Consider the following 56,232-nt stretch of genomic DNA (forward strand, 5'->3'; position numbering starts at 1 on the left):
TACAAGGAGCGAGCGCAGCTCGCGATTGCGTCGCGCGGGCGGCGCTCGATCTCACAGGCGCTGAAGATGCTCCGGCTACCCTTGCCAGGAACCATAGAATCTCCCACAGGGGCGTGGTGCATCAGACAAAGCAGAGCGAAAGCGACTCAGCAATATAAGCAGGCTTCTCTTCACCCTCGATTTCCAGCGTGGCAATCGCCTTGAGCAGCCACTGCCCGGGTCTTTTTTCGGTCACCTCGGCCAGGTCCACTTTCAGCCGCACCTGGCTGTTCACCTTGACCGGCTGAATGAAACGCACGCTGTCCAGCCCGTAGTTCACCACCATCTTCATGCCTTGCGGCAGCACCAGGATGTCTTCGATCAGCTTGGGGATCAGTGAAAGGGTCAGAAAGCCATGGGCAATCGTGCTGCCAAACGGGGTTTGCGCGGCCTTTTCCGGGTCGACGTGGATGAACTGGAAATCGCCGGTGGCTTCGGCGAACAGGTTGATGCGCTGCTGGTCGATCTTCAGCCAGGCCGAGCGGCCCAGTTCCTTACCAACGTATTGCGAAAGCTCTGTAACCGGTACATAGGGCATCGCGGACTCTCCAGGTTGTCAGTTGGTACGAAAGTGCAAGATCAGCACGCTCGGCCATTGCAGTCAAGTTGTCCGCTTTTCGGCGAATATCGATCTATAGCACGGCGTGCTTATAATGGCGCCATGCCCAAGGGAGATGCTTATGCTGTTGCGTGGTCTGACCTGGCTGGTGCTGTTCCAGCTGTTGGGAACGGCGATCAACCACCTGTTGCTGCCGGTTTTGCCGGGCCCGATCATTGGCCTGTTGCTGCTGCTGGGCTTCCTCATGGCCCGCGGCGAGGTTGGCAAGCCACTGAATGAAGCGGCCAGCAGCCTGCTGCGCTACCTGCCGCTGTTGCTGGTGCCGCCGGCGGTGGGGGTGATGGTCTATGCCCGGGATATCGCTGCCGACTTCTGGGCGATTGTCGGCGCCCTGCTGATTTCCTGCCTGCTGACCCTGGTTTTCGTCGGGGTGCTGATGCAGAGGCTGATCCAGCGCCAGAGCAAGCGCGAGGAGCAGCCATGATGCTTGACTGGCAAGGCGCCCTGGATGCGGTCGTGCACCACCCTTTGTTTGGCATCGGTCTCACCCTGGCGGCCTACCAACTGGTGCTCGCCGCCTACGACAAGACGCGCTGGATCTTCCTGCAGCCGGTGTTGGTGTCGATGCTGCTGGTGATCGGCGTGCTGCTGGCGTGCGGCATCGACTACAGCGAATACCGCAACAGCACGCAAATCATGAATACCCTTCTGGGCCCGGCCACCGTGGCCCTGGCGGTGCCTTTGTACCTCAACCTGCGGCGCATCCGGCAGTTGTTCTGGCCCATCTTTACTACGCTGGTAGTCGGGGGGCTGTTTGCCACCCTGTGTTGCCTGCTGTTGGGCTGGTGGTTCGGTGCCGAGCACATGATCCTGATGACCATGGCGCCCAAGTCGGTCACCTCGCCGATTGCCATGCTGGTGGCCGAACAGATTGGCGGGGTCGCTGCCCTGGCAGCGGTGTTCGTGCTGATTACCGGGGTAATCGGCGCCATCTTCGGCCCGGCGCTGCTCAGCCGTGTTGGCGTGCACAGCCCGGAAGCCCGCGGCATGTCGCTGGGGGTGACGGCGCACGCGGTGGGCACTTCGGTGGCCCTGCAGGAAAGTGACGAATGCGGCGCCTTTGCCGCGCTTGCAATGAGCCTGATGGGCGTAGCCACGGCGGTGTTCCTGCCGTTGGCGGTGAGCCTGGTGGCCTGAGGACTGGTGATGACGCTACCGCTGTTTCCGCTCAATACCGTGCTGTTTCCTGGCTGCTTTCTCGACTTGCAGATTTTCGAGGCGCGCTACCTCGACATGATCGGGCGCTGCATGAAGCAGGGCGAAGGGTTTGGCGTGGTGTGCATCCTGGAGGGCGAGCAGGTGGGCAAGGCGCCGCCCACGGTCGCCTCGATCGGCTGCGAGGCGCTGATCCGCGATTTCGTACAGCAGGACAACGGCTTGCTGGGCATTCGCGTCGAAGGCGTGCGGCGCTTCAACCTGGACAGCACCGAGGTGCAAAAGGACCAGTTGCTGGTAGGGCAGGTGCAGTGGCTGGCCGAGCAGGCCGACAGCCCGTTGCTGGAAGCGGACGATGACCTGGTGGCGCTGCTGGTGGCCTTGGGTGAGCACCCGATGGTCGAGGCGCTGGACATGCCGCGCCCGCTGGACGGGCGCCAGGCGCTGGCCAACCAGCTGGCTTACCTGCTGCCGTTCATGGAAGAAGACAAGCTGGACCTGCTGAGCCTCGACTCGCCGCAGCAGCGGCTGGGCGAGATCCAGAAATTGCTGGAGCGGATTCAGGGCGAGCTGTTTGCCTGAGGTGAGAGTTGCCTGCGCCGGCCTGTTGGTAGCGGAGCCTGTATAGTAGCGGCTTGCCCCACCAACAGGCCGGCAACATCAATAGTGATACCTGGCCAACGCCTGCGGCAGTGCGTGCATGGCAAAAAAGGCCAGCAGCGCCACGCAAGCCGGCAACACCAGCCACCATACCCGCTGCGGCAAGGCCGGCAGCGGCTGGCGGTACTGCACCAGGGTCAGGCTGAAGGCGCACACGCAGCAGGCCAGCAGGGCCCCGGCGAGGATATCGGTGGGCCAGTGAGCACCCAGGTAGACCCGCGACAGGGCAATCGCCAGCGCCGGAATGCAGCCCAGCATCACCCAGGTCAGGCGCATCCGCGGCGGCTGACCGCGCCCGGCCAGCACCGCCATCACCAGGAAGAAGGCAAACGATGCCGAGCTGTGCCCGCTGGGCATGCTGTAGCTGGTCAGCGGGTCGCTCAGTACCTCGGGCCGGGCACGGGCAAACAGCCATTTGAGGGTGCCATTGGCGATTGCCGTGCCCATCAGCGCGCCGCCGGCGAACACGGCGTGACGCCATTGCCGGGCCAGCAGCAACAGGCCGGTCAGCAAGCCGCCCAGGAACAGCTGGGTTCTGAAGTCGCCCAGGCGGGTGACCAAGACCACGGTGCCATCGATGGCCTGGCTGCGGTGCTCCTGCACCAGGGTCATCACGCCTTGGTCGAATTCATGCAAGTATGGCCAGCCCAGAAAAATGCCGGCCAGGGCGATCAGGCTCAAGCCGGCAACCAGCCGGGTGCCGTGGCGTTGATCGCGAATGCTGCTGTTCAGGCTCAGGCCGATCAACACGGCCAGGCCGCCGGCGAGGATGCCGGCGTCCAGCCAGAAGCCCTCTGGCAAGGGTAGGCGCATGGCAGCCCCCGTGGCCCAGCCAGGCAGCAGGTAGGCCACTGACCAACCCGCGCCGGCCACCAGGCTGACGGCGATGAAGCGTGGCAGCGGCATGTCGAACATGCCGGCGACCATCGGCAGCATGGGGCGCAGCGGGCCGATGAAGCGGCCGACCAGCAGGCTGGCGATGCCGTAGCGCTGGAAGTAGGTTTCGGCGCTGCCGATCCATTCCGGGTGATGGCGCAGCAATGGCAGCCGGCGGATGTTCTGGTGGAAGTACTTGCCCACCGTGTACGACAGGGCGTCGCCCAGCAGCCCGCCGAGAAAACCCAGCAGCAAGGTCTCGCCCAGGCTGAAGGTGCCGCTACCGGCCAGTACCGCCACGGCGAACAGCAGCACCGTACCCGGCACGATGATGCCGGCGATGGCCAGGCATTCGACGCAGGCCACCAGGAAAATCGCCACGCCAAGCCACTGGGGGTTGGCGCTGAGCCAGCCGGTCAGGCTGTCGAGCCATTGGCCCATGGTCAGCTTCCTTGTTCGAGAATGAAGAAATCGCGACCTTCGACTTGGCCGCGGCGCAAGGGGTTCCGCGTGCAGAAACGCGCGTACTCGGCATCGACGAAGCGGTACGGCAGGTGCTCGTCGCGCCCGTGCGGGATGCCCAGGCGGGTGGCCTGGATCACCTTCGGCACGGGGCTGCCACAATCCTCCACATACAGGCGCTCGGCGTCGAAGCGCCGGGCGTCCCACTGTGGCACTTTCAAGCCCAGGGCGCGGCACAGCAGCGTTTGCCCGGCGCACAGGCGTTCCGGCGGGCGCAGCTTGCCACTGGCATCGGGGTTGTTCAGTTGCATCTGGGCCAGGCTGTTGGGGCCCGAGCGGGCGTCCTGCCAAGGATAGGCGGACTTGATGAGCACTGCGTTGCCAGGGCCGTGGGCGCTGAAGTTCAGCGAGTCGCCGCCGCGTGCGTAGTACATGTAGATATGCCCGCCATCGAGGAACAGCGCCTTGCGCTTCTCGGTGTAGCCGAGTGAGGCATGGCTGCCTTTGTCGGTGAGGTAGTAGGCCTCGGTTTCGATGATGCGCGCCGCCAGCCACAGGTCGCCCTGGCGATGGCGGATGACCTTGCCAAGCAGGGCTTTGGCCAGGGTTTGGGCGTCGCGGTCGAAAAAGCTGTCGGGCAGGGCTGGCATGCGGGCTGTTCGCGATCTGGGGACGCCGGATAATAGCAATGAATGGCTTAATCGAGGCTGAATCGAGTGTGGTGTTGGCGGGGCCGGCCCTTTCGCGGGCATGCCCGCTCCCACAGGTACTGCATGGCCCAAGGCCTTGTGAAATCCCTGTGGGGGCGGGCGCGCCCGCGAAAGGGCCCCAGCAGGAGAGTGAAATTTCGATAAGAGCGGTTACATCTTTCCTGCATATTGCCCAGGCCATTTTCGACCATCCGCCACCCACCGCTGGGCGTATACCTGCGCGGCAGTTATAATCAGCCGATTTCCCCTTCCCAAGACACCGAACCCATGACCGAGTCCGTTCTTGACTATATGACCCGCCTGGGTCGCGCTGCCCGCGAGGCGTCCCGGGTCATCGGCCGTGCCAGCACTGCGCAGAAGAACCGCGCCCTGTTGGCCGCCGCCGATGCGCTGGATGCTGCCCGCGCCGAGCTTACCGCTGCCAACGAACTGGACCTGGCCGCCGGCCGTGCCAATGGCCTAGAGCCTGCGCTGCTGGACCGCCTGGCGCTGACCCCGGCGCGTATCGACGGCATGATCACCGGCCTGCGCCAGGTGGCCAGCCTGCCGGACCCGGTGGGCGCCATCCGGGACATGAGCTACCGCCCATCGGGCATCCAGGTCGGCAAGATGCGTACGCCGCTGGGGGTGATCGGGATCATCTACGAGTCGCGCCCCAACGTGACCATCGATGCCGCCAGCCTGTGCCTGAAGTCGGGTAACGCCACCATCCTGCGTGGGGGCTCCGAAGCCATTCATTCCAACCGCGCCATCGCCACCTGCATCCAGCGTGGCCTGGCTGCCGCCGACTTGCCGGCCGCGGTTGTCCAGGTGGTCGAAACCACCGACCGCGAGGCCGTGGGCGCGCTGATCAGCATGCCTGCGTTCGTCGATGTCATCGTCCCACGGGGTGGCCGTGGCCTCATCGAGCGCATCAGCCGCGATGCCCGCGTGCCGGTGATCAAGCACCTGGACGGTATCTGCCACATCTATGTCAGCCAACATGCCGACCTGGACAAGGCCTGGAATGTGGCATTCAACGCCAAGACATACCGCTACGGCATTTGCGGGGCCATGGAAACGCTGCTGGTCGACCAGCAGGTGGCCGAGCGCTTCCTGCCGGAAATGGCCCGCCGCTTCCGGGACAAAGGCGTGGAACTGCGGGGTTGCGAGCGCACCCAGGCACTCATCGACGCCAAACCGGCGACCGAAGACGACTGGCACACCGAGTACCTGGACGCGATCCTGGCAATTCGCGTGGTCGACGGCCTGGACCAGGCTATCGAGCACATCAATCACTATGGCTCGCACCACACCGACTCGATCATCAGCGAACACCAGGGCGAAGCCCGCCAGTTCATGGCGGAGGTCGATTCGGCATCGGTCATGCTCAACACCCCAACCTGTTTCGCCGATGGTTTCGAGTACGGGCTGGGCGCGGAAATCGGCATTTCCACCGACAAGCTGCATGCCCGCGGCCCCGTCGGCCTGGAGGGGCTGACCTGCGAAAAATACGTCGTCATCGGTGACGGCCAGTTGCGCGGTCAGGGGTCCTGCTGAGTTGAGCAAGGCCCAGGCAGTCCGGCGCATCGGCATTCTCGGCGGAACGTTCGATCCGGTGCACATCGGCCACCTGCGCAGCGCGCTGGAAGTGGCCGAGTTCATGGGGCTGGACGAACTGCGCCTGCTGCCCAATGCCCGGCCGCCGCACCGCGATACCCCGCAGGTGGCCGCGCAAGACCGCCTGGCCATGGTGCGCGAAGCAGTACAGGGGGTGGCCTGCCTGAGCGTCGACGCCCGTGAGCTCGAGCGTGACAAGCCGTCGTACACCATCGACACGCTGGAGTCGGTCCGTGCCGAACTGGCCGGTAGCGACCAGTTGTTCCTGGTGCTGGGCTGGGATGCCTTCTGTGGCTTGCCCAACTGGCACCGCTGGGAAGAATTGCTGCAACACTGTCACATTCTGGTGCTGCAACGCCCGGATGCCGACGTAGAACCCCCTGACGAGCTGCGCAACCTGCTGGCTGCGCGCTCGGAGAGCGATCCCACCGCCATGTCCGGCCCGGCGGGAAATATTTCGTTCGTCTGGCAGACACCGCTTGCGGTGTCGGCTACACAGATCCGACAGCTGCTGGCCAGCGGCAAATCGGTGAGGTTCCTGGTGCCGGACGCCGTACTGGCCTATATCGAGGCGCACGAACTGTATCGTGCGCCCAACTGACGGCGCCCCTGGCGCCTCATCCAACGAGTTGAACGAGTTTTATATGACCAAGCAGAAAATTTACGGCGAAGAACTGGTCGCAGTGACCAAGGCCGCGCTGGAAGACGTGAAGGCCCAGGACATCCAGGTCATCGACGTGCGCGAGAAGCACAGCCTGACCGATTACATGATCATTGCCACCGGTACCTCCAACCGCCAGATCAACGCCATGGCCGAAAAGGTCCGTGAAGCCGTCAAGGCCAAGGGCGCACAGCCTCTGGGCGAAGAAGGCAAGGGCGACAGCGATTGGGTGCTGCTGGACCTGAACGACGTCATCGTGCACATGATGACCGCCGCTGCGCGCCAGTTCTACGACCTGGAGCGCCTGTGGCAAGGCGCCGAGCAAAGCCGTGCTGCGGATGGCAAGCACCACAGCCCGGACCATGCCCACGAGTATTCCGACAAGCTCAAAGACCGCGAATAAGGGCAGCGCCGTGCGTTTGCGCCTGATTGCGGTCGGCTCGCGCATGCCGAAGTGGGTCGAGGAAGGCTGGCATGAATATGCCAAGCGCCTGCCCACCGAGCTGTCGCTGGAGCTGGTGGAAATTCCGCTGAACACCCGTGGCAAGAATGCCGACGTCGCCCGCCTGATCCGTCAGGAGGGCGAGGCCATGCTGAGCAAGGTGCAGCCCGGGGAACGCATCGTTACCCTGGAGGTCCATGGCAAGCCCTGGAGTACCGAGCAACTGGCGGGCGAGCTGGATCGCTGGCGGCTGGACGCGCGCACGGTCAATTTGATGGTGGGCGGCCCGGAGGGCCTGGCGCCTGAGGTTTGCGCGCGCGCCGAGCAACGCTGGTCGCTGTCGCCGCTGACCCTGCCACACCCGTTGGTAAGGATACTCATCGGCGAGCAGATCTACCGCGCCTGGACCGTGTTGTCCGGGCACCCTTACCACAAATGAGCCTGTAAGCCGTCCGATGTCGCAGCCGATCCGTCTCAAGGACCACGAGAAAGACGCCCGCCTGGTGCGTAACCGCGTCGTGGTCGGCGCAATCGCGGTGGTGCTGCTGGTGTGCGTGCTGATCGCGCGGCTGTACTACCTGCAGATCATCCAGTACGACTACCACTCCACGCTGTCGGAGAACAACCGGGTGCATGTGCAGCCGATCCCGCCGACCCGCGGGTTGATCTTCGACCGTAACGGCGTGATCGTGGCCGACAACCGGCCCAGTTTCAGCCTGTCGATGACCCGCGAACGCGCGGGTAACTGGCAGGAAGTACTGGACACCATCGTCGAAGTGCTGGAATTGACCGAAGACGACCGCGCCCTGTTCGAGAAGCGCATGCGCCAGGGCCGCCGGCCGTTCGAGCCGGTGCCGATCCTGTTCGAGCTCAACGAAGAACAGATTGCCCGGGTGGCGGTCAACCAGTTCCGCCTGCCGGGTGTGGAGGTGGTCGCGCAGCTGGTGCGGCATTACCCGCAGGGGGCGCACTTCGCCCATTCGGTGGGTTACGTGGGGCGGATCAACGAGAAAGAGCTGAAAACCCTCGACCCGGTGAACTACAGCGGTACCCACCATATCGGCAAGACCGGCATCGAGCGCTTCTATGAGGATGCACTGCACGGCCAGGTCGGTTACGAGGAAGTCGAGACCAACGCCCGCGGCCGCGTGCTGCGGGTGCTCAAGCGCACCGACCCCAAGCCGGGCAAGGACATCGTGCTGAGCCTGGACATCAAGCTGCAGGAAGCCGCCGAGGCCGCCCTGGGTGGCCGCCGGGGCGCCGTGGTGGCGCTGGACCCGCGCACTGGCGAGGTTCTGGCCATGGTCAGCCAGCCAAGCTTCGATCCCAACCTGTTCGTCACCGGCATCAGCTTCAAGGCGTATGCCGAGTTGCGTGATTCGATCGACCGGCCGCTGTTCAACCGCGTGTTGCGCGGCTTGTACCCGCCGGGCTCCACCATCAAGCCGGCGGTGGCGATTGCCGGCCTGGACAGCGGTGTGGTCAACGCCAGTAGCCGGGTATTCGACCCTGGCTACTACCAACTGCCCAACTACGACCACAAATACCGTAACTGGAACCGCTCGGGTGATGGCTGGGTCGACCTGGACACCGCGATCATGCGCTCCAACGACACCTACTTCTACGACCTTGCCCACAAGATGGGCATCGACCGGCTGTCCAGTTACATGAACAAGTTCGGCATCGGCCAGCGGGTATCCCTGGACATGTTCGAGGAATCTGCCGGGCTGATGCCATCGCGGGAATGGAAGCGCGCCACCCGCCGCCAGGCCTGGTTCCCGGGTGAAACCCTGATTCTTGGCATTGGCCAGGGCTACATGCAGGCGACGCCGTTGCAACTGGCCCAGGCCACTGCGCTGATCGCCAACAAGGGCGTATGGAACCGCCCGCACCTGGCCAAGACCATCGAAGGCCAGCCGCCGGTGGACGAAAACCCCATGGCGAACATCGTGCTGCGGGACAAGTCGGACTGGGCCAAGGTCACCCATGGCATGGAGCAGGTGATGCACAACGCCCGCGGTACCGCACGCAAGGCCGCCCTCGGTGCCCAATACCGCATCGCCGGCAAGAGCGGTACCGCCCAGGTGGTGGCGATCAAGCAGGGTGAAAAGTACGACCGTAACAAACTCCAGGAGCGCCACCGTGACCACGCCCTGTTCGTTGCCTTCGCTCCGGCCGAAGCCCCGCAGATCGTGGTGTCGGTGATGGTCGAGAACGGCGAGTCCGGTTCGGGTGTTGCGGCACCGGTGGTCCGCCAGATCATGGACGCCTGGCTGCTCGACGAAAATGGCCGTCTCAAGCCCGAGTTCGCGCCTGCTACCGCTACCCAGGAATCAGCCCTGTGATGAACAATTTCGATCGCATGCTCTCTAGTGAGGATGTGATGCGTCGGCGCGCCAGCTTCCTGCAGCGCATTCATGTCGACGGCCCTTTGCTGATCATTCTACTGACCCTCGCCGCCGGCAGCCTGTTCGTGCTGTATTCGGCCAGCGGCAAGAACTGGGACCTGCTGCTCAAGCAGGCGACCTCGTTCGGCATCGGTCTGGTGTCGATGTTCGTCATCGCCCAGCTGGAGCCGCGCTTCATGGCCCGCTGGGTGCCGCTGGCCTACCTCACCGGGGTGCTGCTGCTGGTGGTGGTGGACGTGATGGGCCATAACGCCATGGGCGCCACGCGCTGGATCAACATCCCGGGGGTGATCCGCTTCCAGCCCTCGGAATTCATGAAGATCATCATGCCGGCGACCATTGCCTGGTACCTGTCCAAGCGCACCTTGCCGCCGCACCTGAAGCACGTGGCCATCAGCCTGGTGCTGATCGGCGTGCCATTCATTCTGATCGTGCGCCAGCCCGACCTGGGCACCGCACTGCTGATCCTGGCATCGGGCGCCTTCGTGCTGTTCATGGGTGGCCTGCGCTGGCGCTGGATCCTCAGCGTACTGGCAGCGGCGGTGCCGGTGGCGGTGGCGATGTGGTTCTTTGTCATGCACGACTACCAGAAGCAGCGGGTACTGACCTTCCTCGACCCGGAAAGCGACCCGCTGGGCACCGGCTGGAACATCATCCAGTCCAAGGCGGCAATCGGTTCGGGCGGGGTGTTCGGCAAAGGCTGGCTGCTCGGCACCCAGTCGCACCTGGACTTCCTTCCGGAAAGCCATACCGACTTCATCATCGCCGTGCTCGGCGAGGAGTTCGGCCTGGTCGGTATCTGCCTGCTGCTGATCGTCTACCTGCTGCTGATCGGCCGTGGCCTGATGATTACCGCCCAGGCCCAGACCCTGTTCGGCAAGCTGCTGGCGGGTAGCCTGACCATGACCTTCTTTGTCTACGTATTCGTCAATATCGGCATGGTCAGCGGCCTGCTGCCCGTAGTGGGCGTGCCGCTGCCCTTTATCAGCTATGGCGGAACATCCTTGGTAACGCTGCTGTCAGCGTTTGGCGTTCTCATGTCGATCCATACGCACCGAAAATGGATCGCACAGGTTTGAAAAAGGTGAACAATTTGATGCAAGCAGTGCGTAACTGGGCTGCCCGTTGTGCGCCGTGGGTCGGCGCGGTGGGCCTGTTCGGCGCTGTACAGCTGGCCCATGCCGGCGACTATGAGGGTTCGCCACAGGTGGCCGAGCTGGTGGGCGAAATGAGCCGAGACTACGGTTTTGCCCCGGAGCAGCTGATGGGGGTGTTCCGTGAGGTGCAGCGCAAGCAGTCGATTCTGGATGCCATCTCGCGCCCTGCCGAGCGGGTAAAGCCGTGGAAAGACTACCGGCCGATGTTCATCACCGATGCGCGCATTGCCCGTGGGGTGGATTTCTGGCGCCAGCACGAGGCGGTGCTGGCGCGCGCCGAGCAGGAATACGGGGTACCCGCGCAATACATCGTCGCGATCATTGGGGTCGAAACCTTCTTCGGCCGCAACACCGGCAACTACCGGGTGATCGATGCCCTGTCGACGCTGGGCTTCGACTACCCGCCGCGCGCCGAGTTCTTCCGCAAGGAGCTGCGCGAGTTCCTGCTGCTGGCGCGCGACGAGCAGCTGGACCCGTTGACCCTCAAAGGCTCCTACGCCGGTGCCATGGGCCTTCCACAGTTCATGCCGAGCAGTTTTCGCAACTACGCGGTGGACTTCGACGGTGACGGCCACATCAACATCTGGAACAACCCGGACGATGCCATTGGCAGCGTGGCCAACTACTTCAAGCGCCACGGCTGGGTAGCCGGCGAAGGCGTGGTCAGCCGCGCCTGGGTAGAAGGTGCGCGCGCCGACGAAGGCCTGACCACCGGTATCGAGCCGGTCAAGACCGCGGGGGAGTTGCGCGCGCTTGGCTGGTCGGTTCATGATTCGCTGCGCGATGATCTGCCGGTTACGGCCTTCCGGCTCGAAGGCGACAATGGCCCCGAGTACTGGATGGGGCTGAAGAACTTCTACGCGATCACTCGCTACAACCGCAGCGTGATGTATGCCATGGCGGTGCATCAGCTCGCGGAACAGCTGGTTCAAGTACGGGGCGTCAAGTAATGCGCGCAATCATCTCTGCACACTCTTTCAAGCTGCTCACCTGCCTCGCCGTTGGCCTGGTGCTGGCCAGTTGCTCTTCCAACCGCCCGGCCCCGCAAAAAAGCAGCGGCAACGTGGTACGCAGCCAGCCGGGCCTGGATATCAACCGGGCACACAAGGATGGCGCGCCGTGGTGGGACGTGGATGTGAACAAGATCCCCGACGCCACGCCGACCGTGCACACCGGTAACTACAAGGCCAACCCCTACACGGTGCTGGGCAAGACCTACTACCCCATGCAGGACTCGCGCAACTACCGCGCCGAGGGTACCGCGTCCTGGTACGGCACCAAGTTTCACGGGCAGAACACCGCCAATGGTGAGCTGTACGACCTGTACGGCATGAGTGCCGCGCACAAGACCTTGCCGCTGCCGGCCTATGTGCGCGTGACCAACCTGGCCAACGGCCGTAGCGTGATTCTGCGGGTCAATGACCGTGGCCCGTTCTATTCCGACCGCATCATCGACCTGTCCTATGCCGCAGCGAAAAAGCTCGGCTATGCCGAAATCGGCACCGCACACGTGCGTGTCGAGGGCATCGACCCGCAACAATGGTGGGCCCAGCGTGGCCAGACGCCACCGATGGTGCTGAAGGAGCCCCAGGTGGCCCAGACCCAGGCGGTGCCGGCCACGACCGGGCGGGTCGAGCAATGGACGCCGCCGCCGCAGCAGCACGCGGCGCCGGTAGTGCCGGTACAGGTAGGGGGCAACAACGTCCCGGGTGGCAATGGCGGCAGCTTCCTGCAGGTGGGTGCCTTCGCCAACCCGGATGCCGCCGAATTGCTGCGCTCCAAGCTCAGCACCATGGTCAGCGCGCCGGTGTTCATCAGCTCGATCGTGCGTAACCAGCAGACCCTGCACCGCGTGCGGCTGGGGCCGATCGGCAGCCAGGGCGAGATCCAGCAAGCCCAGGACAGCATCCGCCTGGCGAACTTGGGGCAGGCCAAGCTGGTCACAGACTGAGCTCAGCTACAAGCAACCGGCTGCAAGCTGCAAGCTGCAAGAAGACCCTGCGCCCACCCGCTTTGTCTTTCGGCTTGCAGCTTGAAACTCTTGCTGTCGGTTTTGTCATGAACTGCCGGGCTCGGCCATGTACAATGTCGGCTTTTGCCCGCAGCGACATAAAGCCGCACTGTAGCGGGCCAGGCCTCTGGCCATAAAACTAGACTGACTGGCGCTGGGCGCATGATGTTGCCCAGGGAACATCAGACCATTAGCGATTTTCGAGAGACGGATGAACATCACCAACCTTGCCAAACGACTTTGCCTGCCTGTACTGCTGCTGATCACGCCTGCCGCCTTCGCGGCCGAGCAGATGACACCGGCACCACCGCAACTGGCAGCCAAGTCCTACGTACTCATGGACGCGTCCAGCGGCAACGTGCTGGTCGAAAACAACGGTGACGAGCGCCTGCCGCCAGCCAGCCTGACCAAGCTGATGACCGCCTACATCGCCACCCTGGACATCCGCCGTGGCCAGATCGGCGAGAACGACCCGGTTACCGTCAGTGAAAACGCCTGGCGTACCGGCGGTTCGCGCATGTTCATCAAGGTTGGCAGCCAGGTCACCGTCAGCGACTTGCTGCACGGCATCATCATCCAGTCCGGCAACGATGCCTCGGTCGCCCTGTCCGAGCACATCGCCGGCAGCGAAGATGCCTTCGCCGACATGATGAACAAGACCGCGGCCGACCTGGGCATGACCAACAGCCACTTCTTGAACCCGACTGGCCTGCCGAACCCAGACCACTACTCGTCGGCCCATGACATGGCGGTACTGGCCCGGGCGATCATCAACGTCGACCCGGCGCACTACGCCATCTATTCGCAGAAAGAGTTCTTCTGGAACAACATCAAGCAGCCTAACCGCAACCTGCTGCTGTGGCGCGACAAGACCGTCGACGGCCTGAAAACCGGCCACACCGAAGAAGCAGGCTACTGCATGGTGGCTTCGGCGGTACGCGATGGCCAGCGCCTGATCGCGGTGGTGTTCGGCACCAACAGCGAACAAGCGCGTGCTGCCGAAACCCAGAAGCTGCTGACCTACGGCTTCCGCTTCTTCGAAACCCAGACCTTCTACCAGAAGGGCACCGAGCTGACCCAGGCGCCGGTGTGGAAGGGCGCCACTGGCCAAGTCAAGGCCGGCCTGGCCGACGACCTGACCATGACCATGCCTAAAGGCCAGCTCAAGCGCCTGGTCGCCACGATGACCATGAACCCGCAGCTCACCGCGCCAATCGCCAAAGGTGACGTGATCGGCAAAGTGGAAGTCAAACTGGACGAGAAAGTGGTTCACAGCGCCGACCTGATCGCCCTCGATGGCGTCGAGGAAGGTGGTTTCTTCCGCCGTATGTGGGATAGCATCCGTCTATTCTTCTACGGGTTGTTCAACTGATACGTGACCTGCACACCCCCGCGCATCACGCGGGGGTGTTGTTGCCACGGCTTACGAGGCCGTTTCCGCCATGAGCGAACCAGACGTCAAGTCGCACAAGATCGAATTCCCTTGCGCCGATTACCCGATCAAAGTCATCGGTGACACCGTTGTCGGCTTCAAGGACACGGTTATCGAGATTCTCAGCAAGCACGCCAAAGTCGACCTTTCCACCCTGGCCGAACGCCAGAGCAAGGAAGGCAAGTACACCACCGTGCAACTGCACATCGTTGCCGAAAGCGAGAACCAGCTGCACGATATCAACAGCGCCCTGCGCGCTACCGGTATCGTGAAAATGGTGCTCTGATGCCCGCCTGCCTCGGTTTTCGCGAGCTTGGCCTGCAGCCCTACCAACCGGTGCTGGAGGCCATGCGGCGCTTCACCGAGCAGCGCAGCCCGGCCAGCCAGGATGAAATCTGGCTGGTCGAGCACCCTGCGGTCTTTACCCAGGGCCAGGCCGGCAAGGCCGAGCACCTGCTGGTGCCGGGCGACATCCCGGTGGTGCAGACCGACCGCGGCGGCCAGGTGACCTACCATGGCCCCGGGCAGTTGGTGGCCTACCTGTTGCTGGATGTACGCCGGCTGGGTTTTGGTGTACGTGAGCTGGTCAGCCGTATCGAGCAGACCCTCATCGACCTGCTGGCCAGCTATGGCGTGCAGGCTTCAGCCAAGCCCGATGCGCCGGGCGTCTATGTCGATGGAGCGAAAATCGCCTCCCTCGGCCTGCGAATTCGCAACGGCCGTTCGTTTCACGGCCTTGCCCTGAACGTGGACATGGACCTTGCGCCATTCCGCCGAATCAACCCCTGCGGTTATGCGGGGCTGGCGATGACCCAGCTACGTGACCTGGCAGGCCCGATCGAACTCGACGAGGTCAGGACAAGGCTGCGCGGACAGCTGGTCAAGCACCTCGACTACGCTGAGCAGACGACCCTCACGGGCGGAATCGACTGAATATGACAACTGTGCAAGAAGCCGTGCCCAACCTGACACCTACCCAGGATGCCACCCCGCGCCCAGCGCCGAAGAAGGTGGAAGCCGGGGTCAAGCTGCGTGGCGCCGAGAAGGTGGCGCGCATCCCGGTGAAAATCATCCCGACCGACGAGTTGCCGAAAAAGCCCGACTGGATTCGCGTGCGTATCCCAGTCTCGCCGGAGGTCGACCGCATCAAGCAACTGCTGCGCAAGCACAAGCTGCACAGCGTGTGCGAGGAAGCTTCCTGCCCGAACCTGGGTGAGTGCTTCTCGGGCGGCACCGCCACCTTCATGATCATGGGTGACATCTGCACCCGTCGTTGCCCGTTCTGCGACGTAGGCCACGGCCGGCCGAAGCCGCTGGACCTGGACGAGCCGAAAAACCTGGCGGTCGCCATCGCTGACCTGCGCCTGAAGTACGTGGTGATCACTTCGGTAGACCGCGACGACCTGCGTGACGGTGGTGCCCAGCACTTTGCCGACTGCATCCGCGAAATCCGCGCGCTGTCGCCAGGCGTGCAACTGGAAACCCTGGTGCCGGACTACCGCGGGCGTATGGACGTGGCACTGGAAATCACTGCGCAAGAGCCGCCGGATGTGTTCAACCACAACCTCGAAACCGTGCCGCGCCTGTACAAGGCCGCGCGCCCGGGCTCTGACTACGACTGGTCGCTGGACCTGTTGCAGAAGTTCAAGCAGTTGGTGCCGCATGTACCCACCAAGTCGGGCCTGATGCTGGGCCTGGGTGAAACCGACGAAGAAGTGATCGAAGTGATGCACCGCATGCGCGAGCATGACATCGACATGCTTACCCTCGGTCAGTACCTGCAACCGTCGCGCAGCCACTTGCCGGTGCAGCGTTTCGTGCACCCCGACACCTTTGCCTGGTTCGCCGAGGAAGGCTACAAGATGGGCTTCAAGAACGTGGCTTCCGGCCCGCTGGTGCGCTCTTCGTACCATGCCGACCAGCAGGCGCACGAAGCCAAGATCAAGCTCTGAGCCTGGCTGAAACACAAATGCCGATGCTTGCCGAAAGGGCAGCATCGGCATTTTTTTTGCCGGCGACAAGCCATAAGCTACAAGCGACAAGATGCCTGGAGCTGCATGATGAATTGTGTCGATACCCTTCCCGTACATTTGCCCAAGGCGATCTTGCAGGACACCTGCTTCGCTATCATCGCGCCGGCGGGCTCGGCGCGGCTGGATACGCACAAGGTCAACCAGTGGTTCGCTGATCGTGGCTACCGTTGCCGCATTTACCCAGGTGCCCTGCAGGCTCAGGGTTACCTGGCAGGCCCGGACCAGCAGCGGCTGCAGGACCTGCACGATGCCTTTGCCGACCCGGGCATCGGCGCCATCCTGTGCATGCGCGGCGGTTACGGCAGCATGCGCCTGCTCGACCAGCTGGATTTCCAGCTGATACGGCGCAACCCCAAGCCGCTGATTGGCTACAGCGATATCACGGCGCTGCATACGGCCCTTTATCGGCATGCCGGGCTGATCACGTTCCATGGGGGGATGCTCAATGCCGACTTGCTCGGCGGCAAGCTGGCGCCGACCGAGTCGTCTTTGCTGGCCCAGCTGGGTGGGCATGTGCGCGCAGGGGAGCAGATTGCCCACCCAGCGGGCTATGCCATGAGCACGGTGATGCCGGGGGTTGCCAGCGGGCGTTTGCTGGGTGGCAACCTGTCGATGCTGGGCGCGACGCTTGGCACCGTGGCCGAGCTGGATACAGAGGGCTGCATCCTGTTTATCGAAGACGTCAATGAGCCGCTGTACCGGGTAGACCGGCTACTGACGCAGTTGCGCCTGGCGGGCAAGCTGGCGGGCGTGAAAGGCGTGCTGGTAGGGGATTTTGCCGGGATTACCACGGCGGCGTTGGCGCCACTGCTGGAGGAAACTTTCGGGCCCTTGGGTGTGCCGGTGCTGGCGGGGTGGCGCAGTGGGCACTGTGACCCGAATGTGTGCTTGCCGCTGGGGGCTCGGGTACGGCTGGACAGTGTTCAGCAGAGCTTGGTGTTGGAGCAGGATGTGTTCAAGGCTTGAGATAGCCGGGGCTGCTTTGCAGCCCTTTCGCGACACAAGGCCGCTCCTACAGGGATCGCGTTACACCAACGTACCGCAACCCCCAGCTATCTCACTGGCTACGCAGGCTCTCAAGCAGCTTATGGGTCGGGTAACCATCCGCCGGCCACCCCAGCCCTTGCTGGGCATTGCGTATGGCCTTGCGGGTGTTGGCGCCGATAATGCCATCGGCATTGCCCGCATCATACCCACGGCCGTTAAGCAGGTTCTGCAACTCCACGCGTTCGCTGCGGCTCAGCGGCAAGTCTTCCTTCGGCCAGCTGCCGGCAATGAAGCCCCAGCCGCTGAAGCGGTCGGCCAGCAGGCTCACCGCCAGTGCATAGGACGATGAGTTGTTGTACTTGAGGATGGCGCGGAAGTTATCCAGTACCAGGAACGCCGGGCCACGCGCGCCTGCTGGCAACAGCAACGCGGCAGACAGCTGGTTGCTGCCCGCTGGCAATTGGGTGCCGGTTGGCAGCTTCACACCCATTGCCAGCCACTCGCTCACCGGCCTGCGCAACGCGCCATCGGCCTGCCAGAAATCGAAGCCTGGCGGTACCTGCACCTCGAAGCCCCACGGTTGGCCACGCTTCCAGCCCGAGCTTTGCAGGTAGTGCGCGGTCGAGGCCAGGGCATCGGGGGTGCTGTTCCAGATGTCGCGGCGGCCGTCGCCGTCAAAGTCCACGGCATGGGTGTTGTAGGTGGTCGGGATGAACTGGGTCTGGCCCATGGCGCCAGCCCACGAGCCACGCATGGCCTCAGGCTGGATGTCGCCATGCTGGATGATCTGCAGGGCGGCGATCAGCTGGTCCTGGGCGAACTGCGGGCGACGGCCTTCATAGGCCAGGGTCGCCAGCGAGCGGATTACCGACTTGTTGCCCTGGAACTGGCCGAAATTGCTCTCCATGCCCCACACCGCCACCAGCACCTGGCGGTCAACGCCATAGCGTTGCTCGATGCGGGTCAGCAGTTCGGCGTTCTGATCCAGCAACCGCTTGCCATTGCGCACGCGCAAAGGGGACAGCGCGCCTTCGAGGTATTCCCACACCGGGCGGCTGAACTCAGGCTGGCTGCGGTCGGCCTTGATCACGTCCATGTCGGGGGTAACCCCGAGGAAGGCGCGGTCGAAGATGCTGGGCGAAATACCCGCTTGCAGGGCTTGTTCGCGGAAACCCGCTTGCCACTGGGCGAAGGTTTGCAAAGGCTGGATTTCAGTGCTGGCGTCTGGCGTTGCACCGGGCACGGTTACCACGGGCGCAGGTTGCGCAGGGGCCAGCGGCAGCGCGTCGGCGGCGGTAGGTTTTTCCGCGCAGGCAACCAGCAGGATGAAGCTGGAGGCCGCGATCAGCTGGCGGGTTTCCCAACGGGGAGAAAGACGGAAGAGCATGCACAGATCCAGAATTGCAGGTCAGGTGCTGACCATATCATGCCTGCGCCCGCGATGCTTTCATGCCGCCAAAAAGTAGGAAGCCTCCCAATCTCTCGATTGGAAGGCTTCGCGGCGGTAGCTGCCTTTGCCTTTTTCCGGTTGTTCCTGGCGGCAGCGGAACAGCGGTTGGGCAATGATCGACTTGGCCTTGTTGGGGCCGTGCTTTTTCGGCTTTTTGCTCATGGCGGGGTTCCCGTGGTGGGTGGGTTTCGGGGCGCACTTTAGGGCCCAGGGGCGATGTGGGCCAATTGATTGTGTATATGGTTCACAGGAGCACCCACAGGTTCAGCACAACCTTCAAGGCCTGTGGACTCCATGTGGGAGCTGGCTTGCCAGCGATAGGGCCTGTGACCGTTATAGAGGGGGTAGCGCCAGGCGCTGACCCGCCATCAACAATGACAACCGCGCCAGGCCCGTCCACGGCGAGCCCTCGGCCTGGCCCTTGATTTGCGCATCGATACGCTGGGCATCCTGGAGCAGTTGCGCCCAGCGCTGCGCCGAGAGGCGCTGCAGGGCCTTGCTGACCAACGGCCGGCGCTTATCCCAGACCGGTGGGCGCGCCTGGCTGAACGCCTTGTCCAGCGGCACGCCCTGGCTGAATTGCTGGGCCAGCCCGGCGAGCTGGCGCAGCTCACGCGCCAGCGCCCAGAGAACCACCGGGGGCTCGACCCCCTCACCGCGCAAGCCTTCGAGCATGCGCAGGGCATGTGCAGCTTCACCGTTGAGAATGGCGTCTACCAGCCCGAAAACGTCGAACCGGGCGCTGTCAGCGACAGCCGACTGCACGGTTTCGACGGTGATCTGGTTGCCTTCGGCCAACAGCTTGAGCTTTTCGATTTCCTGCGCGGCAGCCAGCAGGTTGCCTTCTACGCGCGCGGCAATCAGGTCGACAGCGTCACGCTGCGCCGACAGGCCGGCCTGCTGCAGGCGCTGGTTGATCCATTGCGGCAGCTGGTGCGCATCCACCGGCCAGATCTGGATGAACTGGCAGTGGGCACCTTCGATCAAGGCCTTGCCCCACTTGGTCTTCTGCGCGCTGCCGTCGAGCTTGGGCAGGCTGACCAGCAGCAGGGTGTCTTCGGCGGGGTTGGCGCAGTATTCCATCAGCGCTGCAGCGCCCTTGTCACCCGGCTTGCCCGAGGGCAGGCGAAGTTCCAGCAGGCGCCGCTGGGCGAACAGGGACAGGCTGGCACCGGCTTGGAGCAGGGTGCCCCAGTCGAAGTTGGCGTCGGCACTGAAGACCTGGCGCTCGTCGAAACCTTGCTGGCGCGCAGCTTGGCGGATGGCGTCGGCGGCTTCCTGGCACAGCAGCGGGTCGTCACCGCTGACCACGTAGACCGGGGCCAAGGCGCCTTGCAGGTGCTTGTTGAGTTGGGCGGGGGCGAGCTTCATGGGCAGTAGGCGGGGTACCCGAAGGCACCCCGCACGGGCTTAGTTGCCCGGTACTTCCAGGGGCGACTGCTGCGGCGTTTCCGCCTGCTGGCGGCGTGCGGCCTCAAGGGCGGCCGCTTCAGCCTGGGCACGCTGATCGGCTTTTTGCTGCAGCTCGTCCAGCTGGGCCGGGGTCAGTTGCTGCAGGCGCACGACCATGGCGTTGACCAGGTCACGGCGCATTTCCAGGCGGGAACGGGCAGCTTCCTGCTCGGAACCGGTGATGTTCGAGGCATCGCGCACATACACCTTGCGCACTTCCAGCTTGTCACTCAGCAGTTCAAGGTTGTTCAAGCCCTGGATGCTGTAGTTGAGCTGGGTGGTCAGCTCGTACTCGGCAGTGCGGTTACCGCTGTTGTAGCTGGCCGAGCGCTCGCGCTGCTGTTCGTTGGTCAATACCAGGCGGTACGGCGCACCGGTGTGCACATTGACGCCGCTGTTCTTGAGCACCTGGCGCAGTTCGGTCACGGTAGGCCCGTACGCGTCACGCGCACTGACGTCCATTTCCTTGATGCTCAGCTCGTTGGTGCCAGTACCGCGCAGCTGGAAACCGCAGGCGCTGAGCATGACCGTCAGGCCAATTACCAGCAAATTGCGTTTGATCATGTTGTTGCTCCCTTGTGGGCCTGTTCCGCCCGCCCGCAGTGGCTGCGGGCGGGCGTTGCCATCAGTTGGCGACGATGTTGACCAGCTTGCCCGGTACCACGATGACCTTGCGAATGGCCAGGCCGTCGATGAAGCGCAGGACGTTCTCGTTGCTGCGCGCGGCGGCTTCGATTTCTTCGCGGCTGGCGGCGGCCGGCATTTCGACCTGCCCACGCAGTTTGCCATTGACCTGCACCACCAGGGTGACGGTGTCCTGCACCAGTGCGGCTTCGTCGACCGCTGGCCAGCCAGCGTCGATCACGGCCTGATCATGGCCCAACTGCTTCCACAGCTCGTGGGAGATGTGCGGGGTGATCGGCGCCAGCAGCAGGGTCACGGCTTCCAGGCCTTCGTGCAGCAAGGCACGGTCTTGCGCCGTGGCTTGCGGGGCTTTTTCCAGCACGTTCATCACGGTCATCACCTGGGCGATGGCGGTGTTGAATTTGTGGAACTGGCCGACGTCGGTGCTGGCCTGCTTGATGGCGGCGTGAATGGCGCGGCGAATGACCTTCTGTGCGTCGTCCAGGGCGGCGACATCCAGCTTGCCCGGCAGGCCTTGGGCGACGTGTGCCTGGGCCAGGCGCCAGACGCGGCGCAGGAAGCGGCTGGCGCCTTCGACGCCGGAGTCGGACCATTCCAGGCTCGCGTCAGGTGGCGAGGCGAACATCATGAACAGGCGGCAGGTATCGGCGCCGTACTGGTCGATCATCGACTGGGGATCGACGCCGTTGTTCTTCGACTTGGACATCTTCTCGGTGCCGCCGATTTCCACCGGCAGGCCGTCGGTCTTCAGGCGTGCGCCAATGATCTTGGCCTTGGCATCGCGTTCGATTTCGACATCGGCCGGGTTGAACCAGTCCTTGCCGCCGTTGCTGGCAACGCGGTAGTAGGTTTCGGCCACGACCATACCCTGGGTCAGCAGGTTCTTGAACGGCTCGTTCGAGGTGACCAGGCCTTCGTCACGCATCAGCTTGTGGAAGAAGCGCGCATACAGCAGGTGCAGGATGGCGTGTTCGATACCGCCGATGTACTGGTCGACCGGCAGCCAGTGGTTGGCTGCTTTCGGGTCGACCATGCCACCTTCGTAGTTCGGCGAGGCGTAGCGGGCGAAATACCAGGAAGACTCGACGAAGGTGTCCATGGTGTCGGTTTCGCGCTTGGCCGCAGCGCCGCATTTCGGGCAGCTGCACTCGTAGAATTCTGGCATGCGCGCCAGTGGCGAGCCGGCACCATCGGGCACCACGTTCTCCGGCAGGGTCACCGGCAACTGGTCTTCTGGCACGGGCACGTCGCCGCAGGACGGGCAGTGGATGATCGGGATCGGGCAGCCCCAGTAGCGCTGGCGGCTGATACCCCAGTCGCGCAGGCGGAACTGGGTGCGCGATTTGCCCAGGTCCTTGCGGATCAGGGCTGCTTCGATGGCGTCGAAGGCGCCGGCAAAGTCCAGGCCGTCGAACTCGGCGGAGTTGATCAGTTGGCCGTGCTCGCCATAGGCGTCCTGCCACTCGTTGCCGACTTCATCGCCCGCACTGGTGCGTACTACGGCCTTGACCGGCAGGTTGTACTTGCGGGCGAACTCGAAGTCGCGCTCGTCGTGAGCCGGCACCGCCATTACCGCGCCATCGCCGTAGTGCATGAGCACGTAGTTGGCGACCCAGACCGGCAGCTTCTCGCCCGTCAGCGGGTGCTCCACCAGCAGGGAAGTGGCCATGCCCTTCTTCTCCTGGGTGGCCATGTCAGCTTCGGCAACGCTGCCGGCCTTGCATTCTTCGATGAACGCCTGCAGCGCCGGGTTGCCCTGGGCAGCCTGGGTGGCCAGCGGGTGCTCGGCGGCGACGGCGACGTAGGTGGCACCCATCAGCGTGTCGGGGCGGGTGGTGAAGACCTTGAGCGTGCCGGCGTGGCCGATGCTGGCCTGGTCGTAGGGGAACTGGACTTCCATGCCGCGTGACTTGCCGATCCAGTTGCGCTGCATGGTCTTGACCTGCTCAGGCCAGCCCGGCAGTTCGTCGAGGCTTTCCAGCAGCTCGTCGGCGTAGTCGGTGATGCGGAAGTAGTACATCGGGATTTCGCGCTTTTCGATCAGCGCGCCGGAACGCCAGCCGCGGCCGTCGATGACCTGCTCGTTGGCCAGTACGGTCTGGTCTGCCGGGTCCCAGTTCACGGTCCCGTTCTTGCGGTAGATGATGCCTTTCTCGAACAGGCGGGTGAACAGCCACTGCTCCCAACGGTAGTAGTCAGGCTTGCAGGTGGTCACTTCACGTGCCCAGTCGATGGCCAGGCCCAGGCTCTTGAGCTGGGTCTTCATGTACTCGATGTTTTCGTACGTCCACTTGGCCGGGGCGACGTTGTTCTTCATCGCCGCGTTTTCCGCGGGCATGCCGAAAGCGTCCCAGCCCATCGGCTGCAGCACGTTCTTGCCCAGCATGCGCTGGTAGCGGGCAATCACGTCACCGATGGTGTAGTTGCGCACGTGGCCCATGTGTAGCTTGCCGCTCGGGTACGGGAACATCGACAGGCAGTAGTAGGTGTCCTTGCCTGGCTGTTCGGTAACAGCGAACGATTGTTGCTCGTCCCAGAAGTTCTGGGCGGCGGCTTCGATATCACGGGGCGTGTATTGTTCGTGCATGGCTACTTTTTGCTGAGAGGGAAGAGACCTTGTTCCAGGCAGCGGAACCTCGCTGCGTCCGGCACTCCGGTGTCATTTAGAGTGAACGCCGTAGCATACAGCAGCGCTGCGTATCGTGGGAAACCTTCGTTGCGAATGGCCGCTGGTCGCTGCGCCCGGCTGCTTTTTGCAACGACGCTAAGCTCTGGTGTGGGGGGAGATATTCTTATCTTCAATGAGGTGAACGGATGGGAGAGACGCAGCTACCCGCAATCAGACCGGAGCTTTACGAGCGCCTGATCGACCGGCTTGGCCTGGCACTCGAAAGCGCCAGGACCTCTGTGCGATTGCGCGACGAGATGCCAGCCGAGCTGGAGTTGCGTGGCCTCAGCCACGCAGAGTTCGAAGTGATCAAGGCCTACCTGGAAGCCCTTCCGGGGCGCCGTAATGCTGCTGTCGGCAGTTACCCACAAGCGGAGCCGGCATCAGCCAAGATTATCTGGCTCAAGGACCAGAAGCGCGCTGCCACCGCGGCCAGTTCCAGAACGCTGCGCCAGCGCTAGTCGTTCAGGGCGCCCGGCGCAGGCCATCGCGCCACGGTCATTCATCATTCATACAGCTTTCGATCGGCACCGGCCCTACCTTGTTGACCGGTGCCGATCCTTTTAGGCTGCACGCCTGCCAAGGAGGTGTGGCCGATGCCCATACGATTTTTCATCAAGCAATGGCTGATGCCGCCGGGCATCTTGTTCCTGTTGCTGCTTGCCGCATGGTGGTGGCGTGCGCGCCGGCCACGGCTGGCGGCGCTGTGTTTTGGGGTGGGGCTGGGTGGCTTGTGGCTGATGAGCTTGCCCTGGTGGTGCAGGAAACGGCCCGCGTGCTGGAGACCGAGCCGCCACTGGCAGTGGGCGACTGGGCGGGCCTGGCAGGGCGGGCAGACGCCATCGTGGTGCTGGGCGCGGGCCGTGAACGTGGTGACCCGGCCTGGGGCGGCAGTGACCAGCCCACGGCCACGGCGCTGGAGCGCATGCGGTTTGCTGCGCGGCTGGCCAAGGCCTCCGGTTTGCCGGTGCTGACCAGTGGCGGGCTGCACTATGGCACGCCGCCGAGTGAGGCGCGGTTGATGGCCGATCACCTGCGTGAGGATTTTGCGGTCGAGGTGAGGTGGCGCGAAGAGGCCAGCCGCACGACCTGGGAGAACGCCCAGCTGTCGGCCAAGGTGCTGCAGCCGCTGGGGATTCGCCGTGTGGTGGTGGTCACCCAGGCCTGGCACATGCAGCGCTCGCGCTGGAGCTTTGAACAGGCGGGGTTCGAGGTGGTGCCGGCGCCGGTGGGGTTCCTTGGGCGCGAGCATGCGCGGCCGTTCGGCGGGTTGCTGCCGGAAGGCCGGGCGATGTGGCAGAGCGGGCAGTTACTTAATGAGGTGGTGGGGCTGGTGGGGTACCGGGTGTTCTATTGAATTCAGGTTTGCGCGGTTTCTTGTAGGAGCGGCCTTGTGTCGCGACGGGCTGCGCAGCAGCCCCGGATCTCAGCTCTATCTCAAGATTGCCGGGGCTGCTTTGCAGCCCATCGCGACGCAAGGCCGCTCCTACAGGGACCGTGTAATGCCGGTTAGACAGTTTTGGCTATGCGCCCGGCCAGCAATGCCCAGCCCAGCAGCAGCACGCAGACAATCGCCAGCGGCCACGAACGCCATTGCAGGTAAGGCGTGAGCTGCTGCATCGGCACCACTTCGCCATACATCACCGCCTGCTGGAATTGTGGTACCTGCGTGGTGATACGGCCGAACGGGTCGATCAGCGCGGTTACACCATTGTTGGTGGCGCGGATCATCCAGCGGCCGGCTTCCAACGCACGCATCTGCGCCATCTGCAGGTGCTGCAGCGGGCCGATCGAGGTGCCGAACCAGGTGTCGTTGCTGATGGTCAGCAGCAGGTCGCTACGCGCCGCCAGCCCTGCAGCGAATTCCGGGTAGACCACTTCGTAGCAGATGTACGGGGCAATCTGGTAACCCTTGGCCTGCAGCAGTGGCTGGTCTTCCGGGCCGCGGGCAAAGTCCGACATGGGCAGGTTGAAGAACTCGATGGCGCCACGCAGCATGTCCTGCAGCGGCACATACTCGCCAAACGGCACCAGTTTCTGCTTGAGGTAGGTGCCATCGCCTTCGCCGGCCACCGTGATACCGTTGTAGTAGCGGCGCTGGTGATGCACCTCTTCGCGCACCGGTACGCCGGTGATCAGCGCCGAATGCCGTTCGGCGGCAAAGCGGCCCATCACATCGATGTAGCCCTGGGCCTGGTCCTTGAGCACCGGCACCGCGGTTTCGGGCCACACCAGCAGGTCCACTGGCTTGGAACTGAAGCTCAGGTCACGGTACAGCGCCAGTTGTGCATCGATGTGCGCCGGGTCCCATTTCAGGTCCTGTTCGACGTTGCCCTGTATGGCCGCCACTTTCAGCGGGTCGCCAGCCGGCTTGGTCCAGGCATGGCCTTTGAGTGCCAGGCCCAGGGCCCAGGGCGCCAGCAACAGCACCGCGGCAATGGCCAGGAACGAAGGGCGCGCGCGCAGGCGGTGCAGGTTGCACAGCAGGGCGGCAGTGAGGGCCAGGGCGAAGGAAACCAGCCATACGCCACCCAGCGGGGCAAGGCCTGCCAACGGCCCGTCGAGCTGGCTGTAGCCGGCGTAGAGCCAGGGAAAACCGGTCAGGAACCAGCCGCGGAAAGCTTCCTGCAGCAGCCACAGGGCGGCGAAACACAAGGCGTCGGCCAGCGGCGCTTCGTTGCGCCGCAACCAGCGCGCCCACAACCAGGTGGGCAGGGCGAAGAACCATGCCAGGGCGGCAAAAAATGCCAACAACAGCACGATCGCCAGCAACGGCGAGGCGCCGCCGTAGGTGGTCATGCTGACGTAGATCCACCAGGTGCCCGCGCCGTACAGGCCAAACCCGAACCACCAGCCACGCCACATGGCCTGGCGCGGGCTGAGCTCGCGCAGGCCCAGGTAGAGCAGGGCGATCGATAGCAAGGCCAGCGGCCAGATATCGAACGGTGCCAGGGCCAGGAGGGTGGATGCGCCGGCCGCCAGGGCCAGCAGGTTACCGGGCCAGCCGGGGCGGGTGATCCAACGCATGTTTGTCCTTAACGGTTGATCGGGGTCAGGCGCAGCAAGTGTATCCGCCGGCTGTCGGCGTTGAGAATACGGAACTTGTAGGCGCCGATCTCGGTGGTTTCGTTACGCTTGGGCAGGTGGCCAAAGGCACTCATCACCAGGCCGCCGACGGTGTCGAACTCGTCATCGGAGAACTCGCTGTCGAAGAACTCGTTGAAGTTTTCGATCGGGGTCAGCGCCTTGACCAGGAAGTCACCGCTGGGCAGCGGCTTGATGTAGCTGTCTTCCTCGACATCGTGCTCGTCCTCGATATCGCCAACGATCTGCTCCAGCACATCCTCGATGGTGACCAGGCCGGCCACGCCGCCATATTCGTCGATGACCACGGCCATGTGGTTGTGGTTGGCACGGAACTCGCGCAACAGCACGTTCAGGCGCTTGGACTCGGGCACGAAGGTGGCCGGGCGCAGCAGGTCCTTGATATTGAAGCTGTCGCCGTTCTCTTTGAGGATGAGCGGCAGCAGGTCCTTGGCGAGCAGGATCCCGAGCACATCGTCGTGGCTTTCGCCGATCACCGGGTAGCGCGAGTGCGCGGCGTCGATCACCGCCGGCAGGAATTCGCGCGGCGACTGGCTGGCCTTGATGCTGATCATCTGCGAGCGCGGGACCATGATGTCGCGCACCTGCAGGTCGGCGACCTGGATGGCGCCTTCGACAATGGTCAGCGCCTCGCTGTCCAGCAGTTTGTTCTGATGGGCTTCGCGCAGCAGCTCCAGCAGCTCCTGGCGGTTTTTCGGCTCATGGGCAAAAGCCTGGGTCAGTTTACCCAGCCAGGACTTCTGCCCGTTGCTCGATCGATCTTCGCTCATGGCGGTTCTCGTGATCCTTCGTGTATCAGTATGTGAGGGTGTCGGTTTCATCATCGGCATAGGGGTCGGGGTGACCCAGTTCTGCCAGCAATTCTCGTTCCAGGCCTTCCATCTCCTCGGCTTCCTCATCGTCGATGTGGTCGTAGCCAAGCAGGTGCAGGCAGCCGTGGATGACCAGGTGGGCCCAATGCGCGTTCAGCGCCTTGCCTTGTTCGGCCGCTTCGCGCTCCACCACCGCCCCGCAGATGACCAGGTCGCCCAGTAGTGGGATATCGAGCAGGTCATCGGGTACATCGGCAGGGAACGACAGCACGTTGGTCGCGTAGTCCCTGTGCCGGTAGGTGTGGTTCAGCTCACGGCCTTCGGCTTCGTCGACCAGGCGAATGGTCATTTCCGAGTCGGCGCTGCGCTGGCGCAAGGCCAGCTCACACCAACGGCGGAAGTCATCGTCGCCCGGGGCAGCGGCATCGGTGGCCCGTTGAATGTCGAGTTCAAGCATCTTTGCCGGGTGCCTCAGGCTTGGCCTGGCGGGCATCGAAGCGGTCATAGGCTTCGACGATACGCTGCACCAGTGGATGACGAACCACGTCTTTGGGCTGGAAGTGGGTGAAACTGATACCCGGCACGTCCCGCAATACTTCGATGACGTGTGCCAGGCCCGACTTGGTGCCACGAGGCAGGTCGACCTGGGTGATGTCGCCGGTGATCACCGCGGTAGAGCCGAAGCCAATACGGGTCAGGAACATCTTCATCTGCTCGAGCGTGGTGTTCTGGCTTTCGTCGAGGATGATGAAGCTGTTGTTCAGGGTGCGGCCGCGCATGTATGCCAGCGGGGCGATCTCGATGACCTGGCGCTCGATCAGCTTGGCCACGTGCTCGAAGCCGAGCATTTCGTACAAGGCGTCATACAGCGGGCGCAGGTACGGGTCGATCTTCTGCGCCAGGTCGCCAGGCAGGAAGCCAAGCTTTTCGCCTGCCTCGACCGCCGGGCGTACCAGCAGGATACGGCGCACCTGCTCGCGCTCCAGTGCATCCACGGCGCAGGCCACTGCCAGATACGTCTTGCCGGTACCGGCCGGGCCGATGCCGAAGTTGATGTCGTTGGCGAGGATTTCCTTGACGTAGCGCTGCTGGTTCAGACCGCGCGGGCGAATATTGCCCTTGCGGGTGCGCAGCGACACGCTGACTTCGTTGACGGCCGGGTTGTCGATGTGCTCGACGGCCGACTCCTGCAGGTACAGGTGCACGGTTTCCGGCGACAGGTCAGTGGCCTTGGTCTCACGGTAGAGACGGCGCAGCAGCTGTTCGGCCGCAGAGGTTGTCTTGGGTTCGCCGATCAGTTCGAACTGATTGCCACGGTTGCGGATTTCGATGGCCAGGCGCTGTTCGATCAGGCGCAGGTGCTCGTCGAACTGGCCGCACAAGTTGGCGAAACGGTTGGCCTCGAAAGGTTCGAGGATGAAACGATGGGGTTCTATGGGTGCGTTCAAGGTCGTTTTTAGCCGCTCGACGGCAATGGAGTTGAACTCAAGAATAACCCTTGAATGGCAGTGGCGAAAGCACTGAAACGATCAAGGGTATGTTCGCCCTGCACAAGGCGCGTGTACCCATGCTGGCGTACTGGCGGTCAGGGCAACGGTGAGAACGGCGTGCGCCCTTCGGCGTTCTGCAGTTCCAGCAGGTATTTGCGGAAAATCTGGCCGAGCACCTGGGTGGCATGCTCCAGGTCGTCGCGAGGCATTTGCTCGGTGACTTCGTCGGCCATGTCCAGCGCGTCTTCGGCACCGTTGACCGCGGCCATTTTCAGCAGGATGTACGCCTGCACATTGTTGGCCTTGACCCCTTCGCCATGGAAGAACATGGACCCCAGGCGATACTGGGCATCGGCCTGGCCTTGCAGCGAGGCTTTCTGGAACCAGTCCAGGGCTTTGTTCAGGTTCTTGGGGGTTTGCGTGTAGTAGTACTCGCCCAGTTCGAACTGCGCCTGGGCGTCCCCCGCGCTGGCGGTCTGCTCGCAGGCCTTGAGGGCGTTTGCCAGGTCTTCAGGCTGAACGTTCAAGGTGCAGCGCCCCGTTGCCGGAATGAGCAACGAGTTACCGCCCTCCGCCAGGGCCAGCAGGGGCTGAAGAAGCAACAGGCAGCCCAGGGTCAGGGCGCGGCCGGTGCGGTTCATGGGGATCGACTTACCTCTGCGAAGCTGCGGCCAATGTCTCTGGTGGCACATTATGGGATAAGCAGCGCCAACCTTACAAAGTTTTACTCGAATTTCTGCTTGGTTGGGGAAGTCAGCTGATTGTGCATGAATAATCGTTGCCTGTACCGGCCTCTTTGCGGGTGAGCCCGCGAAGATCCCGGTACAGGCAAAGCATCACTTCAGGGCAGCAAACGCCTTTTCAGCCGCATCCAGGGTGATCTGCAACTCCTTGTCGCCATGGGCGATGGAGGTGAAGCCTGCCTCGAACGCGCTCGGTGCCAGGTACACGCCACCGTCGAGCATCAGGTGGAAGAAGCGCTTGAAGCGCTCGGCATCGCTGGCCATCACGTCATCGAAGGTGACGATATCGTCGGCACCGCTGAAGTACAGGCCGAACATGGCACCGGCCTGGGTGGTGACGAACGGCACCCCGGCGGCATCGGCGCGCTGTTGCAGGCCGTCGAGCATGCGGCTGGTGTAGTCGGTAAGCTCGGCGTGGAAGCCGGGGCGGCTGATCAGCTTCAGGGTGGTCAGGCCGGCGGCCATGGCCAGCGGGTTACCCGACAACGTGCCGGCCTGGTAGACCGGGCCCAGCGGGGCGATGCAGCCCATGATTTCACGCTTGCCGCCGAAGCAGCCAACCGGCATGCCGCCGCCGACGATCTTGCCGAAGGTGGACAGGTCCGGGGTGATGCCGTAATGGCCCTGGGCGCCACCCAGGGAAACGCGGAAGCCAGTCATCACTTCGTCGAAGATCAGCACCACGCCATGCTTGTCGCACTGCTCGCGCAGCCCCTCAAGGAAGCCCGGGGCCGGTGGCACGCAGTTCATGTTGCCGGCCACTGGCTCGACAATGATGCAGGCCACGGTCTGGCCAACTTCGGCCAGGGTCTTCTCGACGGCAGCGATGTCGTTGAACGGCAGGGTCAGGGTGTGCTTGGCGAAGTCGGCTGGCACGCCCGCCGAGCTGGGGACGCCCTGGGTCAGCAGGCCGGAGCCGGCTTTAACCAGCAGGCTGTCCGAGTGACCGTGGTAGCAGCCTTCGAACTTGATGATGGCATCGCGGCCGGTGTAGCCACGGGCCAGGCGGATGGCGCTCATGGTGGCTTCGGTGCCCGAGCTGACCATGCGCACCATTTCCATCGACGGCACGATCGAGCAGACCAGGTCGGCCATTTCGGTTTCCATGGCCGTTGGCGCACCGTAGGACAGCCCGTGCTGCAGCTGCCTGCGCACCGACTCCAGCACCTCGGGGTGGCCGTGGCCGAGGATCATCGGGCCCCAGGAGCCGACGTAATCGACATAGCGCTTGTCGTCCTCGTCAACGACGTAGGCGCCCTCGGCATGCTTGAAGAACAGCGGCGTACCGCCAACGCTCTTGAAAGCGCGGACCGGCGAGTTGACGCCGCCGGGGATGTGCTTCTGGGCTTGGGCGAACAGGGCTTCGGAACGGGACATGGGAATCTCTCGAATCAGGATGCGAACAAGGCGTTGAAGGCGCGGGCGCGGCGGGTAACTTCCTGCGCGCTGTCGGCACCGAACAGGCCGTGGATCACCGCCAGCAGGTCGGCGCCATGGGCGACCAGCGGGGCGGCGTTGTCGAGGGTAATGCCGCCGATCACCGCGATCGGCAGCTTGACCTGGGCGCGAGCCTGCTCCAGCAGCTCGATACTGGCGGCAGGCGCGCCGGGCTTGGTCACGGAGTTGAAGAAGCGGCCGAAGGCCACGTAGCTGGCACCTTCCTTGGCGGCCTGGGCGGCCAGCGTGAGGCTGGCGTGGCAGGTGGAACCGATGATCGCCTGGCGGCCGAGCAGGGCCCGGGCCGGGGTCAGCGGGCCGTCGGTCTGGCCCAGGTGCACGCCGACGCCCAGGCGCGCGGCCAGTTCGGCGTCGTCGTTGATCAGCAGCCGCGTGCCATAGCGCTCGCACAGCTTCATCAGCGCTTCGGCTTCACGCAGCCGGCGCGCTGCGTCGTCGCTTTTGTCGCGGTATTGCAGCAGGCACACGCCGCCTTCCAGCGCCGCTTCGACATAAGACAGGAAACGGCTGGCAAGCAGTTGACTGTCGGTAATGGCATACAGGCCACGTAGCTTCATGGAAGGCCTCGTTTCAAGCGCAGAAGTCCAGGGGCAGGCGGCGCGGCACGTACTGGCCTTTGCCCAGCTGCTCGGCGTCACGGAGGGTGCGCCAGGTGTAGTCGAGGGCGCTGCGTACGGCACTTTCCAGCTGCTCGCCCAAGGCCAGGCGGCCGGCCAGGGCGCTGGCCAGGGTGCACCCCGAGCCGTGGTAGCTGCCTGGCAGGCGCTGGCAGGTCCAGGTGTATTGCTGGCCGTTCTGGGTGTACAGGCGGTTGTGGATTTCGTCTTCGTCGCCGTGCCCGCCGGTAATCAGCAGGTGCTTGCAGAACGGCAAGAGCTTCTCGGCACACGCATCGGCGCTGCCCTCGGGCAGTTCGGCGAGAATGCGCGCTTCAGGCAGGTTTGGCGTGGCGATGGTCGCCAGCGGCAGCAGGCGTTCGCGCAGGGCATAGCCTACTTCATCCTTGCCCAGGCGGCCGCCGCCGCCGGCGCGCAGCACCGGGTCGCAGACCAGCGGCAGGTGCGGGTGGGCGGCCAGCAGCTCGGCCACGGTGTCGACCATGTCGATCGAGCCAAGCATGCCCAGCTTGACCGCGGCAACCGTGGAGTCGGCCAGTACGGCGTTAGCCTGGGCCAGCACCCACTCGCGGTCGAGTACCCGGAAGTCGGAAACATTGACGGTATCCTGCACGGTCAGGGCAGTCACGGCGGGTGCAGCGTGACAGCCTTGGGCGAGCAGGGCTTCGATATCTGCCTGCAGGCCGGCGCCGCCACTTGGGTCGTGGCCGGAGAGACAGAGGACAACGGGGCGGGAGCTGTAGGTATTCATGGTCGGCGAGCTTACCACCAAACCTGTTTGGGAGAATCGTCCGACAAACCGGATTTACTGATCGAATGGTCAGCTTATGGCTTGCAACTTCCATCAAACTATTGATTTAGAAGCCTTTGTTCGCGTTTTGGCATGGCAGATTGCCAGCGGTTACAGCTATGCTAGAGTGCTTGGATAACTCGACAAACGGACTCTGCTGGATCACGTCGTCTCAAACGGATGGGAGGCAACCGCGACGCGACTGCACAGACCAGGCTGGGGCTGTATGCGCTATTTGCTGATTGTGCTTCTGGGGATGCTGCCCGTGCTGGCCGGCGCAGTCGATTTCGACGAGGCTACCCGGCACCTGCCGCTGGGCAAGGTCATGCAGGTTTATGAGGACCCGGATGGCAGTAGCAGCATCGCCCAAGTCAGCGCCCCGGACTTCGCCAGGTACTTCCGCCCCCACCCAGATGAGGTGCTGAACGCCGGTTATTCCACTTCGGTGTTCTGGCTCAAGGTCGAGTTGCGCCCGGTTGCGGCGCCCGGTGCTGCGCCCCGGCAGTGGCTGCTGGAACTGGCCTACCCGCCCCTGGATCATCTGGAGCTGTACCTGGCCGATGGCAATGGCGGCTACCGCCTGGCCCAGCGCACCGGCGATGCCTTGCCCTACGACAGCCGGCAAGTGCGCCAGAGCAATTATCTGTTCGAACTGCAGCTGCCGCCCGGCCAGGTGACTACCGCTTACCTGCGGCTGCACAGCCAGGGCTCGGTGCAGGCGCCGCTGGCGCTATGGGCCCCCGAGGCCTACATCGAGGCGCAACCGACCCGCCTGTATGTGCTGGGCATGATTTATGGCGTGCTGCTGGTGATGCTGGTGTACAACCTGTTCATCTACCTCAGCGTGCGCGACGTCAGCTACCTCTACTACATCCTCTATATCGCCTCGTTCGGCCTTTACCAGGTGTCGGTGAATGGCGCCGGTGTTGCCTACTTCTGGCCAGACAGTCCCTGGTGGGCGAATGCCGCGACACCGCTGAGCATCGGTGCTGCCGCGCTGTTCGCCTGCCAGTTCGCCCGCCACTTCCTGCAGCTTGGCAGTATCAGCCGGGGCTTCGATCGGCTATTGCAGCTGTTGATGCTGGGGGGCGTGGCGGTCATGGTGCTGGCCGTGAGCATGACCTATGGGGTGGCGCTGCGCATGGCCACCCTGCTGGCGCTGCTGTTCACCGTCAGCGTGTTCAGCGCCGGGCTGTATGCCTGGTGGCGCGGGTTGCGCCTGGCGCGTTGGTTCATCATTGCCTGGACGGCGTTCCTGCTTGGTGGCCTGGTGAACACCCTGATGGTGCTGGGCTACCTGCCGAACGTGTTCATCACCATGTATGCCAGCCAGCTGGGTTCGGCACTGGAGGTGGCGCTGCTGTCGCTGGCGCTGGCCGACCGCATCAACATCCTGCGCGAGCAGCAGGCGCAGGTCTTGCGTGAAACCGGCCGTACGCTGGAACAACTGAATCTGCAGTTGGCCAGGAGCAACCGGTTGAAGGACGAATTTCTGGCCAGTGTGACCCATGAACTGCGCACGCCGATGAACGGGGTGATTGGCTCGCTGGAGTTGATGCATACCTTGCCGATGGAAGGCGAGATGGCCCAGTACCACCGTACAGCGGTCGGTTCGGCGCAAGGCATGATGGACATGGTCGATGCCATCCTTACGCTGTCCGAGCTGCAAGCGGGGCGCCTGCGGGCGCAGCCGGCGCCGTTCAGCCTGCGTACTTTGTTGCAGAGCCTGCGCGCCGGTTATGCCGGCCAGGCATTGGCCAAGGGCCTGTACCTGAGCCTGGATATCCCGGCCGATTTGCCGGATGGGTTACTGGGTGACGGGCCCAAGCTGGCGCGTTGCCTGGGATGCCTGGTGGATAACGGGTTGAAGTTCACCCATCAGGGCGGCGTGGTGATCCAGGTGCGCGGGCGCCGGGTGGGGCCGGATGACATGGCGCTGACCTTCACTGTCAGCGACAGCGGTATCGGCTTCGATGACCTGGACCAGGCGACGTTGTATCAGCGGTTCTTCCAGGTAGATGGCTCGATGACCCGCCGCTATGGCGGGTTGGGGATCGGGCTGTCGATCTGCCGGCAGATGGGCGAGTTGCTGGGGGCGCGGTTGGCGCATGAGTCGACGCGCGGGTTGGGGAGCCGGTTTGAGTTGAGTTTGAATATGGCGGTTTCGCAGGGGCAGGTGCCGGTGGGTATCTTGCAGAAGCGTCGTTCGGTTTGAGGGGGGGCGGCGCTCGATCTCGCAGGCGCTGCATCTACACCCCATGCCCCCACCACCACACCTTTAGTCACGAATGCCACTTTGCCAACCCCGCAGGCAGTGCTTCACTGGGTTTTTCAAGCCTACCCGGATCCAGGAGCCCCCGATGAACCTGCACCAGTACGCTGAAACCCACGAAGTTACCAACCAGCCACCGTCGCTAGACGGTGCCAACCTTTACCGCCTCGACCTGCCACTCCAGGAGTGGTCGCGGCGTTTCGGCGCGGGCTGGGCGCAGTCGCGGATCGATGCCTACGGCGCCCTGGCCGGGGGGCCGCTGATGCAGGCTGGCTTTCTGGCCAACGCCCACAAACCCGAATTCAGCAGCCACGACCGCTACGGCCATCGCATCGACCTGGTCGAGTTCCATCCGGCCTACCACGAACTGATGCGCACCGCGATCGAGCACGGCCTGCCGTCGCTGCCATGGGCCGAGCCGCGCCCCGGGGCGCATGTGGCACGGGCATCCATGACCTACCTGCACAGCCAGGCCGAAGCCGGCAGCGGCTGCCCGTTGACCATGACCTTCGCCGCCGTGCCAGCCCTGCGCTTGCAACCCGAGCTGGCCGAGTACTGGCTACCGAAAATCCTCGCCTGCGAGTATGACCCGCGCAATGTCGGCGACCGGCACAAGGCCGGTGTCACCCTGGGTATGGCCATGACCGAAAAACAGGGCGGCACCGATGTGCGGGCCAACACCACCCGGGCCTACCCGGTCGGGGCGCCGGGCCCGGGTCAGGCCTACGAGCTGGTCGGCCACAAGTGGTTCTGTTCGGCGCCGATGTGCGATGCCTTCCTTACCCTGGCACAAACCGAAAAGGGGCTGAGTTGTTTCCTGCTGCCGCGCCACCGCCCGGATGACAGCCGCAACCAGTTCTATATCCAGCGCCTGAAGAACAAGCTGGGCAACAGCTCGAACGCCTCCAGCGAGGTGGAGTTTCGCGGGGCGTTGGCGTGGATGATCGGCGAAGAAGGCCGTGGTGTGCCGACCATCATCGAAATGGTCGCCATGACCCGCTTCGATTGCATGGTCGGCTCCAGTGCGCTGATGCGCCAGGCGCTGACCCAGGCTACCCACCACTGCGCGTACCGCAAGGTCGGTGGGCGCGTGTTGAATGAGCAGCCGCTGATGCAGAACGTGCTTGCCGACCTGGCCCTGGAGAGCGAGGCTGCGCTCGCCCTCAGCCTGCGCATGGGGCAGGCGCTGGAGCAGCTCGAAGACCCGCAGCAGGCGCACTTCGCCCGCCTGGTGACGGCAGTGGGCAAGTACTGGATCTGCAAGCGTGCGCCGGCCATGATCAACGAAGCCGCCGAATGCCTGGGCGGTGCCGGTTATGTGGAAGACAGCATCCTGCCCCGGCTGTACCGCGAAGCACCGGTGAACTCGACGTGGGAAGGCTCGGGCAATGTGCAGTGCCTGGATGTGCTGCGGGCCTTGTCCAAGGAACCGGGGGTGCTCGATGCCTTGTTCGCCGAGCTGGGCGATGGGCATGGCGACCCACGTTTGGCGGCGCATATCGGCAACCTCAAGGGGGCGTTTGCCGATACTGGCGACATGCAGTACCGCGCGCGGCAGTTGACCGAGGACATTGCCCTGGCGTTGCAGGCCAAGCTGTTGCTGGAGGCGGGCAATGCGTTGGTGAGTGATGCGTTCATTGGCAGCCGGTTGGCGGGCGGCGGCCGGGTGTATGGGGCGTTGCCGCGCGGTGTGGATGTGCAGGCATTGGTGGCGCGGGCGACGCCAGCCTGGGCGAATTGATTCGGCTTGTTCGCGGGCATGCCCGCTCCCAAGATCTTCATGGATGTCCCGGGCGGTGCCGTACCTGTGGGAGCGGGCGCGCCCGCGAAGAATCCAGCACCGATCAATGGGGATGTATTTAGCCAAGAAGGCAGGCAAGATGGTTCACATGCATGTCCAGACAGGAAGCACAGTGTGAGCCACGCTTTTGTAGTCGTTGATACCCCCGAACAGGCCGTCGATCGTCTGGCGGCCCTGCATGAACAAGCCACCGGTGCCCTAAGCCTTGCGCTCAAGCGTTATCTGAAAGACCGCACCGAACCCGACGCCGAGCAGCGCGACCTGTTCCGCTACCCGGCCCTGCGCCTGACCTACTACAGCCATGGCGAAGTCGCCGCCACCACGCGCGCCTATGCCAAGGTGCAGGTGGCCGGCACCTACAGCGTCACTGTCACCCAGCCCGCGGCGTTCCGTGGTTATCTGCTAGAGCAGCTGCGCCCGCTGATGCACGACTACACCGTTACCGTAGAAGTGGGCGTCAGCGAACAGAATATCCCTTACCCCTATGTGGTCGACCAGGGTGACGAACTGGCCGGCAGCGGCATCACCGCCGCGCAGTTGGCGCGGGTGTTCCCCAGCACCGACCTGTCGGCCGCCACCGACAATATCGCCGACGGCCTGTACGACTGGGATCATGCCGACGTGTTGCCGCTGGCACTGTTCGATGCCGCACGCGTCGACTTCTCGCTGCGCCGCCTGGTGCATTACACCGGCAGCGACTGGCGCCACATGCAGCCGTGGATCCTGCTGACCAACTACCACCGCTATGTCGACCAGTTCATCAGCCATGGCCTGGAGCAGTTGCGTGACGACCCGCGTTTCGTGCGCATGGTGCTGCCGGGCAACGTGGCCATCGAAAAGGGCATGGACCATGGCGAAGCCCAGGCGCTGGTTGCCAGCGTGGTCTGGCACCGTTACCAGATGCCGGCCTACCACCTGATCGCCGCCGACGGTGACGGCATCACCTTGGTCAACATCGGCGTCGGCCCGTCGAATGCGAAGAACATCACCGACCATCTGGCGGTGTTGCGCCCGCATTGCTGGTTGATGATTGGCCACTGCGGCGGCCTGCGCCAGTCGCAGACCATTGGCGACTATGTTCTGGCACACGCCTACATGCGCCGCGACGGCATTCTCGACCGCGTGGTGCCGCCGAACATTCCGATCCCGGCCCTGGCCGAAGTGCAGTTGGCGCTGCAGGAAGCGGCTGCGCAAGTGACCGGAGAGCGTGGCGAACAGTTGAAGAAGCGCCTGCGCACCGGCACCGTGCTGACCTACGATGACCGTAACTGGGAGCTGCGCTGGGCCCAGGAGCGGCCGCTGATCAACCTTTCACGTGCCGTGGCGGTAGATATGGAAAGCGGCACCATTGCCGCCCAGGGCTACCGCTTGCGGGTACCGTACGGCACCTTGCTGTGCGTGTCCGACAAACCGCTGCACAGCGAGATCAAGCTGCCAGGTTCGGCCAACGCCTTCTATAACCGGGCGGTCAGCCAGCACCTGAAGATCGGCATTGCCGCCCTCGACCTGCTGCGCACCGAGCTCAACTCGTTGCACTCGCGTAAACTGCGCAGCTTCGATGAGCCGCCGTTCCGCTGAGGATCCATGTCACTGCCACCCCGTAACAAGCCGCGCCGCCCCCAGGCGCGGCCTGCCGCCGGCCCGCGTCGCCAGGCCAAGGCGCCGCCGGCCGAGCCCCGCCTGATCCTGTTCAACAAACCGTTCGACGTGCTGACCCAGTTCAGTGACGGCGAAGGGCGGGCGACGCTCAAGGACTTCATCGACATCCCGGGCGTATACCCGGCCGGGCGGCTGGACCGTGACAGTGAAGGCTTGCTGTTGCTGACCAACGATGGCGGGCTACAAGCGCGGATTGCCGACCCTAAGCACAAGCTGGCCAAGACCTACTGGGTGCAGGTGGAAGGTGAGCCGAGCGACGAGCAGTTGCAGCGTTTGCGTGACGGCGTGGAACTGAACGATGGGCCGACCTTGCCGGCCGAGGCGCGGCGCCTGGCCGAGCCCGCGTTGTGGCCGCGCAACCCGCCGGTGCGTTTTCGCAAGAGCGTGCCGACCAGCTGGCTGGAGCTGGTGATTCGTGAAGGGCGTAACCGCCAGGTGCGGCGCATGACGACAGCGGTGGGGTTGCCGACCTTGCGCCTGGTGCGGGTACGCATTGGTGACTGGGCGCTGGAGGGGTTGGAGCAGGGGTGCTGGCGGGAGGTTCCGGCAAAATTGCAGCGCTAGTGGGGGCCGCTTTGCGGCCCATCGCGACACAAGGCCGCTCCTACAGAACCGCGCAAAACCATGCCTTGGGTCGCGATCCCCGCTTTGTGCGACCCCTGTAGGAGCGGCCTTGTGTCGCGATGGAGCGCAAAGCGCTCCCCGCATTCCCAAGCCCTAAACCCCTTCAAGAAACCCCACCACCACGCTCTTGATGATAAAGGCCAGCACCCCCAGCCCCAGCACGAAGAACAGGATCAGCGTACCGAACTTGCCCGCCTTGGACTTTTTCGCCAGGTCCCAGACGATGAAACCCATGAAACCGATCAGCACGGTAACCAGGATGATCATCATCCACTCTTCGAATACGGCGGGATCCATCGGTGTTCTCCAGGCAGTTTGAGCGCTCGAGTATACGCCCGCAGGCGCGGGCAATTACCGAAGGTGGGTCAATGGCAGCTCGGTGCTGGCCAGCACCTGGTTCAGCACGAAACTCGAACGCACGCTGGTGACGCCTTCGATGCGGGTCAGGCTGCCGAGCAGCAGTTTCTGATAGTGGTCCATGTCGGCCACCACCACCTTCAACTGGTAGTCGGCATCCATGCCGGTGACCAGGCTGCATTCCAATACCTGTGGCAGGTTGCGGATAGCGGCCTCGAAGGTCTCGAAGCGCTCCGGCGTGTGCCGGTCCATGCCGATCAGCACGTAGGCGGTCAGGCTCAGACCCAGCTTCTTGCGGTCGAGCAGGGCGACCTGGCGGGAGATGTAGCCGTCGTCCTCCAGCTGCTTGACCCGACGCGAGCATGGCGAAGGCGACAAGCCGATGCGCTCGGCCAATTCCTGGTTGGAAATGCGCGCATCGCGCTGCAATTCGGCGAGGATGCTCAGGTCATAGCGGTCGAGTTTGCTCATGGCATTTGCCTTTTCTGTTCGGATTGCGGCGAATTATCATTCCAGGGTGAAAAATTGCGCAAGTACTATTTATATGAGCAATCTTCGCAATCCGCTGCTGCCAGCTGTCCGGTATCTTTATCAACAGAATCACTGCCCGGACATCAGTCCACGGCGACGCGCCCTAGGCGGGCGGTCGCGGCCAGCCATCCAACCGGATCCGCAGGCCCCCGGGCTACACAGCTTCCAGAAGACGCTGTGAGGTGAGCCGGCGCCACAAGTGCCGAGCACGGACGACAATTCCTGAAGGGAGGCCCTGCGGCCTCCCTTTTTTCATGTCGGTAATTTTAATAGGCCGGTCTGAAGAGCACGGTAGACTGGCTGCCTGCTGCAGTTTACCTACCGAGAGGAATACCATGACGTCGCGCATCTGGCAGTTGGCAGGTGTTGGTTTGCTGGGGTTGGGCATCAGCCTTGGAGCGCTGGCCGAAGGGCCCGGCGACCCTGGGCCCGGTCGGCCGCTGAACGCCCGCGACGAAGTGCGCCAGACCCAGCCGCCCCGGCAGGGCTACTACCAGGATATTCCCCGCCGCCATGGCAATGGCTGGGGGCCGGGGCCGCAGTACCGCCCTGGGCACACGGTCGATCGTTTCCCTGACCGCTACTGGACAGTGCCCTATCGCGGCCATGACTACTTCTACTCCGGCGGTTACTGGTACCGCCCGCATGGCGGCAATTACATCGTGGTCACCCCGCCTTATGGGGTGCGGGTCAATTACCTGCCGCCGTATGCACGGGAAGTGTGGGTGGGTGGGGCGTTGTTCTTCCTGGTTGCCGATACCTACTACCAGTACCTGGCAGACAGCCAGGAATATGTGGTGGTCAACCCGCCGGCAGTGGCGCCGCCGCCCGCGCCGCCACCGCCGGTTGCGGGCGGCTATGACGTGGGTGGCGTACCCGATGTATGGCCAAGGCCCGGAGCAACAGGAGCAGGACCGTTACCAGTGCCACCGCTGGGCGGTCAGCCAGTCAGGCTTCGACCCCGCCACCGCGACTTACGCGCCGCCGCCGAATGTGCTCAGCAATTACCAACGCGCACTGGGGGCCTGCTTCAGCGGCCGAGGGTACAGCGTCAACTGACCCTCGCGCAGGTTCAGACCGGGTCGGCATGCACCATCACATCCGCTTGCGGATAACGCTGGCGGATCACCCGCGAGGCCTCCACGCACAGCTCATGGGCATCATGCAGCGGCAACTGCCCGGGCAAATCCAGGTGCAGTTGTACGAACCACTGGTTGCCCGACAGCCGCGTACGCAGGTCGTGCACGCCTTTGACCCCGGGAATGGCCAACACCAGCGCGGCCATTTCCTCGCCCACATCGCCGGGCAGCTCCTTGTCCATCAGGATGGCGATACTCTCGCGCGCGATCTGCAGCGCGCTCCACAGGATGTAGAGGGCAATGCCCAGGCCGAACAGCGCATCCAGCTGCGGCCAGCCGAAACGGGCCAGTAACAGCGCCAGCAGGATGCTGCTATTGAGCAGCAGGTCCGAACGGTAGTGCAGCGAGTCGGCGCGGATCGCCGTGGAGCCGGTCAGGCGGATGACCTTGTACTGGAAGGCCAGCAGGGCGACCGTCAGCACCAGTGACAGCAGCATCACTGCGATACCAATGCTGGTATCACCCAAGGGTTGTGGCGTATGCAGGCGCTCGACCGCCTGCACGCCGATCAATACGGCACTGACGCCGATGAACAGCGCCTGCGCCATGCCGGCCAGGGCTTCGGCTTTGCCATGCCCGAAGCGGTGGTCGTCATCAGCCGGGCGCAGGGCGTAGTGCACGGCCAGCAGGTTGAGGAACGAGGCGACGGCGTCCAGTGCCGAGTCGGTGAGCCCGGCCAGCAGGCTGACCGAGCCGCTCAGCCACCAGGCCAGCGCCTTGCTCACTACCAGGATGCCGGCCACCGCCACCGAGGCGCGGGTGGCCAGGCGCAACAGGCGCTGGTGTTCAGCCGGGGTGGTTATCATCCGTGGTCAGGTCCTTGTGGTTCAGGCTGCTGGCACCAGGCCAAGGCTGGCCAATTGCTCGACACTGCCGCGGTGCTGGATAAGCCGCGGGTCGTCAAGCGGCAGGCGCTGGCCCAGTTCGGTTTCAAGAATGGCCTGCAGTTTCAGGTTGTCGACCTTGCCATCCGGGCTGACGGCCTGTTGCAGTTTTGCCGGGTCGACCTGGGCGGTGTGGCCGCCTGGGTAGTAGATGGCGCCGGTGGCGAAGTCGATGCCGAAGGCGATCAGCCCGGGGATCACGTAGAAGAGGATGCCGATAGCGTCCATGGCGGCAACCACCGGGTCGATCTTGCCACCGATCTGGCCGCGACGGTCCGGGTAGAAAATGGTGCCGCAGGCGGTCAGTTGGGTCAGCAGGGTAACCACGAGTGCGCCACCGATGGCGCGGGTTGGGATGCGCATGACAATCTCCGAAAGGGTATTCAGCAGGGCAAGCGAAGCGCCTGCGCCAGATGCTAAGACCATGATAGGGCAGGCTGGGTTCGCCGTTATACTCGCCAGACTGTTCGAGGACCACCATGATTTCATTACCCATTGATGCGGCCTTGCCCGCTTTGCGCCAAGCCTTGCAAACCCGCGACGAAGCGGTGCTCGAGGCGCCCCGGGGGCGGGCAAGACCGCCCGTGTGCCGCTGGCGTTGTTGCACGAGCCATGGCTGGCCGGGCAGACCATTCTCATGCTGGAACCCCGGCGCCTGGCCGCCCGCGCCGCGGCCGAGCGGCTGGCCAGTGAGCTGGGTGAGCAGGTTGGGCAAACCGTGGGCTACCGCATCCGCCTGGACAGCAAGGTAGGCCCCGGCACCCGTATCGAAGTGGTCACCGAAGGTATTCTTACCCGCCGCCTGCAAGCCGACCCGGCACTGGAAGGGGTGGGCTTGCTGATTTTCGACGAATACCACGTTTTGCCACAATCCCCGGAAACGCATATTTCTTGTCAAACCAAGATTTGAGCCTTGCTGCCCTTTCTTTGCTCTGCTCCTCATCGAGCACCTAAGTGGTGTATCAGGTGATGCAGTCAAGCTGAGCCCGACCCTGCAGCTTTTCCATTCCAGACCAACCCTCGGCGAGGGTCTTTAATCCCACCTCCGGTAGGTGCCACGGGAGGTTCTTCATTGCCGCACGAGCGCTGCTCCGCTCCAGCAACCTCTCACGAAGCCAATGCCTAGCCAGCCTTCATCCCATGGAATAGCAATGAGGTGATTCGCCGGACATTGCTGTTGTGTTCCTCGCGATCTGGATCCGTCGCTTTGACTAGCCTCATCAGCTGGACATGGGAATAGTCGTTCAAGAGGAACGCGGCCAACTCGACGTCCAGATCCGCCCTGAGCTTGCCTGCCTCCTGAAGCGCCCTGAGCACATTTGCAATCTCTCCCTGCAGCTTGTGGTTCATTTGATGGTACGAGTCAGGCAGCCCGACTCCACCGCTCAGCACCAGTGGCAGCAGCTCAGCCCAAATGGGGGCAGGTAAGACTTTGAGGCTGTAGCTGATCAGAAGCGATTCCAGGTGGCACAGCAGATCCACCGGGTCTTCGAACTGGTGCATGACCTCCCGCAGGTCGAGCACTGCGCGCTGATCAGCCTCCTGAAGCAACCCCAGCAGGATCTCCTGCTTGCTCGGGTAGTACTTGAAAACGGTAGGTGACGACACCCCGGCGAGCTTCGCTATCTGGTCAATAGACGTCTGCGCATACCCCTGATCTCTGAACAATTCGATGGCCGCCTCGGAGATGGCCTGGCGGCGCAGCTCCATCTGTCGTTCACGTAATCCACTCACTTGCGCTATCCGGTTGTCCACAGTCGAATGCAGCCTACCAGAGAAGGTGATCCCAATAAAATGTTTTAGTTGACTAAAGTTTTTGTTCGTAATAAATCTTTAGGGCATCTGCACGAACCGCAGAGTCATTTTTCGGGACAGCGTCATGAACGATAACAAGATTGATCATCTGGCCGAGCAGTACCGTAAGGCCAAGCAAGCGGTCATCAGCGGTGGACTTTCAGTCTCTCTGATGCAAGGGTTCCCAGCCACTCCAGATGCCCGGGTGACCTGGGATAACTGGATGCGTCCACCCTACAACCGCTGGGCTTTCAGAAATCTTGCACGCCTGCGCCCAACCATCGATGTCAAAGCTGGGAACGGTGCTCCCAGTGAGTGGAAATGTGCTCCCGGATCACTGGGTGGCTTGGCGTTCGAAAGCGTGATCGGCGAGTCGGTGACGGTTGCTGAGCACCTGCAGGCGAGCAAAACCGACGCCTTCATCGTGGTGCGTAACGGCGAGGTTATGCACGAGGAGTACTTCAATGGTCAGCAGCGCAGCGACCGGCACATCATGTTCTCCGTTACCAAATCGTTGATCGGCATGATCGGTGAAGACTTAGTGTCGTCGGGCATTTTGAACCCGGAGGCTCTGGCCAAGACCTATGTTCCTGAGTTTGGCGACGGTGCCTTCGCAGACGCAACCGTGCAGCAACTGTTCGACATGGCGGTAGGCATCGACTACAGCGAGGTCTATGACGATCCTGCTTCGGAAAGCTCTCAATATGGCTACGCCTGCGGATTTCAGCCGGCGCCGACTGAGTTTTCGCGCTATGAGTCGCTGTACCAGTACATCCCCTCGTTGCGAAAATTGGGTGAGCACGGTGGGTTTTTCCACTACGTGACTGCAACGACTGAGGCGTTAGCGTGGGTGATGGAGCGAGCAAGCGGTCTGTCTTGTTCGGAGCATCTTGAGCGCGTGTGGGGCAAGCTCAGCTGCGAGCGCGATGGCTATTTTATGGCTGACCCTTGGGGGCGCAGTGTGGCTGGTGCCGGCTTCAACGCGACCTTGCGTGACATGGCCCGCTTTGGTCAGTTGATTCTCGATGGCGGCAACCGCAATGGTGAACAGCTCATTTCTCAGAGCGCGATCGAGCGAGTGCTTCGTGGCGCTGACCCTGCTATCTACGCTGCGAACGAAGAGTTCTCCGAGTGGACGCCGGGGGCGTCGTATCGCAGCCAGTGGTATGTCTTCAACGACCACAGTCAAGCCATCATGGCAGGTGGTATCCATGGGCAGTACCTGTTTGTGGATATTCCCTCTAGGACAGTAATCGTCAAGCAATCCTCCCTACCTGAAGCTGTTACCGACCTAGATGCGGATAGCGTGCGGATGCTACGCGCTATTGCAATGCATTTGAGTGTTTAAAAAATAATTAAAGGATGCGGTCGCATCCTCCTGCTTTAGCAGGTTTCGGCGGCATGATTTGCCGCCCAACTGCCCTGTAATACAAAAACAATGCACAGGAGCATCACATGTACCGCACCCCGCGTAATGCCGGAGTATTGCTAGCGCTCGGCCTCGTTTCAGTGAGTCCGTTCACATGGGCCGGTTACAAGTTTGAAGATGGTGATTTAAGTGGAGAGTTTTCATTCTCTGCGGGTGGCTCTACTATCACCGCTCGGAACATTAACTTCGGGGCCGGGGTCAAGGATCTTCGTAGCGGTAAGGATCGTGGTACAAAAACGACTTGGCAAGAAATTTATGTCAAGCCCAAGGTTGCATTTGATTATAAGTTGAATCCTGATCTGAGCTTATTGGCGGGTGGCTCAGTGGTTGCCGCAAGCACCTTTGGGGATGGTGATGCTGGCGGCAACACGCGCAGCTCCGATGGCAGCGCTTCTGTCGAAGAGGCTTACGCAGGCTTCCGGGCTGGGAATTGGAAATTCACGGCTGGCCGTCAGGACTACATGATTGGTACCGGCTTCATCGTCATGGATGGCAACCTTGATACCTTCGGGGACGGCGCGTACTGGCTTGGCCCGCGCACGGCGTTTCGCGATTCTGCTTTGTTGGCCTGGGATGGTGGAGCTGCTCAGGTACAAGCTTTCAGTTTGGCCACCGATGATCATCTGGGCGATTTCCGGATGAATGGGGTCAACCTGGATTATGATGTGGGCGGTGCAGTCGTTCTTGGGGCAACTGCTATGAAGGTCGATGCGCTTGAGGGCCATACCCCTGCACGAGCTGCCCGTGACGGTATGCAGGTCTATAACGTGCGGGCTCTCAAGGCCATTCACCCGGCTCTGCCCGCTCTGGAACTCAATGGCGAATACGCAGTCCAGCGAGGGAATGGTGACGGCGTTGACTACGACGCCAACGCTTGGTATGCCGAGGCGGATTACACGTTTGATATGCTTCCCTTCGCGCCTGTGCTTGGATACCGTTACACGCACTTTTCGGGTGACTCCGATCTAACTGATAATCGCCAAAAAGCCTGGGATCCTTTAAGTAAAGGGTTTATCGACTGGGGTACCTGGTTGCTCGGTGACGTCGTCGGAAACTATCTCCTGTTCAACACCAACCAGAATGTTCATCAGTTTTCAATCAAGAACCACCTCACTGAAAACCTGACGTTTGGTGTCATCCACTACCAATTCTCGCTTGACGAAAAGAACTATCAAGGAACCCCGGTTGACAAGCGTAGATTTGCGGATGAGACGGCAGTGTACTTAGATTGGACGCCAACGCCTCGCCTTTATACGTCCCTTTCGTATAACTGGGTAAATGCAAAATCCGCTGCAAAACAAGTTTTCGGGGATGACGAGCGTTTCAGTGCGCTTGAACTCTATTTTACGTATCGCTACTGAGTTCAATCAGGCATTATCAATTGCGAGGTGTCGTTCATGAAGCAGGCTTTTTTGCGCAGCGTGTTTGGCGTCGCTGCACTGGCCGTCAGTTCTCTGGCTTGGGCTCAGCCTACCGTCAGGATCTACAACTGGATTGAGTATCTACCACCGCAGGTTCTGAAGGACTTTGAGCAGGAGACAGGCATACGTCCAATTTACGATGTGTTCGATAGCGTTGAAATCCTTGAGTCAAAGTTGTTGACCGGTAACTCGGGCTATGACGTAGTCTTTCCTGGAAGCTCGAACATTGGAAAGCTCATCCAGGCTAAAGCGCTAGAGCCACTTGATCGTGCGCAGCTACCGAACTGGAGTCATTTGGATGAGTCCGCGATGAAAAACCTCGAAGCAGTGGGGGATACGGGGAACCAATATGCCGTTCCGTACCTGCTTGGAACTACGATCATCGGCTACAACGTGGACATGGTTCAGAAGGCGCTCGGCAAAGACGCAGACATGGGTTCGTGGGACGCCATATTCAAACCTGAAAATATTTCCAAGCTCGCCACGTGCGGTGTTGGTTTCCTGGATGCTGCGACAGAGATCATTCCGATTGCCTTGCATTACCAAGGCCTCGATCCAAACAGTCAAAAGGCCAGTGATTACAAGCAGGCCGAGCAGGCAGTTCTGAAAATTCGCCCATATGTGAGCTATTTCAACTCGTCCAGGTATGGCATGGATCTGGCCAACGGGGATATCTGCGCAGCCGTTGGGTGGTCGGGCGGCTTTACTTTGGCCAAGCAACTTGCCAACGTTGCCGGAAAAGGGGTCAAGATCAAGATGGTTGTCCCCAAGGAGGGCGCACCTACCTGGTCAGATGTCATCGCCATTCCTCTGAACGCACCGAATGCTAAGGAGGCTCATGCTTTCATAAACTACATCCTCCGCCCTGATGTGATTGCCAAAATCAGCAATAAGATCGGTTACCAAAATCCAAACAAGGACGCGACTGCTCTGGTAGATGAATCCTTGCGAAACGATCCTACGATCTACATTCCTGAAGCGGAGCGTTCTAACTTGTACGTTCTTGAACCGATACCGTCATCCATCGAGCGCGTACGGACTCGAACCTGGACGTCGATCAAGAGCAATCGATGATTCGGATTGCACGAGAGGAAGTAATGGAAAAGTCCGAGCACGAATCTGTGAGCGTACCTGATTTAGAGTGGGTCATGACCTTGAAGGTTGATATCTCTGTGCATGAGAACTTGGGAGAGTGTTGCGAAGGTTGGCGCAGCAACTACCCGATCACGGGGGGTACCTTTGAAAGCCTGGGTTTTCGTGGGCGTGTTTTGCCTGGGGGAAGTGACCAGTATCTTGAGCGAAGGGACGGCGTAGGGGAGCTGGATGCCCGGTACAGCCTGTTAACGGATGCCGGAGAACTCATCAATATCCACAACACAGGCCGCCTGCTTCTCGACGAGGAAGGACGACGCTTGAGCGCGGAAGGCGTGTGGCCATTGAAGCAAGAGCGCTATCGCTGTACCTGCACACCGGTCTTCCAGGTGGCTAATGGGCCTTTGAGCTGGTTGCGAGATCACGTGTTTATTGGCCATGTCAGCTATCCCGCTGAAGGGCAAGTTCACATTGCCTGTTACCGTTTAGCGTAACAGGCGTCGTCGACATAGGCTGGTCTTATGTATTGAGGCCCACCCTGGTCGTCCGCCAAGCGGCGACCAGCAGGATCTAACAAAAATATGAATACACAATCAGACAACGTCTTGCGCGCAGCCTGCATTCTCATTGCGGCAGGATCCATTCTTGCCGTAGGCATTCAACCGATTTTCATCGGCCTCTTAGTCGAGCGCCTGGGGTTAACGCTCGCTCAGCAAAGCAGCGTCATGTCAGCCGAAATGTGTGGTTCGATTTTTGGCACGTTGGCATGCGTTCCGATCATGCGCCGGTTTAGTGTTCGCACTACGGCACTCTTGGCTGCATCCGCGTTACTCGTAAGCAATCTATTCACTGCTCAGGTTTCTGATGTTTCGATGTTGATGGCGGCTCGTGTCGTTGCCGGAATAGGATCGGGGATCCTGTACGCCTATTCCATTTTCGGCCTCGGAGGGTTGCGCGACCCTGATCGCTCCTATGGGGTGCTGCTGTTCATGCAAACAGCGCTTTTTGCTTTCTCGGCTGCGACAGTACCGCTGATTGCAGGGCGTCTGGGTTTCGGGTGGGCAATCAATTACCTGTCGATCTGGTTCGCCTTGATCTGCTTCGCGTGCATGTTTTTGCCTCGGACAACCGCTCCCAAGCCCAAAAATACAACCGACGCGAATGCGAAGAGTCTTTCGGTCGTTGGGGTGTTCTCCCTTATCGGGATGGTCTTGCTCCAAGTGTCCATCTATTCGCTTTGGGGGTTCGTAGAGGGCATAGGCACTGACGCGGGAATCGGGGCCGTGGAGATCGGTTGGGCCTTGAGCGTCGGTTTGCTGGGTGGTTTGCCCGGAGCCGCATTGCCAAGCCTTCTGGGCAAGAAGCTCGGGCGAGTGCCGATGATTCTTACGGGCTCGACGATCGTATTGGCGGCCATCGTCATGTTTGCAACCGCCATCAGAAGTGCCGTTGATCTGGGGATCGCCGTGTTTCTTATGAACGTTGGCTGGAACCTTGCGCTGTCGTACTACATGTCGTCTGTCGTCGCCCATGATCCAACGGGTCGGCTCACTCGCATGGTGGGGAGCCTGCAAGTCATCTCTGCCGCTGCAGCGCCAACGATTTTGATGGTGCTCATCGGTAACCAAGGTCGGCAGGAGATTTTTACCCTATCGGCGGGCTCGGTGTTGCTGGGCGGTCTATCGATGGCGGTGATGCTGGTACTCAACCGCAGGCGCAAGACCGAAGCTGATTTTGCTATTCAGTAAGGCTGTAGGAATGTCATCCCCCTTTGGGCGGTGGGCGCAGATCCACTCATGATTAGGGCTAATTGACCTTTAGATCAACTACCTCTATCGGCGCACCCGCCTGAACATGATTCCGGGAGGCAAGGCAGGGCCTCGTTACCTCAGGGAATACTCGATCCTTCGAAAGGGGCAGGTGGTCACTCCGGATGAGCGTGAGGGCATCCTGAAGGCCTGGCTGGATGAGGAGATCAAGACCGCAAGCTACCTCCGCTCAGCCTCGCCGAGCGTTGGCAGGACGATGCATGGGCGTCTGCACAGATCTGCAGCCGTTCTGACCGGCTATCAATCACGCAGATCACGGCCATTCGCGAGCTATCCGTCAGTCATCCGGTTGATGAAATAGCACATCGCACTGGCGCCACAATTTCTCAAGTCCAGCGTGTGATTGCCCGCAAATCCTACTCCCGCGTCATTTGAGTATTGGCTCAGCTCCGGCCTCCTTGAGGCGATCAACCTTTGTATACTGCCTGTATGTCGTAGGAGTACACATGAGTTCGTTGCCGATCAATGCCGCGTTGCCGGCTCTTCTAAAAGCCCTTCAAGAGCGAGATGAAGTGGTGCTCCAAGCACCGCCTGGCGCCGGTAAAACGACGCGCGTTCCCCTCGCGCTGCTCGATGAGTCCTGGCTTCAAGGGCAGACAATCATCATGCTCGAACCTCGCCGCCTTGCGGCGCGCGCTGCTGCGGAGCGCATGGCGAGTGAGCTGGGTGAGAAGGTCGGCGAAACCGTGGGCTATCGCATTCGTCTCGACAGCAAGGTAGGCCCGCGTACGCGCATCGAGGTAGTTACTGAAGGTATCCTGACGCGCCGCCTGCAAAGCGATCCTGCGCTTGAGGGCGTGGGTCTTGTGATCTTCGACGAGTTCCATCTGCGAAACCTGGATGCCGATCTCGCGTTGGCATTGACGCTAAATGGACGTGAGCTGTTCCGGGACGATGCTCCGCTGAAAGTACTGCTGATGTCGGCAACCCTTGAGGGCGAGCGGCTGTCACGCTTGCTGGATTACGCACCGATCGTGTCCAGCGAAGGGCGGATGTACCCGGTGTCGACGATCTGGAGCAGGCCGCAGCAGCCCGGTGAGTACCTCGAACCCCGGGCCATCAGTGCGTGCCTTGATGCTCTCGACGAGCAGACAGGCAGCTTGCTTGTATTCCTGCCAGGGCAGGCTGAGATCCGTCGTGTTCAAGCAGGGCTGGAAGACGCTTTAAGAGCCTCGCCATCTTTGCAGCAGAACACACTCCTATGCCCGCTGCATGGTGAACTCGATCTGAATGAGCAGCGTGCGGCGATCGATCCCGCCCCACCTGGGAAGCGCAAAGTGGTGCTGGCAACCAACATCGCCGAGACCAGTATCACCATTGATGGTGTGCGCGTAGTCATCGATACAGGCCTTGAGCGGGTTCCGCGCTTCGACCCACGAAGTGGGATGACGAGGCTGGATACTCAGCGGATATCCAAAGCCAGCGCAACCCAGCGTGCAGGTCGTGCAGGCCGGGTTGAGCCAGGGGTGTGTTATCGCCTGTGGTCTGAGGCCCAGCATGAGCAGATGGCTGGATTCAGTGCCCCCGAAATTCAGCAAGCCGACCTCACAGGCTTGGCGCTGCAACTCGCTAAATGGGGTGCAGAATCGGGTGACCTACGATGGCTTGATGCGCCGCCTTCAGCGGCATTTTCACAAGCGAATGACCTGCTCCGCCGCCTTGGCGCGCTGCAACAAGATGGGCAGTTGACCAAGCATGGCCAAGCGATGGCAGAGCTGCCCAGTCATCCACGCATTGCACATCTGTTGTTGCGTGGCCATGAGCTGGGCCTCACTGAGACAGCGTGCAACATTGCAGCCCTGCTCGGCGAGCGAGATATACAGCGTGGCAGCGGCGCAGATTTGCACAGTCGGCTGGCCATTCTTTCAGGGGAGCAAAGGGCTCAGCGATCAGAGCAAGCCGGCGCCCAACGAGCGAAGCAATTGGCGAAGCAGTACCGTTCATACATGCGCGGCTCAGCATCGCAACCCGTCGCTGATCCTGATCACCCTCAATGGGTGGGCTGCCTCTTGGCACTCGCCTATCCCGATCGTGTTGCGCAACAGCGCCGAGCTGGAGGGGCTGAGTATCGGTTGGCGAATGGTCGAGCAGCGATGTTTACAGAAGCTGATGCGCTGATGAAACATCCGTGGTTGGTCATTGCTGATTTGGGCAGTCGGCAGGGCCAGCGCGAAGAACGGATCTACCTGGCTGCCGATTTGGACGAAGCGTTGTTCGACACTGTCCTGAAAGAGCAGGTCACCCAGGTGGATGAGCTCGATTGGGATGAGCGAGAGGGCGTCCTTTGTGCTGAGCGGCAGGTGAAAGTGGGGGAGTTGATCCTGGCTCGCGCACCCCTGGCCAACCTCGACGATGACGCCCGTGTTCAGGCCCTGCTCAACTACGTTCGCCGCAAAGGCCTGGAGCTTTTGCCGTGGACACCAGAGCTACGTCAGTGGCAGGCGCGAGTTGAGTTGCTGCGCATTCTGGATGAAGAGGCAGGTAGCCCAAGTGAGTGGCCTGATCTTCGTACTGAAGCCCTGCTGGTGTCGCTTGAGGTGTGGTTAGGCCCGTATGTGGGAAAGGTCACCCGGCTAAGCCATTTCGGTCAGCTGGACTTATCCTCCATGCTCCGCAATTTGCTGCCTTGGCCTTTGCCGCAGCAGCTCGATGCACAGGCACCTCAGACGATTCCAGTCCCCTCAGGTTCGAATATTCGCATCGATTACAGTGAACGTCCCCCGGTGCTTGCTGTAAGACTGCAGGAGCTGTTCGGGCAGGCTGATACACCACGCATTGCAAATGGACGACAGGTGCTCAAGCTGCATCTGCTATCGCCGGCACGCCGTCCGGTTCAGGTTACCCAAGACCTTGCGAATTTCTGGAAGTCCACTTACGGCGATGTGAAGAAAGACTTGAAGGGGAGGTACCCGAAGCATTTTTGGCCGGATGATCCACTGATCGCTCAAGCGACTGCGCGTGCCAAGCCCAGAGGCACATGATCGACAGGAGGCGCGCAGGGGCGGAAGGCATTTTGCCAAACTGAGGATTCAGAGCGCTTCCAAGGGCAGCATGAAACTGCCCTATTTTATGCGCTCACTGCAAAGCGCCGCGTACTTTGTACTACTGGTGCGCTTAGCCTCGCTTCGTCGTAATTGGGGATATGTCGCCCACACCGCAAATATCTTCTCGTCAAGAAAGCTACCCAAGGTTCGAGACGCCCGTGAGATTTTACGAGGTGAGCTCTAGAGTGTCAATGGTGGGTCTGAAGCGAACGTGCGGCTGGCGGATAGGCTGTCAATGTCTGCCGTAATCGACCGGCAGATAGTCAATCTTTGGAAGCAACATTGACAGTCAATGCCGTTTTTGTCTGAACTGGCTGACGCCCGTATGTTTCGGGGGCTACACGTTGTCAATCAATCAGGGAGGTAGGTGATAGAAAAGACTACTGGCCAGACGACCCACTGGTGGCGGAGGCCACGGCCCGGGCGAAGCCGCGCGGCACCTGAAGGCGGCGCAGTGCCCCTGCACGTGCGCAGGCGACCGGGAGGGCGCCCTCAGGCGCCGGCTTTTTCTTCCAGCAACATGAACAGCCGGTAGAGCACCACTGTGCTGAACAGCTGCAGGAAGCCGCTGAGGCTGTCCATGGCCAGCTCCATGGCCGGCGATGGCTCGGGGAACGCCATGAGCAGCAACCCGTCGATCAGCCAGATCGGTGCCAGCACCGCGACCACGCAAACCATGATGCGCATGAAATGCCCGGTGGTCATGCTGGCGCTGTCGCGCATCGCCTGTACCACCGGCCGGCCACGCAGTACCAGCAGGTACTCGGCGAACACCAGGTTGATCATGATCCACACGCCCGGGAAGACGAACAGGGCCAGGCCCGCCATGATCAGCAGCGAGCTGATCAGGATCAGCAGGGCCAGTTGCGGCCACAGCTGCAAGGCGCGGGCGAACAGGTCGCGCTTGGCGATGTCCTGGCCCTGGCTACGGGTGTCCAGGTACAGGATCAGGGCGGCGCTGTACAGCGGATAGCACAGCAGGCTGATCAGCATGCCGTAGGCAGGCGATGCCTGGTCGCCCAGTTGCCGGTACAGCAGTTGGGTGAGCAGGGCCTCCAGCACGACCAGCGGCAGGCACAGCTGGATAATGTTCGGCAGGTGGCGGCGGAAAAAGTACAGGGAGTCGCGCAGGACGCTCAGCGGATTCATCGGGCTATATCGCATGGCAGTAAAAACAGGTGCATCACTTTAGCCCAAAGCAGGCGTGGCGCTGTCACTTGCTGAAAAATGTTTCACCCTTGCAGCGATTGAATCGCGCGGCGCAACGCCCCATCTTTGAGGTTGTCCGTTGTCCCGCTACCCATGAGGTCGCCCCATGAACACTGAAGAACAAACCCTGATCGACGGCCTGTTCGGCCGTCTCAAGCAAGCCGAAGACCCAAGCCAGCCGCGCGACCCGCAGGCCCAGGCCTGCATCGAGCAGCACCTGCGCCAGCAGCCGGCGGCACCTTACTACATGGCCCAGGCGATCCTGGTGCAGGAAGCGGCCCTCAAGCGCCTCGACGAGCAGAACAAGCAGCTGCAGGCCGAGCTGGAACAGACCCGTGCCCAGGCGGCCCAAGGCAGCAACAGTGCGCCCAGCGCTGGCGGTGGCGGTTTCCTGTCCAGCATTTTTGGTACGGGCGGGCGCGCTGCAGCGCCGCCGGTGCAGCCACAGCGGCCAGCGCTTGCGGTGGCATCGGCTGGCGGCTGGCGTGAGCCGGCGGCACCGGCCTACGCGCAACCGCCGGCACAGCAGCCTGGCGTGGGCGCTGCGCCGGCACGCAGTGGTGCCAGCAGCTTCCTCGGTGGGGCCATGCAGACCGCCGCCGGTGTGGCCGGTGGTGTATTGCTGGCGCAAGGTATCAGCAGCCTGTTCAACCATAACTCCCAGCCCGAAGAGGTGGTCGAGGTGATTAAGGAAGAGCCTGCGCCGGCCAGTGACAGTGGTGGCTGGAATGACCAGGGCGGGCAGCAGCAAGTTGCCGACAACGGTGGCTGGGGCAGCGATCAGGGTGGTTACACCGACACCGACTACAGCAGCGATGACGGTGGGTTCTTCTCGGACGACGACTCCTACGTCTGACAGGTCTGGCATACTGCTGGCATTTCCGGGGCAGCGCAGCGGCCCCGGCATTCCAGGCCAGACAAGAGGTTCCCAGGTGAAAAAGATCGCGCTGTTCGCCGATGTGCAGAACCTCTACTACACCGTGCGCCAAGCCCATGGTTGCCATTTCAACTACACCGCCCTATGGGCCGATGTCTGCCGCGAAGGGCAGATCGTCGAGGCCGTGGCGTATGCCATCGACCGCGGCGACAGCAAGCAGCAACAGTTCCAGCAGATCTTGCGCAACCTTGGGTTCGACGTGCGCCTCAAACCCTTCATCCAGCGCAGCGACGGCTCGGCCAAGGGCGACTGGGACGTGGGCATTACCCTGGATGTGATCGATGCCGCCAGCCGGGTCGACCAAGTGGTGCTGGCCTCGGGTGACGGCGATTTCGACCTGCTGCTGGAGCGGGTGATCCAGCGCCACGGCACTGAGGCGGTGGTGTATGGTGTGCCCGGGCTGACGGCGCTGTCACTGATCCGTGCCGCCAGCCGCTATGTACCCATCGAGGGTAAGTTGTTGCTCAAGCACTGAGGTCATTCGTGGAACGTATCGCTGTCATCGACTTTGAAACCACCGGCATTTCCCCCGGTGCCGGCTGCCGCGCCACCGAAGTGGCGGTGGTCATGCTGGAAGGCGGGCGCATTGTCGAGCGCTACCAGAGCCTGATGAACGCCGGTGTGCCGGTACCCGCATTCGTCGCCGGGCTGACCGGCATCACCACGGCGATGCTGCGCAGTGCGCCGCCGGTCGACAAGGTCATGAACGAGGTGGCCGAGTTTGTGGGTGAGACCCCGCTGCTGGCACACAACGCCGCGTTCGACCAGAAGTTCTGGGATTACGAACTGGCGCGCATCGGCCGCAGCCGCCGCCAGTCATTTGCCTGTTCGCTGTTGTTGTCGCGGCGCCTGTTGCCGGCAGCGCCGAACCACAAGCTGGGCACCCTGACCCGCTGGGCGGGGCTGCCGGACACCGGTACTGCGCACCGGGCCATGGCCGATGCCGAAATGGCCGCCAACCTGATGCAGCACCTGGCCGGCGTGTTGCGAGAACAGCATGGTGTGCAGCAGCTCTCGCATGGCCTGCTGTGCCGGTTGCAGAAAACACCGGCAGCCAAGCTGCGCGAGGCGCTGGTCAAGTATGCTTGAGGCGTGTTCGGCGCTCGCTTCAAGCGGCGCCCGCTTCAAACCGAACGCACCGAAAGTGTGCCGCTCATTTCTAGCCATTCTGTAACTTCTGTTCGCTCAGGCAGGCCCCTAGACTGTTCACCCGTAAACGGATTTCGAGTGTTCCAATGCCTGCCTCCCGTCGCATTCCCTGGTTGCTCATCGGCGCTTTCCTGGCGCTGTACCTGGTCTGGGGCTCCACGTACCTGTTCATCCGCATTGGCGTCGAGAGCTGGCCACCGATGCTCATGGCCGGTGTGCGTTTCCTGATCGCGGGTAGCCTGCTGTACGGTTTTCTGCGCTGGCGCGGTGCGCCGGCACCCACGTGGCCGCAATGGCGGGCCGCCGGGGCAATCGGCTTTCTGCTGCTAAGTTGCGGTAACGGCGGGGTAACGGTGGCCGAGCACGCCGGCGTGGCCTCGGGGGTGGCGGCCCTGGCGGTGGCGACGGTGCCGCTGTTCACCTTGCTGTTCGGCCTGCTGTTCGGGCACCGCAACTCGAAACTGGAGTGGGCAGGCATTGCCCTTGGGCTGCTGGGTATCGCCCTGTTGAACCTGGGGTCCAACCTGCAGGCGAGCCCGATTGGCGCAGCGCTGATCATTTTTGCCGCGGCCTCGTGGGC

The 56,232-nt window shown here is 62.5% G+C and carries 53 protein-coding genes and 3 pseudogenes (1 of these 56 only partly in view); 34 read left to right on the top strand and 22 right to left on the bottom strand.

The annotated features are described in order from the left end of the window. Positions 1-121 precede the first annotated feature (121 nt). Complete coding sequence (locus B3361_RS14980) at positions 122-577, bottom strand: MaoC family dehydratase (protein ID WP_009685814.1); 456 nt, start codon at positions 575-577, stop codon at positions 122-124. A 142-nt stretch (positions 578-719) separates the two neighbouring features. Between B3361_RS14980 and B3361_RS14985 the strand changes: the two genes are divergently transcribed. The 3 genes from B3361_RS14985 to B3361_RS14995 are packed head-to-tail and all read left to right on the top strand — an operon-like array spanning position 720 to position 2,395. Further along, positions 720-1,082, top strand: coding sequence for a CidA/LrgA family protein (locus B3361_RS14985; RefSeq protein ID WP_054906041.1), 363 nt, complete (start codon positions 720-722; stop codon positions 1,080-1,082). Beyond that, the gene (locus tag B3361_RS14990) at positions 1,079-1,795 is read left to right on the top strand and encodes an LrgB family protein (RefSeq protein ID WP_009685817.1); all 717 of its coding nucleotides are present in this window, start codon (positions 1,079-1,081) and stop codon (positions 1,793-1,795) included. Before B3361_RS14985 ends, B3361_RS14990 begins: the two co-directional genes overlap by 4 nt. Before the next feature lie 9 nt (positions 1,796-1,804). Further along, positions 1,805-2,395: an LON peptidase substrate-binding domain-containing protein gene (locus B3361_RS14995; protein ID WP_009685818.1), complete on the top strand. Its 591-nt coding sequence runs from the start codon at positions 1,805-1,807 to the stop codon at positions 2,393-2,395. Positions 2,396-2,473: 78 nt separating this feature from the next. On the opposite strand, the gene B3361_RS15000 is transcribed toward B3361_RS14995, so the two are convergent. Both B3361_RS15000 and B3361_RS15005 read right to left on the bottom strand, forming a co-directional pair. Continuing rightward, positions 2,474-3,790, bottom strand: coding sequence for a bifunctional DedA family/phosphatase PAP2 family protein (locus tag B3361_RS15000; protein WP_054906040.1), 1,317 nt, complete (start codon positions 3,788-3,790; stop codon positions 2,474-2,476). A 2-nt stretch (positions 3,791-3,792) separates the two neighbouring features. Further along, positions 3,793-4,461 carry a DNA-3-methyladenine glycosylase gene (locus B3361_RS15005; protein ID WP_029885808.1) on the bottom strand — a complete coding sequence of 223 codons (669 nt, stop codon included), beginning with the start codon at positions 4,459-4,461 and terminating at the stop codon, positions 3,793-3,795. 327 nt (positions 4,462-4,788) lie between these two features. On the opposite strand from B3361_RS15005, the gene B3361_RS15010 reads away from it, so the two are divergent. From B3361_RS15010 to B3361_RS15070, 13 genes are all read left to right on the top strand, one after another. Further along, positions 4,789-6,060: a glutamate-5-semialdehyde dehydrogenase gene (locus tag B3361_RS15010; protein WP_029885809.1), complete on the top strand. Its 1,272-nt coding sequence runs from the start codon at positions 4,789-4,791 to the stop codon at positions 6,058-6,060. Between the two features lies 1 nt (position 6,061). Further along, entirely contained in the window at positions 6,062-6,721 is a 660-nt protein-coding gene (gene nadD, locus B3361_RS15015) for a nicotinate-nucleotide adenylyltransferase (RefSeq protein ID WP_054906039.1), read from the top strand. 43 nt (positions 6,722-6,764) lie between these two features. Continuing rightward, positions 6,765-7,184: a ribosome silencing factor gene (rsfS, locus tag B3361_RS15020; RefSeq protein ID WP_009685825.1), complete on the top strand. Its 420-nt coding sequence runs from the start codon at positions 6,765-6,767 to the stop codon at positions 7,182-7,184. A gap of 10 nt (positions 7,185-7,194) precedes the next feature. Next, positions 7,195-7,662: a 23S rRNA (pseudouridine(1915)-N(3))-methyltransferase RlmH gene (rlmH, locus tag B3361_RS15025; protein WP_054906038.1), complete on the top strand. Its 468-nt coding sequence runs from the start codon at positions 7,195-7,197 to the stop codon at positions 7,660-7,662. Positions 7,663-7,678: 16 nt separating this feature from the next. Continuing rightward, positions 7,679-9,568 (top strand): penicillin-binding protein 2, encoded by a 1,890-nt coding sequence (gene mrdA, locus B3361_RS15030; RefSeq protein ID WP_009685827.1) that lies wholly within the window; start codon positions 7,679-7,681, stop codon positions 9,566-9,568. 38 nt (positions 9,569-9,606) lie between these two features. After that, the gene (gene rodA, locus B3361_RS15035) at positions 9,607-10,710 is read left to right on the top strand and encodes a rod shape-determining protein RodA (RefSeq protein ID WP_009685828.1); all 1,104 of its coding nucleotides are present in this window, start codon (positions 9,607-9,609) and stop codon (positions 10,708-10,710) included. A gap of 17 nt (positions 10,711-10,727) precedes the next feature. Continuing rightward, entirely contained in the window at positions 10,728-11,738 is a 1,011-nt protein-coding gene (gene mltB, locus B3361_RS15040) for a lytic murein transglycosylase B (RefSeq protein WP_009685829.1), read from the top strand. Beyond that, a complete protein-coding gene (locus tag B3361_RS15045) occupies positions 11,738-12,739 on the top strand; it encodes a septal ring lytic transglycosylase RlpA family protein (protein WP_054906037.1) in 1,002 nt (333 codons plus the stop codon). The genes mltB and B3361_RS15045 overlap by 1 nt, the downstream gene beginning before the upstream one ends. A 271-nt stretch (positions 12,740-13,010) precedes the next feature. Beyond that, on the top strand, positions 13,011-14,171 hold the full coding sequence (locus B3361_RS15050; RefSeq protein ID WP_286920268.1) for a D-alanyl-D-alanine carboxypeptidase family protein: 1,161 nt from the start codon (positions 13,011-13,013) through the stop codon (positions 14,169-14,171). 70 nt (positions 14,172-14,241) lie between these two features. Continuing rightward, positions 14,242-14,517: a DUF493 domain-containing protein gene (locus tag B3361_RS15055; RefSeq protein WP_009685832.1), complete on the top strand. Its 276-nt coding sequence runs from the start codon at positions 14,242-14,244 to the stop codon at positions 14,515-14,517. Beyond that, complete coding sequence (gene lipB, locus B3361_RS15060; protein ID WP_009685833.1) at positions 14,517-15,164, top strand: lipoyl(octanoyl) transferase LipB; 648 nt, start codon at positions 14,517-14,519, stop codon at positions 15,162-15,164. Before B3361_RS15055 ends, lipB begins: the two co-directional genes overlap by 1 nt. Before the next feature lie 2 nt (positions 15,165-15,166). Further along, positions 15,167-16,183: a lipoyl synthase gene (gene lipA, locus B3361_RS15065; protein ID WP_054906036.1), complete on the top strand. Its 1,017-nt coding sequence runs from the start codon at positions 15,167-15,169 to the stop codon at positions 16,181-16,183. Positions 16,184-16,291: 108 nt separating this feature from the next. After that, a complete protein-coding gene (locus B3361_RS15070; RefSeq protein WP_054906035.1) occupies positions 16,292-17,230 on the top strand; it encodes a S66 peptidase family protein in 939 nt (312 codons plus the stop codon). A 91-nt stretch (positions 17,231-17,321) separates the two neighbouring features. Here B3361_RS15070 and B3361_RS15075 read toward each other — a convergent pair whose 3' ends face one another. From B3361_RS15075 to leuS, 5 genes are all read right to left on the bottom strand, one after another. Continuing rightward, on the bottom strand, positions 17,322-18,638 hold the full coding sequence (locus B3361_RS15075) for a lytic murein transglycosylase (protein ID WP_009685837.1): 1,317 nt from the start codon (positions 18,636-18,638) through the stop codon (positions 17,322-17,324). A 60-nt stretch (positions 18,639-18,698) separates the two neighbouring features. After that, a complete protein-coding gene (gene arfA, locus B3361_RS15080; protein WP_009685838.1) occupies positions 18,699-18,863 on the bottom strand; it encodes an alternative ribosome rescue factor ArfA in 165 nt (54 codons plus the stop codon). Between the two features lie 171 nt (positions 18,864-19,034). Continuing rightward, positions 19,035-20,072 (bottom strand): DNA polymerase III subunit delta, encoded by a 1,038-nt coding sequence (gene holA / locus B3361_RS15085; RefSeq protein WP_054905912.1) that lies wholly within the window; start codon positions 20,070-20,072, stop codon positions 19,035-19,037. Between the two features lie 39 nt (positions 20,073-20,111). Then, the gene (gene lptE, locus B3361_RS15090) at positions 20,112-20,717 is read right to left on the bottom strand and encodes an LPS assembly lipoprotein LptE (protein ID WP_054905913.1); all 606 of its coding nucleotides are present in this window, start codon (positions 20,715-20,717) and stop codon (positions 20,112-20,114) included. A gap of 61 nt (positions 20,718-20,778) precedes the next feature. Then, the gene (gene leuS, locus B3361_RS15095; RefSeq protein ID WP_054905914.1) at positions 20,779-23,385 is read right to left on the bottom strand and encodes a leucine--tRNA ligase; all 2,607 of its coding nucleotides are present in this window, start codon (positions 23,383-23,385) and stop codon (positions 20,779-20,781) included. A gap of 227 nt (positions 23,386-23,612) precedes the next feature. On the opposite strand from leuS, the gene B3361_RS15100 reads away from it, so the two are divergent. Further along, positions 23,613-23,927, top strand: coding sequence for a hypothetical protein (locus B3361_RS15100; protein ID WP_009685393.1), 315 nt, complete (start codon positions 23,613-23,615; stop codon positions 23,925-23,927). A 135-nt stretch (positions 23,928-24,062) separates the two neighbouring features. Further along, positions 24,063-24,823 (top strand): annotated as a pseudogene (locus B3361_RS15105) (YdcF family protein). A gap of 152 nt (positions 24,824-24,975) precedes the next feature. Here the strand turns inward: B3361_RS15105 and lnt are convergent. From lnt to B3361_RS15145, 8 genes are all read right to left on the bottom strand, one after another. Further along, positions 24,976-26,493, bottom strand: coding sequence for an apolipoprotein N-acyltransferase (gene lnt, locus B3361_RS15110; protein WP_009685395.1), 1,518 nt, complete (start codon positions 26,491-26,493; stop codon positions 24,976-24,978). A gap of 8 nt (positions 26,494-26,501) precedes the next feature. Next, positions 26,502-27,341: an HlyC/CorC family transporter gene (locus B3361_RS15115; protein WP_009685396.1), complete on the bottom strand. Its 840-nt coding sequence runs from the start codon at positions 27,339-27,341 to the stop codon at positions 26,502-26,504. 25 nt (positions 27,342-27,366) lie between these two features. Next, positions 27,367-27,840 carry an rRNA maturation RNase YbeY gene (gene ybeY, locus B3361_RS15120; RefSeq protein ID WP_054905916.1) on the bottom strand — a complete coding sequence of 158 codons (474 nt, stop codon included), beginning with the start codon at positions 27,838-27,840 and terminating at the stop codon, positions 27,367-27,369. Then, positions 27,833-28,831: a PhoH family protein gene (locus tag B3361_RS15125; protein WP_009685398.1), complete on the bottom strand. Its 999-nt coding sequence runs from the start codon at positions 28,829-28,831 to the stop codon at positions 27,833-27,835. The genes ybeY and B3361_RS15125 overlap by 8 nt, the downstream gene beginning before the upstream one ends. Positions 28,832-28,968: 137 nt before the next feature. Then, positions 28,969-29,514, bottom strand: a complete 546-nt coding sequence (locus B3361_RS15130) for a tetratricopeptide repeat protein (RefSeq protein WP_054905917.1) — start codon at positions 29,512-29,514, stop codon at positions 28,969-28,971. Positions 29,515-29,709: 195 nt separating this feature from the next. Next, on the bottom strand, positions 29,710-30,993 hold the full coding sequence (gene hemL, locus B3361_RS15135) for a glutamate-1-semialdehyde 2,1-aminomutase (protein WP_009685400.1): 1,284 nt from the start codon (positions 30,991-30,993) through the stop codon (positions 29,710-29,712). A 14-nt stretch (positions 30,994-31,007) separates the two neighbouring features. Then, the gene (gene thiE / locus B3361_RS15140) at positions 31,008-31,631 is read right to left on the bottom strand and encodes a thiamine phosphate synthase (protein ID WP_054905919.1); all 624 of its coding nucleotides are present in this window, start codon (positions 31,629-31,631) and stop codon (positions 31,008-31,010) included. A gap of 13 nt (positions 31,632-31,644) precedes the next feature. Then, a complete protein-coding gene (locus tag B3361_RS15145; RefSeq protein WP_029884760.1) occupies positions 31,645-32,442 on the bottom strand; it encodes a hydroxymethylpyrimidine/phosphomethylpyrimidine kinase in 798 nt (265 codons plus the stop codon). 265 nt (positions 32,443-32,707) lie between these two features. On the opposite strand from B3361_RS15145, the gene B3361_RS15150 reads away from it, so the two are divergent. The 4 genes from B3361_RS15150 to B3361_RS15165 all read left to right on the top strand — a co-directional run bounded on the left by B3361_RS15150 (position 32,708) and on the right by B3361_RS15165 (position 38,777). Continuing rightward, the gene (locus B3361_RS15150) at positions 32,708-34,696 is read left to right on the top strand and encodes a sensor histidine kinase (protein ID WP_054905920.1); all 1,989 of its coding nucleotides are present in this window, start codon (positions 32,708-32,710) and stop codon (positions 34,694-34,696) included. 145 nt (positions 34,697-34,841) lie between these two features. Continuing rightward, entirely contained in the window at positions 34,842-36,494 is a 1,653-nt protein-coding gene (locus B3361_RS15155; protein ID WP_054905921.1) for an acyl-CoA dehydrogenase family protein, read from the top strand. A 174-nt stretch (positions 36,495-36,668) separates the two neighbouring features. Then, complete coding sequence (gene amn, locus B3361_RS15160; protein ID WP_009685408.1) at positions 36,669-38,132, top strand: AMP nucleosidase; 1,464 nt, start codon at positions 36,669-36,671, stop codon at positions 38,130-38,132. A 6-nt stretch (positions 38,133-38,138) separates the two neighbouring features. Then, on the top strand, positions 38,139-38,777 hold the full coding sequence (locus B3361_RS15165) for a pseudouridine synthase (protein WP_286920269.1): 639 nt from the start codon (positions 38,139-38,141) through the stop codon (positions 38,775-38,777). A 153-nt stretch (positions 38,778-38,930) separates the two neighbouring features. Here B3361_RS15165 and B3361_RS15170 read toward each other — a convergent pair whose 3' ends face one another. Further along, the gene (locus tag B3361_RS15170; protein WP_003249787.1) at positions 38,931-39,134 is read right to left on the bottom strand and encodes a DUF2788 domain-containing protein; all 204 of its coding nucleotides are present in this window, start codon (positions 39,132-39,134) and stop codon (positions 38,931-38,933) included. A 54-nt stretch (positions 39,135-39,188) separates the two neighbouring features. Then, complete coding sequence (locus B3361_RS15175) at positions 39,189-39,665, bottom strand: Lrp/AsnC family transcriptional regulator (protein ID WP_054905923.1); 477 nt, start codon at positions 39,663-39,665, stop codon at positions 39,189-39,191. Positions 39,666-40,060: 395 nt separating this feature from the next. Between B3361_RS15175 and B3361_RS15180 the strand changes: the two are divergent. Next, positions 40,061-40,784, top strand: a pseudogene (locus B3361_RS15180) (DUF6515 family protein). 13 nt (positions 40,785-40,797) lie between these two features. Here B3361_RS15180 and B3361_RS15185 read toward each other — a convergent pair. Both B3361_RS15185 and B3361_RS15190 read right to left on the bottom strand, forming a co-directional pair. Next, positions 40,798-41,670: a cation diffusion facilitator family transporter gene (locus B3361_RS15185; RefSeq protein ID WP_054905925.1), complete on the bottom strand. Its 873-nt coding sequence runs from the start codon at positions 41,668-41,670 to the stop codon at positions 40,798-40,800. Positions 41,671-41,691: 21 nt separating this feature from the next. Then, positions 41,692-42,111: a hypothetical protein gene (locus tag B3361_RS15190; RefSeq protein ID WP_009685412.1), complete on the bottom strand. Its 420-nt coding sequence runs from the start codon at positions 42,109-42,111 to the stop codon at positions 41,692-41,694. A gap of 116 nt (positions 42,112-42,227) precedes the next feature. Here B3361_RS15190 and B3361_RS15195 point away from each other — a divergent pair. Then, positions 42,228-42,607 (top strand): annotated as a pseudogene (locus B3361_RS15195) (DEAD/DEAH box helicase); the annotation flags it as partial. 263 nt (positions 42,608-42,870) lie between these two features. On the opposite strand, the gene B3361_RS15200 reads toward B3361_RS15195, so the two are convergent. Continuing rightward, complete coding sequence (locus B3361_RS15200) at positions 42,871-43,482, bottom strand: TetR/AcrR family transcriptional regulator (RefSeq protein ID WP_033690910.1); 612 nt, start codon at positions 43,480-43,482, stop codon at positions 42,871-42,873. Between the two features lie 145 nt (positions 43,483-43,627). Between B3361_RS15200 and B3361_RS15205 the strand changes: the two genes are divergently transcribed. The 6 genes from B3361_RS15205 to hrpB all read left to right on the top strand — a co-directional run bounded on the left by B3361_RS15205 (position 43,628) and on the right by hrpB (position 52,294). Beyond that, positions 43,628-44,890 (top strand): serine hydrolase domain-containing protein, encoded by a 1,263-nt coding sequence (locus B3361_RS15205; protein ID WP_054906083.1) that lies wholly within the window; start codon positions 43,628-43,630, stop codon positions 44,888-44,890. A 107-nt stretch (positions 44,891-44,997) separates the two neighbouring features. Further along, positions 44,998-46,332 carry a hypothetical protein gene (locus B3361_RS15210; protein WP_054906082.1) on the top strand — a complete coding sequence of 445 codons (1,335 nt, stop codon included), beginning with the start codon at positions 44,998-45,000 and terminating at the stop codon, positions 46,330-46,332. A gap of 36 nt (positions 46,333-46,368) precedes the next feature. Then, positions 46,369-47,466, top strand: coding sequence for a polyamine ABC transporter substrate-binding protein (locus B3361_RS15215; protein ID WP_054906081.1), 1,098 nt, complete (start codon positions 46,369-46,371; stop codon positions 47,464-47,466). A 23-nt stretch (positions 47,467-47,489) separates the two neighbouring features. After that, positions 47,490-47,978, top strand: coding sequence for a DUF3237 domain-containing protein (locus B3361_RS15220; protein WP_238783908.1), 489 nt, complete (start codon positions 47,490-47,492; stop codon positions 47,976-47,978). Positions 47,979-48,065: 87 nt separating this feature from the next. Then, positions 48,066-49,232, top strand: a complete 1,167-nt coding sequence (locus tag B3361_RS15225) for an MFS transporter (protein ID WP_009685420.1) — start codon at positions 48,066-48,068, stop codon at positions 49,230-49,232. 527 nt (positions 49,233-49,759) lie between these two features. Further along, complete coding sequence (gene hrpB, locus B3361_RS15230; protein WP_054906079.1) at positions 49,760-52,294, top strand: ATP-dependent helicase HrpB; 2,535 nt, start codon at positions 49,760-49,762, stop codon at positions 52,292-52,294. 555 nt (positions 52,295-52,849) lie between these two features. On the opposite strand, the gene B3361_RS15235 is transcribed toward hrpB, so the two are convergent. Next, positions 52,850-53,506, bottom strand: coding sequence for a YciC family protein (locus B3361_RS15235; protein WP_009685422.1), 657 nt, complete (start codon positions 53,504-53,506; stop codon positions 52,850-52,852). Between the two features lie 166 nt (positions 53,507-53,672). Here B3361_RS15235 and B3361_RS15240 point away from each other — a divergent pair, with 166 nt between their 5' ends. The 4 genes from B3361_RS15240 to yedA form a co-directional block, all read left to right on the top strand. Further along, complete coding sequence (locus B3361_RS15240) at positions 53,673-54,422, top strand: DUF2076 domain-containing protein (RefSeq protein WP_054906078.1); 750 nt, start codon at positions 53,673-53,675, stop codon at positions 54,420-54,422. Between the two features lie 76 nt (positions 54,423-54,498). Beyond that, complete coding sequence (locus B3361_RS15245) at positions 54,499-54,978, top strand: NYN domain-containing protein (protein WP_009681780.1); 480 nt, start codon at positions 54,499-54,501, stop codon at positions 54,976-54,978. Positions 54,979-54,986: 8 nt separating this feature from the next. Continuing rightward, entirely contained in the window at positions 54,987-55,592 is a 606-nt protein-coding gene (locus B3361_RS15250; RefSeq protein ID WP_178126166.1) for a 3'-5' exonuclease, read from the top strand. Positions 55,593-55,738: 146 nt separating this feature from the next. After that, on the top strand, positions 55,739-56,232 hold the 5' portion of the coding sequence (gene yedA / locus B3361_RS15255; protein ID WP_054906076.1) for a drug/metabolite exporter YedA. Its footprint extends 427 nt past the window's final position; the window shows 494 of its 921 coding nt (coding positions 1-494); it begins with the start codon at positions 55,739-55,741; the stop codon falls past the right edge of the window.

Origin of the sequence: Pseudomonas sp. UBA6699 (genome assembly GCF_002454615.1) — a bacterium.
GTDB lineage: Bacteria > Pseudomonadota > Gammaproteobacteria > Pseudomonadales > Pseudomonadaceae > Aquipseudomonas > Aquipseudomonas juntendi.

What these genes read in the sequence shown, in the direction of transcription:
- hemL (WP_009685400.1), bottom strand. Translation starts at nt 30,993, where the DNA reads ATGTCCCGTTCCGAAGCCCTGTTCGCCCAAGCCCAGAAGCACATCCCC.
- B3361_RS15045 (WP_054906037.1), top strand. Translation starts at nt 11,738, where the DNA reads ATGCGCGCAATCATCTCTGCACACTCTTTCAAGCTGCTCACCTGCCTC.
- B3361_RS15050 (WP_286920268.1), top strand. Translation starts at nt 13,011, where the DNA reads ATGAACATCACCAACCTTGCCAAACGACTTTGCCTGCCTGTACTGCTG.
- B3361_RS15000 (WP_054906040.1), bottom strand. Translation starts at nt 3,790, where the DNA reads ATGGGCCAATGGCTCGACAGCCTGACCGGCTGGCTCAGCGCCAACCCC.
- B3361_RS15235 (WP_009685422.1), bottom strand. Translation starts at nt 53,506, where the DNA reads ATGAATCCGCTGAGCGTCCTGCGCGACTCCCTGTACTTTTTCCGCCGC.
- B3361_RS15165 (WP_286920269.1), top strand. Translation starts at nt 38,139, where the DNA reads ATGTCACTGCCACCCCGTAACAAGCCGCGCCGCCCCCAGGCGCGGCCT.
- B3361_RS15185 (WP_054905925.1), bottom strand. Translation starts at nt 41,670, where the DNA reads ATGATAACCACCCCGGCTGAACACCAGCGCCTGTTGCGCCTGGCCACC.
- B3361_RS15240 (WP_054906078.1), top strand. Translation starts at nt 53,673, where the DNA reads ATGAACACTGAAGAACAAACCCTGATCGACGGCCTGTTCGGCCGTCTC.
- B3361_RS15115 (WP_009685396.1), bottom strand. Translation starts at nt 27,341, where the DNA reads ATGAGCGAAGATCGATCGAGCAACGGGCAGAAGTCCTGGCTGGGTAAA.
- rsfS (WP_009685825.1), top strand. Translation starts at nt 6,765, where the DNA reads ATGACCAAGCAGAAAATTTACGGCGAAGAACTGGTCGCAGTGACCAAG.
- ybeY (WP_054905916.1), bottom strand. Translation starts at nt 27,840, where the DNA reads ATGCTTGAACTCGACATTCAACGGGCCACCGATGCCGCTGCCCCGGGC.
- leuS (WP_054905914.1), bottom strand. Translation starts at nt 23,385, where the DNA reads ATGCACGAACAATACACGCCCCGTGATATCGAAGCCGCCGCCCAGAAC.
- B3361_RS15100 (WP_009685393.1), top strand. Translation starts at nt 23,613, where the DNA reads ATGGGAGAGACGCAGCTACCCGCAATCAGACCGGAGCTTTACGAGCGC.
- lipB (WP_009685833.1), top strand. Translation starts at nt 14,517, where the DNA reads ATGCCCGCCTGCCTCGGTTTTCGCGAGCTTGGCCTGCAGCCCTACCAA.
- B3361_RS15210 (WP_054906082.1), top strand. Translation starts at nt 44,998, where the DNA reads ATGTACCGCACCCCGCGTAATGCCGGAGTATTGCTAGCGCTCGGCCTC.
- thiE (WP_054905919.1), bottom strand. Translation starts at nt 31,631, where the DNA reads ATGAAGCTACGTGGCCTGTATGCCATTACCGACAGTCAACTGCTTGCC.
- holA (WP_054905912.1), bottom strand. Translation starts at nt 20,072, where the DNA reads ATGAAGCTCGCCCCCGCCCAACTCAACAAGCACCTGCAAGGCGCCTTG.
- rodA (WP_009685828.1), top strand. Translation starts at nt 9,607, where the DNA reads ATGCGTCGGCGCGCCAGCTTCCTGCAGCGCATTCATGTCGACGGCCCT.
- B3361_RS15150 (WP_054905920.1), top strand. Translation starts at nt 32,708, where the DNA reads ATGCGCTATTTGCTGATTGTGCTTCTGGGGATGCTGCCCGTGCTGGCC.
- hrpB (WP_054906079.1), top strand. Translation starts at nt 49,760, where the DNA reads ATGAGTTCGTTGCCGATCAATGCCGCGTTGCCGGCTCTTCTAAAAGCC.
- B3361_RS15220 (WP_238783908.1), top strand. Translation starts at nt 47,490, where the DNA reads ATGGAAAAGTCCGAGCACGAATCTGTGAGCGTACCTGATTTAGAGTGG.
- lnt (WP_009685395.1), bottom strand. Translation starts at nt 26,493, where the DNA reads ATGCGTTGGATCACCCGCCCCGGCTGGCCCGGTAACCTGCTGGCCCTG.
- B3361_RS15075 (WP_009685837.1), bottom strand. Translation starts at nt 18,638, where the DNA reads ATGCTCTTCCGTCTTTCTCCCCGTTGGGAAACCCGCCAGCTGATCGCG.
- B3361_RS15070 (WP_054906035.1), top strand. Translation starts at nt 16,292, where the DNA reads ATGAATTGTGTCGATACCCTTCCCGTACATTTGCCCAAGGCGATCTTG.
- mltB (WP_009685829.1), top strand. Translation starts at nt 10,728, where the DNA reads ATGCAAGCAGTGCGTAACTGGGCTGCCCGTTGTGCGCCGTGGGTCGGC.
- B3361_RS15010 (WP_029885809.1), top strand. Translation starts at nt 4,789, where the DNA reads ATGACCGAGTCCGTTCTTGACTATATGACCCGCCTGGGTCGCGCTGCC.
- B3361_RS14980 (WP_009685814.1), bottom strand. Translation starts at nt 577, where the DNA reads ATGCCCTATGTACCGGTTACAGAGCTTTCGCAATACGTTGGTAAGGAA.
- B3361_RS14995 (WP_009685818.1), top strand. Translation starts at nt 1,805, where the DNA reads ATGACGCTACCGCTGTTTCCGCTCAATACCGTGCTGTTTCCTGGCTGC.
- B3361_RS15225 (WP_009685420.1), top strand. Translation starts at nt 48,066, where the DNA reads ATGAATACACAATCAGACAACGTCTTGCGCGCAGCCTGCATTCTCATT.
- B3361_RS15215 (WP_054906081.1), top strand. Translation starts at nt 46,369, where the DNA reads ATGAAGCAGGCTTTTTTGCGCAGCGTGTTTGGCGTCGCTGCACTGGCC.
- B3361_RS15190 (WP_009685412.1), bottom strand. Translation starts at nt 42,111, where the DNA reads ATGCGCATCCCAACCCGCGCCATCGGTGGCGCACTCGTGGTTACCCTG.
- B3361_RS15155 (WP_054905921.1), top strand. Translation starts at nt 34,842, where the DNA reads ATGAACCTGCACCAGTACGCTGAAACCCACGAAGTTACCAACCAGCCA.
- B3361_RS15205 (WP_054906083.1), top strand. Translation starts at nt 43,628, where the DNA reads ATGAACGATAACAAGATTGATCATCTGGCCGAGCAGTACCGTAAGGCC.
- B3361_RS14985 (WP_054906041.1), top strand. Translation starts at nt 720, where the DNA reads ATGCTGTTGCGTGGTCTGACCTGGCTGGTGCTGTTCCAGCTGTTGGGA.
- B3361_RS14990 (WP_009685817.1), top strand. Translation starts at nt 1,079, where the DNA reads ATGATGCTTGACTGGCAAGGCGCCCTGGATGCGGTCGTGCACCACCCT.
- lipA (WP_054906036.1), top strand. Translation starts at nt 15,167, where the DNA reads ATGACAACTGTGCAAGAAGCCGTGCCCAACCTGACACCTACCCAGGAT.
- lptE (WP_054905913.1), bottom strand. Translation starts at nt 20,717, where the DNA reads ATGATCAAACGCAATTTGCTGGTAATTGGCCTGACGGTCATGCTCAGC.
- B3361_RS15130 (WP_054905917.1), bottom strand. Translation starts at nt 29,514, where the DNA reads ATGAACCGCACCGGCCGCGCCCTGACCCTGGGCTGCCTGTTGCTTCTT.
- B3361_RS15005 (WP_029885808.1), bottom strand. Translation starts at nt 4,461, where the DNA reads ATGCCAGCCCTGCCCGACAGCTTTTTCGACCGCGACGCCCAAACCCTG.
- arfA (WP_009685838.1), bottom strand. Translation starts at nt 18,863, where the DNA reads ATGAGCAAAAAGCCGAAAAAGCACGGCCCCAACAAGGCCAAGTCGATC.
- mrdA (WP_009685827.1), top strand. Translation starts at nt 7,679, where the DNA reads ATGTCGCAGCCGATCCGTCTCAAGGACCACGAGAAAGACGCCCGCCTG.
- B3361_RS15170 (WP_003249787.1), bottom strand. Translation starts at nt 39,134, where the DNA reads ATGGATCCCGCCGTATTCGAAGAGTGGATGATGATCATCCTGGTTACC.
- B3361_RS15145 (WP_029884760.1), bottom strand. Translation starts at nt 32,442, where the DNA reads ATGAATACCTACAGCTCCCGCCCCGTTGTCCTCTGTCTCTCCGGCCAC.
- B3361_RS15055 (WP_009685832.1), top strand. Translation starts at nt 14,242, where the DNA reads ATGAGCGAACCAGACGTCAAGTCGCACAAGATCGAATTCCCTTGCGCC.
- B3361_RS15175 (WP_054905923.1), bottom strand. Translation starts at nt 39,665, where the DNA reads ATGAGCAAACTCGACCGCTATGACCTGAGCATCCTCGCCGAATTGCAG.